The sequence below is a fragment of the Stenotrophomonas sp. YJH_SMC_17 genome (genome assembly GCF_059371655.1).
Genome location: NZ_JCAFUU010000008.1, coordinates 1 through 57,262 on the forward strand (window position 1 = coordinate 1; position 57,262 = coordinate 57,262).

Annotated in this window: 46 protein-coding genes and 1 riboswitch (1 of these 47 cut by a window edge); of the genes, 26 read left to right on the forward strand and 20 right to left on the reverse strand. The window is 67.4% G+C overall.

Features of this window, described 5'->3' with window-relative positions; translation table 11 throughout:
• Positions 1–136: 136 nt before the first annotated feature.
• Entirely contained in the window at positions 137–1,054 is a 918-nt protein-coding gene (locus tag AC5P8Z_RS17200) for a LysR family transcriptional regulator (RefSeq protein ID WP_295566073.1), read from the reverse strand.
• Positions 1,055–1,221: 167 nt separating this feature from the next.
• Entirely contained in the window at positions 1,222–2,190 is a 969-nt protein-coding gene (locus AC5P8Z_RS17205; protein ID WP_295566075.1) for a LysR family transcriptional regulator, read from the reverse strand.
• 110 nt (positions 2,191–2,300) lie between these two features.
• Between AC5P8Z_RS17205 and aceB the strand changes: the two genes are divergently transcribed.
• From aceB to AC5P8Z_RS17225, 4 genes are all read left to right on the forward strand, one after another.
• Positions 2,301–3,923, forward strand: coding sequence for a malate synthase A (gene aceB / locus AC5P8Z_RS17210; protein ID WP_495229588.1), 1,623 nt, complete (start codon positions 2,301–2,303; stop codon positions 3,921–3,923).
• A 66-nt stretch (positions 3,924–3,989) separates the two neighbouring features.
• Positions 3,990–5,291 carry an isocitrate lyase gene (gene aceA / locus AC5P8Z_RS17215; protein ID WP_069118153.1) on the forward strand — a complete coding sequence of 434 codons (1,302 nt, stop codon included), beginning with the start codon at positions 3,990–3,992 and terminating at the stop codon, positions 5,289–5,291.
• Positions 5,292–5,707: 416 nt separating this feature from the next.
• Positions 5,708–6,748, forward strand: coding sequence for a GGDEF domain-containing protein (locus AC5P8Z_RS17220; protein ID WP_295566081.1), 1,041 nt, complete (start codon positions 5,708–5,710; stop codon positions 6,746–6,748).
• 17 nt (positions 6,749–6,765) lie between these two features.
• Positions 6,766–9,291 (forward strand): putative peptide modification system cyclase, encoded by a 2,526-nt coding sequence (locus tag AC5P8Z_RS17225; RefSeq protein ID WP_495229589.1) that lies wholly within the window; start codon positions 6,766–6,768, stop codon positions 9,289–9,291.
• Between the two features lie 6 nt (positions 9,292–9,297).
• On the opposite strand, the gene AC5P8Z_RS17230 is transcribed toward AC5P8Z_RS17225, so the two are convergent.
• The gene (locus AC5P8Z_RS17230; RefSeq protein ID WP_495229590.1) at positions 9,298–9,609 is read right to left on the reverse strand and encodes an NHLP-related RiPP peptide; all 312 of its coding nucleotides are present in this window, start codon (positions 9,607–9,609) and stop codon (positions 9,298–9,300) included.
• Positions 9,610–9,742: 133 nt separating this feature from the next.
• Between AC5P8Z_RS17230 and AC5P8Z_RS17235 the strand changes: the two genes are divergently transcribed.
• Complete coding sequence (locus AC5P8Z_RS17235; protein ID WP_495229591.1) at positions 9,743–10,918, forward strand: putative peptide maturation dehydrogenase; 1,176 nt, start codon at positions 9,743–9,745, stop codon at positions 10,916–10,918.
• Between the two features lie 20 nt (positions 10,919–10,938).
• Here the strand turns inward: AC5P8Z_RS17235 and AC5P8Z_RS17240 are convergent, their stop codons facing one another.
• The 3 genes from AC5P8Z_RS17240 to AC5P8Z_RS17250 are packed head-to-tail and all read right to left on the reverse strand — an operon-like array spanning position 10,939 to position 15,747.
• Complete coding sequence (locus AC5P8Z_RS17240) at positions 10,939–12,954, reverse strand: acetyl/propionyl/methylcrotonyl-CoA carboxylase subunit alpha (protein WP_495229592.1); 2,016 nt, start codon at positions 12,952–12,954, stop codon at positions 10,939–10,941.
• A gap of 8 nt (positions 12,955–12,962) precedes the next feature.
• Positions 12,963–14,573 (reverse strand): carboxyl transferase domain-containing protein, encoded by a 1,611-nt coding sequence (locus tag AC5P8Z_RS17245; RefSeq protein ID WP_286070613.1) that lies wholly within the window; start codon positions 14,571–14,573, stop codon positions 12,963–12,965.
• Positions 14,574–14,583: 10 nt separating this feature from the next.
• Complete coding sequence (locus AC5P8Z_RS17250) at positions 14,584–15,747, reverse strand: isovaleryl-CoA dehydrogenase (protein WP_495229593.1); 1,164 nt, start codon at positions 15,745–15,747, stop codon at positions 14,584–14,586.
• Positions 15,748–15,905: 158 nt separating this feature from the next.
• On the opposite strand from AC5P8Z_RS17250, the gene AC5P8Z_RS17255 reads away from it, so the two are divergent.
• The 3 genes from AC5P8Z_RS17255 (at position 15,906) to AC5P8Z_RS17265 (ending at position 19,074) form a co-directional block, all read left to right on the forward strand.
• Positions 15,906–16,520, forward strand: coding sequence for a TetR/AcrR family transcriptional regulator (locus AC5P8Z_RS17255; protein WP_295566093.1), 615 nt, complete (start codon positions 15,906–15,908; stop codon positions 16,518–16,520).
• A 205-nt stretch (positions 16,521–16,725) separates the two neighbouring features.
• Entirely contained in the window at positions 16,726–17,244 is a 519-nt protein-coding gene (locus tag AC5P8Z_RS17260; protein ID WP_495229594.1) for a c-type cytochrome, read from the forward strand.
• Between the two features lie 384 nt (positions 17,245–17,628).
• Positions 17,629–19,074, forward strand: coding sequence for an ExeM/NucH family extracellular endonuclease (locus AC5P8Z_RS17265; RefSeq protein ID WP_495229595.1), 1,446 nt, complete (start codon positions 17,629–17,631; stop codon positions 19,072–19,074).
• Positions 19,075–19,135: 61 nt separating this feature from the next.
• On the opposite strand, the gene AC5P8Z_RS17270 is transcribed toward AC5P8Z_RS17265, so the two are convergent.
• Entirely contained in the window at positions 19,136–19,993 is an 858-nt protein-coding gene (locus AC5P8Z_RS17270) for an EamA family transporter (protein ID WP_495229596.1), read from the reverse strand.
• Between the two features lie 43 nt (positions 19,994–20,036).
• Here AC5P8Z_RS17270 and AC5P8Z_RS17275 point away from each other — a divergent pair, with 43 nt between their 5' ends.
• Complete coding sequence (locus AC5P8Z_RS17275) at positions 20,037–20,708, forward strand: alpha/beta hydrolase (protein WP_286070619.1); 672 nt, start codon at positions 20,037–20,039, stop codon at positions 20,706–20,708.
• Entirely contained in the window at positions 20,705–21,805 is a 1,101-nt protein-coding gene (gene zapE / locus AC5P8Z_RS17280; RefSeq protein WP_495229597.1) for a cell division protein ZapE, read from the forward strand. The genes AC5P8Z_RS17275 and zapE overlap by 4 nt, the downstream gene beginning before the upstream one ends.
• A 103-nt stretch (positions 21,806–21,908) precedes the next feature.
• On the opposite strand, the gene AC5P8Z_RS17285 is transcribed toward zapE, so the two are convergent.
• Positions 21,909–22,745, reverse strand: a complete 837-nt coding sequence (locus AC5P8Z_RS17285) for a DUF2884 family protein (protein ID WP_295566105.1) — start codon at positions 22,743–22,745, stop codon at positions 21,909–21,911.
• 529 nt (positions 22,746–23,274) lie between these two features.
• Here AC5P8Z_RS17285 and AC5P8Z_RS17290 point away from each other — a divergent pair.
• Both AC5P8Z_RS17290 and AC5P8Z_RS17295 read left to right on the forward strand, forming a co-directional pair.
• Complete coding sequence (locus AC5P8Z_RS17290) at positions 23,275–25,677, forward strand: ribonucleoside-diphosphate reductase subunit alpha (protein WP_197594488.1); 2,403 nt, start codon at positions 23,275–23,277, stop codon at positions 25,675–25,677.
• Between the two features lie 127 nt (positions 25,678–25,804).
• On the forward strand, positions 25,805–26,824 hold the full coding sequence (locus AC5P8Z_RS17295; RefSeq protein WP_049429771.1) for a ribonucleotide-diphosphate reductase subunit beta: 1,020 nt from the start codon (positions 25,805–25,807) through the stop codon (positions 26,822–26,824).
• Between the two features lie 129 nt (positions 26,825–26,953).
• Here AC5P8Z_RS17295 and AC5P8Z_RS17300 read toward each other — a convergent pair whose 3' ends face one another.
• Positions 26,954–27,589: a LysE family translocator gene (locus tag AC5P8Z_RS17300; protein ID WP_286070622.1), complete on the reverse strand. Its 636-nt coding sequence runs from the start codon at positions 27,587–27,589 to the stop codon at positions 26,954–26,956.
• Between the two features lie 90 nt (positions 27,590–27,679).
• On the opposite strand from AC5P8Z_RS17300, the gene AC5P8Z_RS17305 reads away from it, so the two are divergent.
• From AC5P8Z_RS17305 to AC5P8Z_RS17315, 3 genes are all read left to right on the forward strand, one after another.
• Positions 27,680–28,081: an acyl-CoA thioesterase gene (locus AC5P8Z_RS17305; RefSeq protein WP_286070623.1), complete on the forward strand. Its 402-nt coding sequence runs from the start codon at positions 27,680–27,682 to the stop codon at positions 28,079–28,081.
• 43 nt (positions 28,082–28,124) lie between these two features.
• Positions 28,125–28,931 carry an NAD-dependent protein deacetylase gene (locus tag AC5P8Z_RS17310; RefSeq protein ID WP_495229598.1) on the forward strand — a complete coding sequence of 269 codons (807 nt, stop codon included), beginning with the start codon at positions 28,125–28,127 and terminating at the stop codon, positions 28,929–28,931.
• A 164-nt stretch (positions 28,932–29,095) separates the two neighbouring features.
• Complete coding sequence (locus AC5P8Z_RS17315) at positions 29,096–30,196, forward strand: NADH:flavin oxidoreductase/NADH oxidase (protein ID WP_495229599.1); 1,101 nt, start codon at positions 29,096–29,098, stop codon at positions 30,194–30,196.
• 3 nt (positions 30,197–30,199) lie between these two features.
• On the opposite strand, the gene AC5P8Z_RS17320 is transcribed toward AC5P8Z_RS17315, so the two are convergent.
• Positions 30,200–31,111: a LysR family transcriptional regulator gene (locus AC5P8Z_RS17320; RefSeq protein ID WP_495229600.1), complete on the reverse strand. Its 912-nt coding sequence runs from the start codon at positions 31,109–31,111 to the stop codon at positions 30,200–30,202.
• Between the two features lie 114 nt (positions 31,112–31,225).
• Between AC5P8Z_RS17320 and purU the strand changes: the two genes are divergently transcribed.
• Positions 31,226–32,077, forward strand: a complete 852-nt coding sequence (purU, locus tag AC5P8Z_RS17325) for a formyltetrahydrofolate deformylase (protein WP_286070627.1) — start codon at positions 31,226–31,228, stop codon at positions 32,075–32,077.
• A gap of 98 nt (positions 32,078–32,175) precedes the next feature.
• On the opposite strand, the gene pncA is transcribed toward purU, so the two are convergent.
• The 5 genes from pncA to AC5P8Z_RS17350 form a co-directional block, all read right to left on the reverse strand.
• The gene (pncA, locus tag AC5P8Z_RS17330; RefSeq protein ID WP_286070628.1) at positions 32,176–32,802 is read right to left on the reverse strand and encodes a bifunctional nicotinamidase/pyrazinamidase; all 627 of its coding nucleotides are present in this window, start codon (positions 32,800–32,802) and stop codon (positions 32,176–32,178) included.
• Between the two features lie 56 nt (positions 32,803–32,858).
• On the reverse strand, positions 32,859–33,545 hold the full coding sequence (locus AC5P8Z_RS17335) for an epoxyqueuosine reductase QueH (RefSeq protein ID WP_495229601.1): 687 nt from the start codon (positions 33,543–33,545) through the stop codon (positions 32,859–32,861).
• Between the two features lie 175 nt (positions 33,546–33,720).
• A riboswitch (cobalamin riboswitch) is annotated at positions 33,721–33,914 on the reverse strand.
• Between the two features lie 147 nt (positions 33,915–34,061).
• Complete coding sequence (locus AC5P8Z_RS17340; protein WP_495229602.1) at positions 34,062–35,471, reverse strand: nicotinate phosphoribosyltransferase; 1,410 nt, start codon at positions 35,469–35,471, stop codon at positions 34,062–34,064.
• 64 nt (positions 35,472–35,535) lie between these two features.
• Positions 35,536–36,585, reverse strand: a complete 1,050-nt coding sequence (locus AC5P8Z_RS17345; protein ID WP_495229603.1) for a bifunctional nicotinamide-nucleotide adenylyltransferase/Nudix hydroxylase — start codon at positions 36,583–36,585, stop codon at positions 35,536–35,538.
• A gap of 424 nt (positions 36,586–37,009) precedes the next feature.
• Positions 37,010–38,416, reverse strand: coding sequence for an FAD-binding oxidoreductase (locus AC5P8Z_RS17350; RefSeq protein ID WP_286070631.1), 1,407 nt, complete (start codon positions 38,414–38,416; stop codon positions 37,010–37,012).
• A gap of 189 nt (positions 38,417–38,605) precedes the next feature.
• Between AC5P8Z_RS17350 and AC5P8Z_RS17355 the strand changes: the two genes are divergently transcribed.
• A complete protein-coding gene (locus AC5P8Z_RS17355; RefSeq protein ID WP_495229604.1) occupies positions 38,606–40,453 on the forward strand; it encodes an RpoH suppressor in 1,848 nt (615 codons plus the stop codon).
• 286 nt (positions 40,454–40,739) lie between these two features.
• Here the strand turns inward: AC5P8Z_RS17355 and AC5P8Z_RS17360 are convergent, their stop codons facing one another.
• Positions 40,740–42,107 (reverse strand): helix-turn-helix domain-containing protein, encoded by a 1,368-nt coding sequence (locus AC5P8Z_RS17360; RefSeq protein ID WP_495229605.1) that lies wholly within the window; start codon positions 42,105–42,107, stop codon positions 40,740–40,742.
• 114 nt (positions 42,108–42,221) lie between these two features.
• Between AC5P8Z_RS17360 and AC5P8Z_RS17365 the strand changes: the two genes are divergently transcribed.
• The 5 genes from AC5P8Z_RS17365 to mmsB are packed head-to-tail and all read left to right on the forward strand — an operon-like array spanning position 42,222 to position 47,761.
• Positions 42,222–43,727 (forward strand): CoA-acylating methylmalonate-semialdehyde dehydrogenase, encoded by a 1,506-nt coding sequence (locus AC5P8Z_RS17365; protein ID WP_286070634.1) that lies wholly within the window; start codon positions 42,222–42,224, stop codon positions 43,725–43,727.
• A 14-nt stretch (positions 43,728–43,741) separates the two neighbouring features.
• Positions 43,742–44,908: an acyl-CoA dehydrogenase family protein gene (locus AC5P8Z_RS17370; protein WP_495229606.1), complete on the forward strand. Its 1,167-nt coding sequence runs from the start codon at positions 43,742–43,744 to the stop codon at positions 44,906–44,908.
• Entirely contained in the window at positions 44,905–45,702 is a 798-nt protein-coding gene (locus AC5P8Z_RS17375; RefSeq protein WP_495229607.1) for an enoyl-CoA hydratase, read from the forward strand. Before AC5P8Z_RS17370 ends, AC5P8Z_RS17375 begins: the two co-directional genes overlap by 4 nt.
• Positions 45,699–46,874, forward strand: coding sequence for an enoyl-CoA hydratase/isomerase family protein (locus tag AC5P8Z_RS17380; protein ID WP_495229608.1), 1,176 nt, complete (start codon positions 45,699–45,701; stop codon positions 46,872–46,874). Before AC5P8Z_RS17375 ends, AC5P8Z_RS17380 begins: the two co-directional genes overlap by 4 nt.
• Positions 46,871–47,761 carry a 3-hydroxyisobutyrate dehydrogenase gene (mmsB, locus tag AC5P8Z_RS17385; protein ID WP_495229609.1) on the forward strand — a complete coding sequence of 297 codons (891 nt, stop codon included), beginning with the start codon at positions 46,871–46,873 and terminating at the stop codon, positions 47,759–47,761. Before AC5P8Z_RS17380 ends, mmsB begins: the two co-directional genes overlap by 4 nt.
• Before the next feature lie 148 nt (positions 47,762–47,909).
• Here mmsB and AC5P8Z_RS17390 read toward each other — a convergent pair whose 3' ends face one another.
• Both AC5P8Z_RS17390 and AC5P8Z_RS17395 read right to left on the reverse strand, forming a co-directional pair.
• Complete coding sequence (locus AC5P8Z_RS17390) at positions 47,910–48,335, reverse strand: organic hydroperoxide resistance protein (RefSeq protein WP_004153735.1); 426 nt, start codon at positions 48,333–48,335, stop codon at positions 47,910–47,912.
• Positions 48,336–48,446: 111 nt separating this feature from the next.
• Positions 48,447–49,427, reverse strand: a complete 981-nt coding sequence (locus AC5P8Z_RS17395) for a cation diffusion facilitator family transporter (RefSeq protein ID WP_286070638.1) — start codon at positions 49,425–49,427, stop codon at positions 48,447–48,449.
• A 255-nt stretch (positions 49,428–49,682) separates the two neighbouring features.
• On the opposite strand from AC5P8Z_RS17395, the gene AC5P8Z_RS17400 reads away from it, so the two are divergent.
• Positions 49,683–49,853: a hypothetical protein gene (locus AC5P8Z_RS17400; protein WP_495229610.1), complete on the forward strand. Its 171-nt coding sequence runs from the start codon at positions 49,683–49,685 to the stop codon at positions 49,851–49,853.
• Positions 49,854–49,984: 131 nt separating this feature from the next.
• Here the strand turns inward: AC5P8Z_RS17400 and AC5P8Z_RS17405 are convergent, their stop codons facing one another.
• The gene (locus AC5P8Z_RS17405) at positions 49,985–51,766 is read right to left on the reverse strand and encodes a peptidoglycan-binding domain-containing protein (RefSeq protein ID WP_286070639.1); all 1,782 of its coding nucleotides are present in this window, start codon (positions 51,764–51,766) and stop codon (positions 49,985–49,987) included.
• Between the two features lie 42 nt (positions 51,767–51,808).
• Complete coding sequence (locus tag AC5P8Z_RS17410) at positions 51,809–52,228, reverse strand: lysozyme inhibitor LprI family protein (protein ID WP_286070640.1); 420 nt, start codon at positions 52,226–52,228, stop codon at positions 51,809–51,811.
• A gap of 250 nt (positions 52,229–52,478) precedes the next feature.
• Here AC5P8Z_RS17410 and AC5P8Z_RS17415 point away from each other — a divergent pair, with 250 nt between their 5' ends.
• The 3 genes from AC5P8Z_RS17415 to dusA form a co-directional block, all read left to right on the forward strand.
• Positions 52,479–53,342, forward strand: a complete 864-nt coding sequence (locus AC5P8Z_RS17415; RefSeq protein WP_495229611.1) for a lysozyme inhibitor LprI family protein — start codon at positions 52,479–52,481, stop codon at positions 53,340–53,342.
• 49 nt (positions 53,343–53,391) lie between these two features.
• Entirely contained in the window at positions 53,392–56,139 is a 2,748-nt protein-coding gene (locus AC5P8Z_RS17420) for a peptidoglycan-binding protein (RefSeq protein WP_495229612.1), read from the forward strand.
• A 96-nt stretch (positions 56,140–56,235) separates the two neighbouring features.
• Positions 56,236–57,262, forward strand: partial view of a tRNA dihydrouridine(20/20a) synthase DusA gene (gene dusA, locus AC5P8Z_RS17425; RefSeq protein ID WP_286070643.1) — the 5' portion only. It continues 5 nt past the right edge of the window; the window shows 1,027 of its 1,032 coding nt (coding positions 1–1,027); the start codon lies at positions 56,236–56,238; its stop codon lies beyond the right edge, outside the window.

The window sequence follows — 57,262 nt, forward strand, 5'->3', positions numbered from 1 at the left end:
CAAGAAGTTCTCGACTAAACGGCGTCAAACGGGCATTTTTATGGTGGTTCATCCGGGCTCTTTGGGGACTGGACAGGTGTGGTAACCACCATTTTCCAAAGATGCCCCGGATGAACAACCTACCGAGAGATCACAACTAACCGTCGACTCTACCGGCGAACGCCCCGCGCAGCAGCGTGGCGAAATTGCGGATCAGAGGCGTTACCCGTTCGCGGTGCCACGCCAGCTGCACTTCCGAATGCGCGCCAGCATCGGCCAGTGCCACGAAGCGCGATCCTTCCACCCGGATGTGATCGCACGACGACGGCAGGATGGCTGCGCCCAGGCCCGCGGCGGCCAGACTGATCAGCGTCGAGGCTTCACCCGCCTCCTGCACGATGCGTGGCGTGAATCCGGCAGCCGCGCACAACGCGATCATGTGGTCATGGATGCCCGCGCCGGCACTGCGCCGGAACGCCACGAACGGCTCCTGCGCGAAGTCGCGCAGCGACAGCGTGCCCTGTTTCGAGAGCCGATGCAGGGCAGGGTGGTCGGCATGCACGATCAACGCCAGCGGATCGACGAACAGGCTGTGTGCTACCAGTTCCGGGGGCAGCGCGCGCTTGCGGATGATGCCCACGTCCAGCGAGCCGTCGAGCAGCGCGTCGATCTGCTGCAGGGTGTTCATCTCGCTCAGCTGCAGCCGTACCTGCGGATACTGCTGGCGGTAATGCAGGATCGAACGCGGAATCTGCGGCGACAGCGGCGTGGCCCGGGTCAGGCCGATGTGCAGCTCACCCTGCTCGCCGCGCTGCGCGCGCTGCACCTCGTCCACCGCCGTTTCCACCTGCTGCACGATGGCGCGCGCCCGTTCCTGCAGCAGCTCGCCGGCGGGCGTCAGCTGCACGCGACGATGGCTGCGCACGAACAGGCGCGCACCGATCAGCTCTTCCAGCTGGCGGATCTGCTGGCTGAGCGGTGGCTGCGACATCCCCAGCCGCTCGGCCGCCTGGCCGAAGTGCAGCGTATCGGCAACGGCAAGAAAGTAACGCAGGTGGCGGAGTTCGATGGACATGCGCCCAGTCTATGCATCGCCAGCCGGAAATGAATCAGAGATGGGGTCGGATCCCGTTGCGTAGCAACGGGATCCGACCCCGTGTCGACCAAGGTCGACACCTGCCAAAATCAGACGATGCCACCCCGCCATCCCAGGTGCAGGGCGGCAGCCCTACCCAACAGCGCCTACCGCTCGGAATGCCCGCTCTGGTCGTAATCGCGCGGGCTGAACAGTTCCGGCTGGATCAGCTCGATGAACGCCCTTGCCTGCGCCGACAACGCCTTGCCGCGTCGCACGATCACCCCGTAACTGCGTTCCGGAAACCAGCGCTTCATCGACCGCGCCGCCAGCCGCTCGTGGTCGGCCTCGTTCAGGCACAGCGCCGGCACGATGGAGATACCCATGCCCATTGCCACGTACTGCTTGATCACCTCCCAGCCGCCCACCTCCAGCGCCACGGTGTAGGCGATGCGGTGGCGCTGGAACACCTGGTCGACCAGCCGATAGGTGATCTGCCGCTTCGGTGGCAGCACCAAGGGATAGCGCGCGATGTCGGCCAGTTCCAGCTCGCCGCCATTGGCCAGCGGATGATCGTGCGGGGCGATCAGCACCTGCTCGAAGCGGTAGGCCGGGGCATAGGTCAGGTCGGCCGGCACATCGGTCATCGAACCAATGGCCAGGTCCGCGGCGTCCTCGCGCAGGAGATCGGTGCCGTCGGCGCTGATCGCGTTGTGCAGGGTCAGCCGCACGTCCGGATGGTGCGTCCGGAAGCGCTCCACGATCTTCGGCAGCAGGTACAGGATGGTGGAACTGTTGGCAGCGATGTTCAGCTCGCCCGCGTCCAGGCCGCGCACCTTGTCGCGGAAGCGCGCCTCCAGCCCGTCCAGGTTTTCCACCAGTGGCTGCGCCATTTCATACAGCAGCTGGCCCTCGCGGCTGGGCACCAGGCGCCGCCCGCTGCGCTCGAACAAGGGTACCCCCAGCTCACGCTCCAGCGCCTGCAGCTGCAGGCTGATGGCCGGCTGGCTGACGAACAGTGCCTCAGCAGCCCGTGAGACCGAGCCCAGGCGCACGGTTTGGCAGAACGCGCGCAGTGGTTTCAACCGGTCGGATTTGTAGGAAAAACGCGGGCTTGGCGAGGGGCGCGTGGTCATGGCGTCACAAGTATTAGCACGATTTATGTAAAGCATTGCAAAAACTGTTTTGCCAAATACTCGGCCCGGGCGGCACCGTGGAGGCGTTCCCCCACCGCTGGAGTCGCCCCATGTCCGCCGTCGCTTCCGCTGTTCCCACCCCTGCCAGCAAGGCCACCCCCGGCATCGCGCTGGCGACCCGCGTGGCCGGCCAGGACACCCTGCTGCCGGCGCCGCTGCTGGCCCTGCTGGTGTCGCTGCACCGTGCGGTGGAACCGGGCCGGCAGGCACGGCTGCAGGCCCGCCGTGAACGCCAGGCGTTCTTCGACCAGGGCGGCCTGCCGGACTTCCGCGAGGACACTGCCGCGATCCGCAGCGGCGACTGGCGCGTGGCGCCGCTGCCGGCCGCGTTGCAGGACCGCCGCGTCGAGATCACCGGGCCGACCGACCCGAAGATGGTCATCAACGCGCTGAACTCCGGCGCCAAGGTGTTCATGGCCGACTTCGAGGATTCGACCTCGCCGACCTGGCGCAACCTGCTGGCCGGCCAGCAGTCGCTGGCGGCGGCGGTGCGCGGTGATCTGGAATACACCGCACCCAATGGCAAGCACTACCGCCTGCGCCCCTACGACGAGCAGGCGGTGCTGATCGTGCGCCCACGTGGCTGGCACCTGGATGAAAAGCACGTGGCCATCGACGGCCAGCCGCTGGCCGGCGGCCTGTTCGACGCGGCCGTTTTCGCCTTCCACAACGCTCGCACCCTGCAGGGCAAGGATCGCGGCCCGTATTTCTACCTGCCCAAGCTGCAGAGCATGGAAGAGGCCGCGCTGTGGGAGACCGCGCTGTCGCACATCGAAGGCATGCTCGGCCTGCCGCACGGCCAGATCAAGGTGACCGTGCTGATCGAAACGCTGCCGGCAGTGTTCGAGATGGACGAGATCCTGTACGCACTGCGTGACCGCATCGTCGGCCTTAACTGCGGGCGCTGGGACTACATCTTTTCGTACCTGAAGACCTTCCGTCGCCACGCCGACCGCGTGCTGCCCGAGCGCGGCCAAGTGACCATGACCCAGCCGTTCTTGAAGGCGTACTCGGAACTGCTGATCCAGACCTGCCATCGCCGTGGTGCGCATGCGATGGGGGGCATGGCCGCGCAGATCCCGATCAACAACGACGCCGCCGCCAACGAACAGGCGATGGCCCGCGTGCGCGCCGACAAGCTGCGCGAAGTCACTGCCGGCCATGACGGCACCTGGGTCGCGCACCCGGCACTGATTCCGGTGGCGATGGCCATCTTCGATGAGCACATGCCTAGCGCGAACCAGCACAGCGTGCTGCGCCAGGACGTGCGCGTCGGTCGCGACGAGCTGATCGCACGGCCGCCGGGCACCATCACCCGCGCCGGCTTCGACGGCAACGTGGAAGTCTGCGTGCGCTACCTGGCCGCCTGGCTGGATGGCAATGGCTGCGTGCCGATCCACCACCTGATGGAGGACGCGGCCACCGCCGAGATCAGCCGCAGCCAGCTGTGGCAGTGGCTGCACACGCCCGGCCAGCAGCTGGATGACGGCACCGCGATCGACCTGGCCCTGCTGGATTCCACGCTGGCGCAGCTGCCAGCGCGGTTGGGCAACACCAGCGCACTGACCGGTGGCGCCCGTATCGGCGAAGCCATCGCCCTGCTGGGCGAACTGAGCCGCAGCAACGAACTGACCGATTTCCTGACCCTGCCGGCCTACGCACGCATCGACTGACCGCCCGCTCGCGTAACGCCGTCGCTTCCTTCCCCGCTGCACGCACGAACCGAACTGGAGAAAGACATGAGCAAGCTGCCCACTGCCGAACAGATCCAGCACGACTGGGATACCAACCCGCGCTGGGAAGGCATCCAGCGCAACTACAGCGCCGCCGACGTGGTGCGCCTGCGCGGCACCGTGCACATCGAGCATTCGCTGGCCCGCCTGGGTGCGGAGAAGCTGTGGGCGTCGCTGCACGAGCGCGAGTTCGTCAACGCGCTGGGTGCGCTGACCGGCAACCAGGCCATGCAGCAGGTCAAGGCCGGGCTGAAGGCGATCTACCTGTCCGGTTGGCAGGTGGCGGCCGATGCCAACCTGGCCGGCCAGATGTATCCGGACCAGTCGCTGTACCCGGCCGATTCGGTGCCGGCGGTGGTCAAGCGCATCAACAACACGCTGCTGCGCGCCGACCAGCTGCATCACGCTGAAGGCAAGGATGACATCGACTTCCTGCAGCCGATCGTGGCCGATGCCGAGGCCGGTTTCGGCGGCGTGCTCAACGCGTTCGAGCTGATGAAGGCGATGATCGAGGCCGGGGCCGCCGGCGTGCACTTCGAGGATCAGCTGGCCTCGGTGAAGAAGTGCGGCCACATGGGCGGCAAGGTGCTGGTGCCGACCCGCGAGGCGATCGAGAAGCTCAATGCCGCGCGCCTGGCCGCCGACGTGCTGGGCGTGCCGACCCTGCTGGTGGCGCGCACCGATGCCGAGGCGGCCGACCTGCTGACCAGCGACATCGACGGCAACGACAAGCCGTTCGCCACCGGCGAGCGCACCGTGGAAGGCTTCTACAAGACCCGCAATGGCCTGGACCAGGCGATCAGCCGCGGCCTGGCCTACGCGCCCTACGCCGACCTGGTGTGGTGCGAGACCGGCAAGCCGGACCTGGAGTTCGCGCGCAAGTTCGCCGAGGCGATCCATGCGAAGTTCCCGGGCAAGCTGCTGGCCTATAACTGTTCGCCCAGCTTCAACTGGAAGAAGAACCTGGACGACGCCACCATCGCCAGGTTCCAGCGCGAGCTGGGCAGCTACGGCTACAAGTTCCAGTTCATCACCCTGGCCGGCTTCCATGCGCTGAACTACGGCATGTTCAACCTGGCCCACGGCTATGCACGCCGCCAGATGAGCGCGTTCGTGGAACTGCAGGAAGCCGAGTTCGAAGCGGCCGAGCGTGGCTTCACTGCGGTCAAGCACCAGCGCGAGGTCGGCACCGGCTACTTCGATGCGGTCACCCAGGCGATCCAGCAGGGCCAGTCCTCGACCACCGCACTGACCGGCTCCACCGAGGAAGAGCAGTTCCACGGCGGCCGCAGCGAACGCGCTGCGTGACGCGGTAGCGCCGGCCTCTGGCCGGCAACCCGCCGATGTTCCCGAGGTCCAGGTGGTTCCCGGCCAGCGGCCGGCACTACCGGGCCTCGGAGCGATCAGGGTGGCCAGGGAAGGGCCAGACAACGCCGGCCGGTCGGGGGACCTGCCGGCGTTGTTGTATCGATGGAAACGCGATGAACGCAGGCAGCGTCAATCCGGCGCACCCCATTGCCCGACAACTTGGCCGAAACCCTGTGAAGGCGGCCATGAGATTGATCCGGAACGATTTTCCCCCGGGCGGTGGCGGGCAGAACGGCCACCGCGGGCCCTCATATCGGGAAAGCGGGTCACAGGGCTCAAAATGAGATAGGGCGCACATTTTAAAGCGGTGCTATGCTCCGCGGCTCACCAGGGGACGCTGGCGGCGGGTGCAGGGAATGACCGGCAGGGGTGCGGCCGAGAACAGTGATGTGACGTCAGGTATCGCCCGGGTGGCGATGGCCGAGATCGTGCACGCGCTGCTGTCCGATGCCGAGGTCGCATTGTTCGCCAGATTCGCCCGCCCATGCAAGCTTCATGCCGGACAGTGGTTGTTCCAGCGCGGACATCGTGGCGAGCGCATGTACGTGATCCTGGAAGGCCAGATCGAACTGGACTTCGGCGAGGACCTGGTGATCAAGACGCTTGGCCAGCACGAGTTCTTCGGTGAGCTGGGGCTGCTGGTGGGCGATCACCCACGCAGCGCCAGCGCCCGTGCCCTGGTCGACTGCCAGGTGCTTGAGCTGGGGCCTGCCGACTTCCATCGCCTGGTCGAATCCGATCCGGGCCTGGTCGCCTACTTCCTGCGCCGCACGATCATGCGCGTGCTGACCAACGAACAGGCCCTGATCAGCCAGCTGCGCCGGCGCAACCATGACCTGGAAACCGCGCTGGACAACCTGTACATCACCACCCACCAGCTGACCCACACCCGCGAGCTGGTGCGTACCGATGAACTGACCGGACTGCACAACCGCCGCGGCCTCACCCTGTACCTGCAGGAATGCCGTGCCGATGGCAGCGGGCTGCCGCAGGCGCTGCTGCTGATCGACTGCGACCGCTTCAAGCAGATCAATGACCGCCATGGCCACCAGGCGGGCGATCGCGTACTGCAGAGCATGGGCAACATCCTGCGCTCGATGGCCGGTGAGCAGGACCTGGCCTGCCGCCTCGGCGGTGACGAGTTCTGCCTGATCCTGCGTCGTGGCAACCACGAGATCGTGCAGCATGCGGCCGAGTTCATCCTCAGCGCGGTACACGGCCTGCTGGAACGCAGCCACGGTACGCCGCACGTCAGCCTGGTCAGCATCGGCGCCAGCCTGCTGGACCCGGATGCGGGCTGGAGCGAGTGGTATGCCAGCGCGGACCGTGCGCTGTACCAGGCCAAGCGCGATGGTGGCAACTGCCTGCGTTGGGCAGACGCAGTGGACTCACCCTAGACCGGGAGACAGAGGCGATGAATGGCGACAACGGAACGTCGGCGCCGCACAACCAGCAACTGCGCGCCCTGCTGTTCACCGACCTGTGTGACTCGCTGCTGCTGGTCGAACGCATCGGCGATGTCGCTGCCGCCGAACTGTTCCAGGAACACGACCGGCTGGTGCTGGCGCTGCAGCAGCGCTGGAACGGCCAGCTGATCGATCGCTCCGACGGGCTGTTCATGCTGTTCGAGCGTCCGATCGATGCGCTCGGCTTCGCCCTGGACTACCAGCGTGGCCTGCAGCCGCTCGGGCAGGCGCGCGACATCCGCCTGCAGGCGCGGGCGGGGCTGCATGTGGGCGATGTGCTCACTTGGGAGAACAGTGCCGAGGCAGTGCGTGCCGGTGCCAAGGCGATCGAGGTCGAAGGGCTGGCCAAACCGATGGCGGCGCGGTTGATGCAGCTGGCACGGCCGGGGCAGATCCTGCTTTCGGCGGTGGCCGAATCCATCGTGCGTCGTTCCAGCGCGGCGCTGGGTGCGACAGCCGACGGCCTGCAGTGGCGGTCGTTCGGGCGCTGGCGATTCAAGGGCGTCAGCCAACCTGCCGAGGTCTTCGGCGTACAGGCAGCGGGGATGCCCACGCCTGGACGGTTGCGGCACACGGCCAAGGCACGGCGTGATCTGCCGACGTGGCGCCGTCCGCTGGCCATGGCGGCACAGGCGGCTGTGCTGCTCGCTGCCGTACTTGGCGTTTGGTTGCTGACCCGGCCACAGCCGGCCATCGCCTTCGCCGAACGTGACTGGGTCGTGCTCGGTGGCCTGCACAACCTCACCGGCAATCCCCTGCTGGATGACGCACTGGACCAGGCGTTCCGGATCAGCCTCGAGCAGTCCCGCTACGTCAACGTCGTCAGTGACGACCGCGTCGGCCGTACCCTCGAAATGATGCGCAAACCTCTGGATGGCGGCATCCGCGAACGTGGTGATGCCGCCGCCGTGGCGGTGCGCACGGGTGCACGCCTGCTGTTCGTGCCTTCGGCCACCGATGTGGGAGGCCGTACCCGCTTCAGCGTGGAAGTGGTCGAGCCGTCGACGCTGCGCACGCTGGCCGTGGTATCGGCCGATGCGAAGGCCGGAGCGGTGCTGGCTGCGGTGGACGATGTTTCCCACCAGTTGCGCGATCGCCTGGGTGAAGAACAATCGCTCATCCAGCGTGACAGCCAGACCCTGCCGGAGGTGACCACGGGCAGCATGGATGCGCTGCGTGCGTTCGCGCTGGGCCAGAAGCGCTATGTGCGCGGCGACTACAAGGGGGCCTTGGCGTTCTACCAGCAGGCCACGGAGATCGATCCCGAGTTCGCATTGGCATGGTTGGGACAGACCCGCAGCCACTTTGCCGGAACGGATTTTGCCGCCGCCGCGACCTCATTGGCCAAGGCGCGAGAGTGGGCAGCGCATCTACCAACACGCGAGGCGCTGTACGTGCGTGCCTGGTCCCTGCAGATCGACGATCCGGACCAGGCGACCGACAGCTGGTTGCGCATGGCCGAGATGTATCCGGATTATCTGGCTGCGACCAACAACGCTGCGATGAATCTCTACAACGAGAATCGATTTGCCGAAGCACTGCCCTTGGCGCAGCGGGTGGCAAGCAGCCGCGTTGATCTGCTTGCCATTGGCCAGGACCAGTATGGCCGCATCCTGCTTGCCCTTGGGCGATACGATGATGCGGACCGCGCTTTGGCACTGGCGGCCTCCACGGGCTGGGAAGGTGCATTGATGCGCCAGGCCACGGTCGCCGCTGCGCGCGCGGACTACCGCAAAGCCGAACAGTTGCTGCAGCGTATTGATCCAGGCAACTACCACGCCGATATCTTCCGCACGGCCATCGCCCTGGACAGCGGCAGGATCGACGTGGCACTGGCCAGTGCCGAGCGTGGCATGCAGCGTAGCCTTGGCAAGTCAGGTATCGATCGCTATGTCTACTACCTGCCGCTTGCCGTTGCACATCTCCAATCGGGCCAGGGCCAGTCAGCGATCGCGCTGGTGGAGGAGGTCGGTCGCGTGGCCTTCGTGGATATCGAGGGCAGACCCGCAGTGGATATCGTCGACCGCGTGGTGACGGCGCAGGCAGCAGCGCTGGTCGGGCTGCGGCTGGGAAACACGAAGGTGGCCGCGCAGGTTCAGGCGCGCATCGCAGCGATCAGGTCGCTTCCTGACAGCGTGATGATCAAGGAATTCGACGCGGTGATCCGCGCCGAGCGCCTGCGTGGCGAAAACAGGCCCGCAGAGGCGCTGGAGATCCTGCAGCCGTTCCTGGGGGAGCGCTCGCGCGTCCAGACCCGGGTGGCAGCGCTGCAGGCGGCGCGCGCAGCGGGAGACGAATCGCTCGCCGGCCAGCAGTTGCGCTGGCTGCAATCCAGGCAAGGGCTGGCCTACGCCGAACTTGAGTGTGCGTTCTGCCTGCAGGGATTGAACATCCTCGATATCCGCAGCGTGGAAGGCGCTACGGATACCCGCGGACCGGTGAAGGCTCCGGTCATGCCCGGCACCGCGGGCTGAAACGGGTCAGCGCAGCGTACGCGGTGCGTCGCCGGTGTGGCCGTTCTCCAGCATCGGTACGTTGAAGGCCGCGCCGGATGTAAGCATGGCGACGATCTGCGGCAGTGCCTGCGCGATGACGGCCTTGTCGGCCAGCTCGATGGAAGCACAGCACATGGCGACGAACTGGCTCAGTTCGGCCGGGTCTGCCGGAACGTGACCCGCTTCCAGCAGCGCTGCTTCCGGCGACTGGGTGAAGCGGCCACGGAAGGCATCGTCGGTGGCGAGCAGGTTGACAAGATTCTGCGCGACGGCAGGTTCCAGCTGCAGGGTGGGCATGGTGGAGTCCGGAAGAGTCGGTGTGGAACCTTGATGTCGGCACCGGGGGACGCTTCTTGAGTAGTCATCGCGTTGCCATCAAGGAATCGCCGCATCGCTCGATAACGTGGCAGGAATGTTGAAAGGAACGAGCATGCAGGTCAGGCGCTGTGCGGTACTGATGATGGAGCCGCGGGAGACAACGACGTTCGATCTTCAGGACCTGGTGCAGGGAGGGAATGGCCTCCGTCGCAGCCAGGTCTGGCTGGCGCTGGCACCGCACCTGCCTGAGCCGATCGAGCTCAGCGCCGCGCACCAGGCCTGGCTGGGCAGGCTCAGCCCCAGCGTATGGCAGGACATCGCCGTGGACAGTGAGGAGGCGGGAATGATCCCGGCGTTGCAGCAGGCAGGACTGGTGTTTGTCCGGGGCAGCGCGACGGATGCAGCGTCGATTGCCGACGAGGCGTTGCGCTCTACCTACTGGCACCCGCTTGCTGCCGTGCTGCACGCATTCTCGCGCTGGGATGGGGTGGATGCCGTCGGCAACATGCGCGCGTCCAGGACCGAGACGGCCGTGCAGATGCGCGAAACGCTGGGAGCGCCGCCTGCGACTACGGTGTCACGTTGCAGCGAGGGTGCCGTTGCATTGCCCAGGGCCGAGCCTGCGGCCTTCGACGCATTGCTGGCCCGTCGCGCAACCTGCCGCAATTTCGACTGGCAGCGACCGCTGCCGCTGCCGCTGCTGGCGCGGATGCTGCAACGAACCTTCGGCAGCACCGGCGAGCACCGTGTCGGCGAGGACCTGGTGTTCCTGAAGAAGAACGTGCCTTCCGGCGGTGGTCTGCATCCCATCGAGGCCTATCTGGTCGTGCAGAACGTCGAAGGCCTGCCGGCAGGTCTCTATCACTATCGCGGCGATACCCATGTGCTGGAGCCGGTGCCCTCGGAAAGCACGGTGGACCGCGACTTCGTGATGGATGCTGTCGGCCAGCAGCACTGGTTCGCCGACGCCCATGTGCTGGTGATCCTGGCGCCGCGCTTCGACCGCACGTTCTGGAAGTATCGCCAGCACGCGAAAAGCTACCGCGTCATTGCCCTCGAGGCCGGGCATCTGTCGCAGACCCTGTATCTGGCCGCGACCGACGATGGCCTGGGGGCGTTCATCACCGCGGCGATCAACGAGAAAGCGATCGAGCGCGCCCTTTCGCTGGATCCGGTCACCGAGGGCGTCCTTGCCGTATGCGGTTTCGGCTGGCGCGCCCCGACCATGACCACGACCGAGCTGGACCCGGCAGGCGTGATCTGGAATCCCGAAGACCGCGCGGTCTGAATCGCGCGGCCCGTGCTGCATCACGCCGCTTCGAAGTCCACCAGCACCGCGCCATCACCCACCTGGTCGCCGGCCTTGGCACGGTAGCCCTTCACCGTACCGTCGACCGGCGCCTGCAGGGTGTGCTCCATCTTCATCGCTTCCAGCACCACCAGCGGCGTGCCGCGCTTGACCTCGGTGCCGGCCGCGACCAGCGTGGCGACGATCCTGCCCGGCATCGGCGCCAGCAGGCTGCCGGCATCGGCCACGGCGTGGTCCGATTCGCCCACCGGATCATGCAGGGTGAAGCGGTGCTGGCCATCGGCGCCGAACAGATACAGCTGGTCGCCCTCGCGCAGCAGTTGCAGTGACCAACGGCGCTCGCCCAGCTGCACGGTCAGATGCTGTGCATCGGCCGTACCGATCACCTGCACCGGTGCTGCGTCGTCGCACTGCACGCGCCAGCCATCGGTCTGCGGCCACACCTTCAGCGTGTGCCGGCGCTCTCCCTGCTGCAGCGGCAGCACGCGCGGCGCGGATGCGCCGAGGCGCCAGCCGTCCTGGGACTGCCATGGCGAATGCGGGTCACGGGCATCGGTGGTGGCTGCTGCGGTGCTGGTGACGGCGGCCACCGCCGCCAGCAGCCACAGTGCATCGTCGCTGTCGCCGACTACGCTCAACGCGGCCTGTTCGCGTTCGATCAGCGCGGTGTCCAGCTTGGCGTGGGCGAACGAATCGGTGTTGACCAGCCGGCGCAGGAAGCCGGCATTGGTGGTCACGCCCACCACCTGGCAGTCGGCCAGGGCCTGGCTCATGCGGCGCAGCGCGGCGTCGCGGTCCACGTCCCAGACGATCAGCTTGGCGATCATCGGGTCGTAGAACGGGGTGATGCTGTCGCCTTCCTCCACGCCGGTATCCACGCGCGCATGGGCCGACGGCGTGGGCAGGCGCAGACGGCGCAGGGTGCCGGTGGAGGGCAGGAAGCCGCGGTCGGCATCTTCGGCGTACAGACGCGCCTCGATGGCATGACCGTGAATCGCCAACTGCTCCTGGCGCAGCGGCAGCGGCTGGCCCGAAGCCACGCGCAGCTGCCACTCCACCAGGTCGGTGCCGGTGATGTACTCGGTCACCGGGTGTTCGACCTGCAGGCGGGTGTTCATTTCCATGAAGTAGAAATCGCCGTCCGGGCCGGCGATGAACTCCACGGTGCCCGCACCCTCATAGCCCACCGCGCGCGCGGCATCGACCGCGGCCTTGCCCATCGCCGCACGACGCTCGGCACTCATGCCCGGCGCAGGTGCTTCTTCCAGCACCTTCTGGTGGCGGCGCTGCACCGAGCAGTCGCGCTCGAACAGGTACACCGCCTCGCCGTGGCTGTCGCCGAACACCTGGATCTCGATATGGCGCGGGCGCTCGACGTATTTCTCGACCAGCACGTGATCGTTGCCGAACGCCGAGGCCGCCTCGCGCTGGCAGCTGGCCAGCGCATCGACGAAGTCCTCGCTGCGCTCGACCTTGCGCATGCCCTTGCCACCGCCACCGGCGCTGGCCTTGATCAGCACCGGGTAGCCGATGGCATCGGCCTGCGCGCGCAGGAAGTCCGGTGCCTGCTGGTCGCCGTGGTAGCCCGGGGTCAGCGGCACGCCGGCCTTGGCCATCAATGCCTTGGCCGCGCTCTTGTCACCCATCGCGCGGATGGCGCTGGCCGGCGGCCCGATGAAGGTGATGCCTGCGGCGGCGCAGGCGTCGGCGAAGTCGGCATTCTCGGACAGGAAGCCGTAGCCGGGGTGGATGGCCTGCGCGCCGGTGGCGCGTGCGGCGTCGAGCAGGGCATCGCCGCGCAGGTAGCTTTCCCGCGCGGCAGCCGGGCCGATGTGGATGGCTTCGTCGGCAAGGCGTACGTGGCGCGCGTTGCGGTCGGCATCGGAATACACCGCCACGGTGGCGATGCCGAGGCGACGGCAGGTGGCGATGACGCGGCAGGCGATCTCGCCGCGGTTGGCGATCAGGACTTTGGTGAACATGGCAACGGGCTTCATGGGAGCGTGCTCGGTCATGGCACGGGTTACATGCGGAACACGCCGAAGCGCGTCTGCTGCGGAGCGGCGTTGAGGCTGGCTGACAGGGCCAGGGCCAGCACGCGGCGGGTGTCGGCCGGATCGATCACGCCGTCGTCCCACAGGCGCGCGCTGGCGTAGTAGGGGTGGCCCTGCTGTTCGAACTGATCGCGGATCGGCGCCTTGAAGGCGTCCTCTTCCGCCGCGGGCCACTCCCCTCCCTTCGCCTCGATGCCATCGCGCTTGACCGTGGCCAGCACGCTGGCCGCCTGTTCGCCACCCATCACGCCGATGCGCGCGTTCGGCCACATCCACAGGAAGTTCGGCGAATAGGCGCGGCCGCACATGCCGTAGTTGCCGGCCCCGAACGAGCCACCTATCACCACGGTGAATTTGGGCACCTTGGCGCAGGCCACGGCCATCACCAGCTTGGCGCCGTCCTTGGCGATGCCGCCCTGTTCGTACTTGCGGCCGACCATGAAGCCGGTGATGTTCTGCAGGAACACCAGCGGAATGTTGCGCTGGGTGCACAGCTCGATGAAGTGCGCGCCCTTCAGTGCCGACTCGGAGAACAGGATGCCGTTGTTGGCGATGATCCCGATCGGGTAGCCGTTCAGATGGGCGAAGCCGGTGACCAGCGTGGCGCCGTAGCGCGGCTTGAACTCATCGAAACGCGAGCCATCGACTAGGCGCGCGATCACTTCGCGCACGTCGTAGGGCTTGCGCGTGTCGGCCGGGATCACGCCATACAGTTCATGCGCCGGCAGCAGCGGTTCCTCGGGCGCCTGCACCGCCATCGCCGGTTCCGGCTTGCGCCAGTTGAGCTGGGCGATGATCGCGCGCACCCGCGCAAGCGCCTGCAGGTCGTTGTCGGCCATGTGGTCGGCAACGCCGGAAATGCGCGTGTGCACGTCGGCACCGCCCAGTTCCTCGGCGGTCACCACTTCACCGGTGGCCGCCTTCACCAGCGGCGGGCCGCCGAGGAAGATCGTGCCCTGCTCGCGCACGATCACCGTCTCGTCGCTCATCGCCGGCACGTAGGCGCCACCGGCGGTGCAGCTGCCCATCACGCAGGCGATCTGCGGAATGCCCTGCGCCGACAGGTTGGCCTGGTTGTAGAAGATGCGGCCGAAATGATCGCGGTCAGGGAAGACTTCGTCCTGCAGCGGCAGGAACGCGCCGCCAGAATCGACCAGGTAGATGCAGGGCAGGTGGTTCTGCTCGGCGATCTCCTGCGCGCGCAGATGCTTCTTCACCGTCATCGGGTAGTAGGTGCCGCCCTTGACCGTGGCATCGTTGGCCACGATCACGCACTCCACGCCGCTCACGCGGCCGATGCCGGCCACTACGCCCGCGGCGGGCACCGCGTCGTCATACATGCCGTGCGCGGCCAGCGGCGCGATTTCCAGGAACGCACTGCCCGGGTCGAGCAGGGCATCGATGCGGTCGCGCACCAGCAGTTTGCCGCGCGCGGTGTGCTTGGCACGGGCGGCCTCGTTGCCGCCCAGCGCGGTGCGCGCCAGCGTGGCGTGCAGGTCATCGACCACGGCCTGCATGGCGGCGCGGTTGCTTTCGAAGGTGTCGCTGCCCGGTTGCAGCTGGCTGTTGAGGACGGTCATCGCAGTGGCCTTACAGGGTGCGCTGGAACAGTTCGCGGCCGATCAGCATGCGGCGGATCTCCGAGGTGCCGGCGCCGATTTCATACAGCTTGGCGTCGCGCCACAGGCGGCCGGTCGGGTACTCGTTGATGTAGCCGTTGCCGCCCAGGATCTGGATCGCCTGGCCGGTCAGCCAGGTGGCTTTCTCGGCAGCGTAGAGGATGGCGCCGGCGGCATCCTGACGGGTGGTGCGGCCCTGGTCGCAGGCGCGCGCCACGGCGTAGACATAAGCGCGGCAGGCACCCAGGCCCACGTACATGTCGGCGATCTTGGCCTGGATCAGCTGGAAGCTGCCGATCGCCTCGCCGAACTGGTGGCGCTCATGCACGTACGGCATCACCACGTCCATGGCCGCGGCCATCAGGCCCAGCGGGCCACCGGACAGCACCACGCGCTCGTAGTCCAGGCCGGACATCAGCACGCGCACGCCGCCGCCGACCTGGCCCAGCACGTTCTCTTCGGGCACTTCGCAGTCCTGGAACACCAGCTCGCAGGTGGGCGAGGAGCGCATGCCCAGCTTGTCCAGCTTCTGCGCGGTCGTGAAGCCCTTCATGCCCTTCTCGACCAGGAAGGCGGTGATGCCCTTGGCACCGGCGTCCATGTCGGTCTTTGCATAGACCACCAGCACGTCGGCATCGGGGCCGTTGGTGATCCACATCTTGTTGCCGTTGAGCACGTAGCGGTCGCCGCGCTTGTCCGCGCGCAGCTTCATCGACACCACGTCCGAACCGGCGCCCGGTTCGCTCATCGCCAGCGCGCCCACCTTGGCACCGCTGCACAGGTCGGGCAGGAAGCGCTGCTTCTGTTCCTCGTTGCCGTTCTTGCGCAGCTGGTTCACGCACAGGTTGGAGTGCGCGCCATAGGAGAGACCGATGCCGCCGGAGGCACGCGAAATCTCTTCCATCGCCACCACGTGGGCCAGGTAACCCATGCCGGTGCCGCCGTATGCTTCTTCCACGGTAAGGCCGAGCAGGCCCTGTTCGCCCAGCTTCGGCCACAGGGCCAGCGGGAACTGATTGGTGGCATCGGCCTCGGCGGCCAGCGGCGCGACCTCGGCGGCGGCAAAATGGGCCACGCTCTGGCGCAGCAGGTCGATCTCCTCACCGAGATCGAAGTTCAGGGATGGCACGTGCATTGCGGTGGCTCCACGGCGGGACTACAGGGAATGGACGCATCCGGTGGGGGAGTGGGCGCGGTCTGCAGGACCGCCACCCACACGGGCGGTGGGCCCAGCGTAGCGGGGTTCGGGTAAGAAGTGAACACAAATTCAAAAATTGAAAATAGAATCAAAACATGGCCTATAAACGCTCTGCACTGATGGAAGAACGGCTGGCCGGGGCCCGGGAACGGATCCTGCTGGCGACCCGTGAGCTGGTCGCGGCCGGCGGCTGGCGCAACGCCCCGGTGACCGCGGTGGCGACCCAGGCGGGAGTGTCCACCGGCCTGATCTATCGCCACTTCCCGTCCAAGGCCGAGCTGTTCGTGGAGGTGCTCAACGCCGCCGTGGCCCATGAGGTTGCGATCATGGAGCGCATCGCCAGCGGCCCGGAGGTCGCCAGCGAGCGGTTGCGGCTGGCGATCACCGCCTTCGTCCGCCGCGCCCTGGCCGGGCCGGGGCTGGCCCACGCCTTCATCGTTGAACCGGTCGACCCGGACGTGGAAGCCGAGCGCATGCGCGGCCGTCGCGCGTTCGGTGACGTGTTCCTGCGGCTGGTGGAGGAGGGCGTGGCGGCAGGTGAGCTGCCGGCGCAGGATGCGCACGTCGCCGCCGCCTGCCTGGTCGGCGCCTTCACCGAAGCCATGGTCGGCCCGACCGCACCCAGCCGCGAAGCGCACCGCGACGAGGACGCGCTGGTCGACGCGATCTGCAGCTTCTGCCTGCGCGCGATCGGCGCCCGGGTTTTGTAGAGTCGAGCTATGCTCGACTGCTTCTGCTTCTGTTGCCGGGGTCAGATCCCTTCTGCGTGGCAAAAGGGATCTGACCCCAGCCCCCGGCATGCTGCGTTGCACCAGCACCGACGCCTGTTGTCGCACGCGAAGCGCGTTCTATACTCGGCCCATCACGCAGTCGCTCAGCCGTGGTCCAACGACTATCAGCCAGGGGTAACGAAGAGTGCGGAATTACGATCTGGAGTTCCTGAAACGCTTCTCCATGGTGATCGCGCTGCTGGCGACCATCACCCTCGGCCTGATCCTCCTTGCCGCCTACATCCACACCCGGATTCCGCCCGAGGTGTCGCCGACCGCGGCCAAACGCACCGAACAGCGCATTTCGCCCACCGGCGCGGTCTATGCCGGCAGCACCGGCGCCGCCGCGCAGGCCGCCGCCAAGGCCGCCGCGCTGGCAAAGGCCGCGTCGCAGGTGGCCTACGGGGGCACCAAGGACGGCAAGGTCATCTTCGACAACCTGTGTACTGCCTGCCACACCACCGGTGTGGGCATGGCGCCGACGCTGGACCACGCGCACTGGGACAAGCGCCTCGCGCAGGGCAAGGAAACGCTCTACAAGCACGCCATCGAGGGCTATACCGGCCCCGACGGCGGCATCATGCCGCCCAAGGGCGGCAACCCCGCGCTCACCGAGGAGCAGATCCACGCCACCGTGGACTGGATGCTGGGCAACCTGAAGTAGCTGCGGAAGGGGGAACGGCGAAATGGTGGACGGCCGAACGGCCGAACTGCCGGGCGGCTGGAACGCCGAACGGCTGAACCGCCGAACCGCCGAACCGCCGAACCGCTGAACCGCTGAACCGCTGAACCGCTGAACCGCCGGTAGAGTCGACTGTTAGTCGACTGCTCTTCCCAATGTTGCCGGAAAGCCCGCGCTGCGCGCGATAGTCGACTAACAGTCGACTCTACCCGCCGGTCGCCGCGGTCGCCGCGGTCGCCCCGTTTGCCCCGGTCGCTGCGCCGGCTTTGCCCACCAAGGCCTGATCGCCCATATTTCCCGGCCCGCTCGCGGGGTTTCGCATTTCAGGGTTAGTCTGTGCGCCCTCTTCCCTGGAATCGCCCGTCGATGCGCCGCCGTTCCCTTGCTCTTGCCCTGTCCTTGCTGCTGCCGGCCAGCGCCTTTGCCCAGGCCCAGCCGCAGGCCGCACCGGTCGCGTCGCCCGCTGCCGCGCGCAGCAGCGCCACCGTGGTGCTGACCGCCGCGCCGGCCGACTGGCGCGTGCTGGATGGCCAACGTGTGCGCATCGCCGCACCGCTGACCCTGGCCGGCACCGACGGCCTGGAACGTTTCGGCCAGCTCACCGTGGCCTTCGATGGCCGCCTCTGGCAGCCCACCGAAGTGGCCGCACCGGGTACTGCCGGCTACGAGCAGGTGATGGCCGACAACCTGCGCCGCCGCCTGGTGCTGGATGACGGCAGCGATGCCCGCGACCCGGCCAGCGTGCCCTACCTGCCGGGCAACCCGGTGCTGCGTACCGGCATGCAGCTGCGCAATGTGGAAGGCATCGTGCGCGTGGATGCACAGGGTCGCCCGCGCCTGCAGGTGGACGGCGTGCTGAAGCTGCCGGAACTCAAGCGCCCGGCGGTGCCGATGGTGCCGGGCAGCCTGCACGTGGCCGCTTTCAATCTGGAGAACTTCTTCAACGGTGACGGCCAGGGCGGTGGCTTCCCGACCCTGCGCGGTGCGCGCACGCTGGATGAACACAAGGCGCAGGTGGCCAAGCTGGTCACTACGGTCAACGCGCTCGGTGCCGACGTCGCCGCGCTGATGGAGCTGGAGAACGATGGCTACGGTCCGCAGTCGGCCATCGCCGAACTGGTGGATGCGCTCAACCGTGACCGCGGTGCGCAGGGCGACTGGCGCTTCGTCGATGCCGGCAACGGCCCCGGCGACAACCCGATCCGGGTCGGCATCATCTACCGAAGCAGCCGCCTGCAGCCGCTGGGCAAGCCGGCCACGCTGACCGGTGGCCCGTTCGTCGAGCACAGCCGCGTGCCGCTGGCGCAGGCCTTCCAGGGCAAGCACGGCGCGCCGTTCGTGGTGGTCGCCAACCACTTCAAGTCGAAGGGCTGCCGCGATGCCGCCGGTGCCGATGCCGACCGCAACGACAACCAGGGCTGCTGGAACGCGACCCGCGTGGCCTCCGCGCAGCAGCTGCACGCCTGGCTGCAGACCGACCCGACCGGTACCGGTGCAAAGGACGCGGTGCTGCTGGGCGATTTCAACGCCTACGCGATGGAAGACCCGATCCGCACCCTGCATGACCTGGGCTGGCAGGATGCGTTCAAGGTGGCCAAGGTCGAGCATCCCTACAGCTACGTCTACAACGGCTACACCGGCCGCCTGGACCATGCACTGCTGAGCCCCGGCATGGCCCAGCGCCTGCGCGGTGCCGCCGAATGGCACAGCAACGCCGACGAGCAGGACGCCAGCGGCTACCAGGGCCGCAATGTGCAGGGCCCGTGGCGCAGCTCCGACCACGACCCGCTGCTGCTGGGCTTCGATAAATAACGCCCAACGCAGGGGTCGGAGCCCATTCCAACCGAATGGGCTCCGACCCCCATGCACATGCTCACCCCCAGGCGATCAACCCGATCGCCAGCACCGCCAGTGCCAGGCCGGCGCGGTTCCACTTCGTGGTCGCCTCGCCGAAGGCGAACACGCCCACCAGCGCACCCAGCACCACCACGCCGATGTTCATGCCGGCGAACACGGTGGCCGGGCTCTGCGGCATCGCCTGGTGTGCATGCACGTAGAAAAGAATGTTGCCGCCATTGAGGAGGCCCAGCAGCGCGCCGGCACCGAGGTTGCGCCAGGCCAGCCGGCTGCGGCCGCTGAAGTGCCGCCACAACTGCAGCGCCAGCATCAGCACGAAGGCCACGCTGAAGCTGGCCAGCACCGCCGCCATCGACGGCGTGCCCGACAGCGCCACCTGCTTGAGCAGCACGTCCACCACCGCGAACCCGCCCCACACGCCCAGCAGCCAGCCCCAGCCAGCGGGTGAGGACGCCACCGCCGGGCCTCGAGGGCGCAGGCTGATGGCCACCATTGCCAGCAGGCCCAGGCCGAGACCGGCCAGCTTCCACGGCGTGGCGGTCTGGCCGAAGAACAGGAAGGCCGCGGTCAGTGACAACAGCAGCGACAGGCGCTGTGCCACATCGCTGCGGACGATGCCGGCCACCGCCACTGCGCGGCCCAGCACCAGGAAGATCGAGGGCAGCACCACCGCCAGCGCCAGCAATGACAGCCACGGCGCATGCGGCGCGCGCAGTGCATCCAGCGGTGGCTGCAGCACCACCGCCGTCATTGTCGCGGCCACCAGGTAGTTCCAGGTGACCATCTGCGCGACATCCAACCGGCGGCGGTTGACCACCTTCAACAACACCGAAACCAGCACACTGCAGATCACGGCCAGGGACAGGTAGAGCATCGGGCGGGCACAGGGCAGGGGCGGGGGACGGTATCATGGTGCCATGCACAAGCCCTCGTTCCCCGTCGCCCCCGGCGAAACCGCCTGCCTCGAACTGGATGGCCCGGCCGGCCCGCTGGAAGTGGTCGTCGACCTGCCCAAGGCCGATGTGCCGGTGCAGCCGATCGTGGCCATCATCTGCCACCCGTTGTCCACCGAAGGCGGCACCCTGCACAACAAGGTGGTCACCATGACCGCCACCACCCTGCGCGAACTGGGCATCGCCACGGTGCGCTTCAACTTCCGCAGCGTCGGTGGTTCGGCCGGTCAGTTCGACCATGGCGTGGGCGAGCAGGATGATCTGAAGGCCGTCGCCGCCTGGGTGCAGAGCCAGCGCCCCGACGACCGCCTGTGGCTGGCCGGTTTCAGTTTTGGTTCGTTCGTTTCGTTGAAGGCCGCTGCCGCGCTGCAGCCCGAAGCGCTGATCTCGATCGCGCCGCCGGCCGGCCGCTGGGATTTCGATGGCATCGCACCGCCGGCGCGCTGGCTGGTGATCCAGGGCGAGCAGGACGAGATCGTCGACCCGCAGGCGGTCTATCAGTGGCTGGACACGCTGGATGTCCCGCATGAGCTGGTGCGCATGCCCGAGACCAGCCATTTCTTCCACCGCAAGCTGATCGACCTGCGTGGCGCGCTGACCCACGGCGTGAAGCATTGGCTGGGCGCAGCAGCATGAGTGCAACCGAGTTGACCCCCTCGCAGCGGTACGCGGAAGGGGTCGCCCGCGGCGACTGGCAGAACGACCCGGCCCAGCACGCGGCGCTGGCCGAGCTGGACCGCATCCACCTGGGCCTGCTGGACAGCGCCGAGGACGGTTGGCTGGACCGCCTGTCCGCGTTCTGGAAGAAGCCCGAGCCGGTGAAGGGCCTGTACTTCTGGGGCGGCGTCGGCCGCGGCAAGACCTTCCTGGTCGACCTGTTCTATGACGGCCTGCCGATCAAGCAGAAGTACCGCACGCACTTCCACCGCTTCATGCGCAGCGTGCACGAGCGCCTGCGCGAGCACCAGGGACAGAGCGACCCACTGGCGAAGATCGCCCAGGAATGGCGCAGCAACCTGCGCGTGCTGGTGCTGGATGAGTTCTTCGTCACCGACATTGGTGATGCGATGCTGCTGGCGCGGTTGCTGGAGCGCCTGTTCGCCGAGGGCGTGACCCTGGTCACCACCTCCAACACGGCGGTGGAGAACCTGTACCTCAACGGGCTGCAGCGCGAGAGCTTCCTGCCGGCCATCGGCCTGCTGCAGCGCTTCTGCGTCGAGCTGTATGCCGAAGGCACCGAGGATTACCGCATGCGCGCACTGACCCGCTCGCCGGTATACCGCGCGCCGTTGGCCGCCGACAGCGACGACTGGCTGGCCACGCGCTGGAACGAACTGAGTGGCGGCCAACCGGCCAAGGCCGGCAACATCGAGATCGAGGGCCGCAAGATCCCGGTCCGCGGCCGCGGCAAGAGCATCGCCTGGTTCGATTTCGCCGCCCTGTGCGAAGGCCCGCGCGGCCCGTCGGATTACATCGAGATCGCGCACGAGTTCAACACGGTGCTGCTGGGCGGCATTCCCGCCTTCGACCGCGTGAACGAAGATGCCGCGCGCCGCTTCGTCAACCTGATCGACGAGCTGTACGACCGCCACGTCAACCTGGTGTGCACCGCCAGCACCTCGCCGATCGAGCTGTATACCGGCCAGCGCCTGCAGGGTGCGTTCGAGCGCACCGCCTCGCGCCTGATTGAAATGCAGAGCGCCGAATACCTGGGCACCCCGCACCGGGCGTAAGGGATTCCGCCGTTTGTAGAGCCGAGCCCACGCTCGGCTGCTTTTGCATGATGTGCCGAAAAGCAGCCGAGCATGGGCTCGGCTCTACAACAGCGCCGCGTGGTTATCGGGAGGGCGCCAAGGCGTCGTCACGCGGCCGCTCATCCGGCCCGGCCGACACATGCAGGCCCGAGCCGGTGCCGTGCTCCACCCGCACGCTCTCACCGCGTTCCAGCAGCCGCAGCGGCTGGCCCTGGTAGCGCACTTCCAGCGCATCGTGTGCCTCTGCCAGTGAGCGCACCAGCGGGCATAGCGCCATCGCCTTGGCCTCCAGCTGTTGGCTGCGCGCTTCCATGCGGCGGTCGACCTCGGCATCGAGGCGGTCGGCGCGGCGCTCCATGGCTCCGGCGCGGCCGGTGAACACCTGCCACAGCACGCTGCGGGTCATCGACGTGGCCATCGTCTCGGCCATCTGCTCGATATGCGCGTCGAAACCATCGCCGAAGCTGTCCTGTTCCCAGTAGCCACGGCCGAGGCTGGCGTCGATCCAGTCCTGCATCTCGCCGCGCATCGCCCGCATCTGGCGGTTGCGGGACTTGCCAGTGATGGCTTCGAAGGCGGCGTCCAGCGCATCGAAGGTGACCCCGGAGACCTCATGGGCCAGCGCGGTGGCGGCGGGCATCAGCTGGCGGGCGCCCGCCTCCATCTGCCGCAGGCGGGCGGCGTCGGCGGCGCTGACCGGCACCATGGTGCCGTCCAGGCTCAGCTCGCCATCGTGGAACACCACTTCATGCGGCGCCTGCGGGCCATGCCGCAGCCAGATGCCGCCGCTGTCCACCAGCACGTCGTAGTCGGTATGGATGCCGCACTGGTCCGAACGCAGGTCCGGCCCCTCGGCGGCCAGCGACGGGGGGATGAACAGGGCAGGCAGCAGGGCCAGGGCGGGCAGGCGCAGGCGCATCGGAACATCCTTCTCCGGAACCGGACGACCAGCATCGGCTGCCCGCGCGCGGGCGTCACCGGCCGGAAGTCACCCGTCCACCGGATTCCCACCGGCTGCCCACCACCTATCCACAGGGTTGTCCCTAGCCAGCTTCATCACTGTCATGTGAAGCTGTCATTGTTCCGTTTCCGCGGTGCGTTGTGCCACCGCAATGACGCCTTTCGGGCTTGACTGCGCAGCCCGTTCCGGCAGGTCTGAAGCGTCTGATCAGGGCGCCGATGGCACGATCCTTGCGGCGCAAGGGATTGCCGAATTTCACTACATTTGGCGTTGACGGACCCCATTACCCCCACTATCTTGTGGCCGTCGGTCGCAGCAACCCCAAGTCTGGGGGTGGCAGCAGCATCCATACGCGATCGTCAACGGCAGTGGCAGGCGCAGGGTCTCATTCCCTGCGACGCCGTCCTGCCATCCTGGGCCGTCATGTCCCGGGCCGCGTCACCCCGATGCATCGAGCACCCCCAATCACGCCAAGAGGACATACGCCGTGAGCACCGAATCCAGCGCCACCATCGAGAAGGAAAGCGAGTTCCTGTTGACGTCGCCGCCGACGGCCAACGCGATGAGTGTGACCAAGCGCAACGGGACCACCGAGCTGGTGGACCTGAACAAGATCGTGCGCGCGGTGCAGCGTTCCTCCGAAGGCCTGCACGCCGTTGATCCGATGCGCGTGGCCACCCGCACCATTTCCGGCCTGTACAACGGCGCCACCACCCGCGAGCTGGACGAACTGTCCATCCGCACCGCCGCCCTGCTGATCGGTGAAGAGCCGGAGTACGGTCGCCTTGCTGCGCGCCTGCTGGCCAACTACATCGCCAAGGAAGTGTCCGGCCAGGAAATCTACGCCTTCTCGCAGTCGGTCAGCCGTGGCCATGAAGTCGGCCTGATCAACGACCGCCTGCTGAACTTCGTGCAGACCAATGCACGCAAGCTCAACGACGCCATCGACGGCGCGCTGGACCTGAACTTCGATTACTTCGGCCTGCGTACCCTGTACGACCGTTACCTGCTGCGCCACCCGCACACCCGCAAGGTGATCGAGACCCCGCAGCAGTTCTTCCTGCGCATCGCCAGCGCGCTGAGCGAGGACGTGTCCGAGACCCTGGCGCTGTACAAGCGCATGGGCAACCTGGACTACCTGCCGTCCAGCCCGACCCTGTTCAACTCCGGCACCACCCACGAGCAGCTGTCCTCGTGCTTCCTGCTGGATTCGCCGCAGGACTCGCTGGAGTCGATCTATTCCAAGTACGGCGACATCGCCCAGCTGTCGAAGTTCTCCGGCGGCATCGGCGTCAGCTACACCCGCGTGCGCTCGCGTGGTTCCCTCATCAAGTCGACCAACGGCCATTCCAACGGCATCGTGCCGTGGCTGAAGACCATGGATTCGTCCGTGGCCGCGGTGAACCAGGGCGGCAAGCGCAAGGGCGCGGCCTGCGTCTACCTGGAAACCTGGCACGCCGATATCGAGGACTTCCTCGAACTGCGTGACAACACCGGTGATGAAGCCCGCCGTGCGCACAACCTGAACCTGGCCAACTGGGTGCCGGACCTGTTCATGAAGCGCGTCGAAGCCGACCAGGAATGGTCGCTGTTCGATCCGCGCGTGGTGCCGGAGTTCACCGACCTGTTCGGCGAAGCCTTCGAAGCCGCGTACCTGCAGGCCGAAGCGCAGGGCAAGGCCAACCGCACCATCTCTGCCCGCAAGCTGTACGCCCGCATGATGCGTACTCTGGCCGAGACCGGCAACGGCTGGATGACCTTCAAGGACAAGTGCAACCGCGCCAGCAACCAGACCCTGCGTCCGGGCAACGTGATCCACCTGTCCAACCTGTGCACCGAAATCCTGGAAGTCACTTCCAACGATGAAACCGCGGTGTGCAACCTGGGTTCGATCAACCTGGGCAACCACTTCGACGAGCACAACGAGTTCGACTTCGAGAAGCTGGCCGAGACCGTGCGCCTGGCCGTGCGCCAGCTCGACCGCGTCATCGACCTGAACTTCTACCCGATCGAAACCGCGCGCCGTGCCAACCTGCGCTGGCGTCCGGTCGGCCTGGGCTGCATGGGCCTGCAGGACGTGTTCTTCCGCAAGCGCCTGCCGTTCGACAGCGCCGAAGCCCGCGCGCTGTCGAAGAAGATTGCCGAAGCGATCTACTTCCACGCGCTGGAAACCTCCTGCGAGCTGGCCCAGGAACGCGGCAAGCACCCGTCGTTCAACGACACCCGTGCCGCCAGCGGCGAACTGCAGTTCGACGCCTGGAACGTGGTGCCGGAAGACACCGCGCGCTGGGATGCCCTGCGTGAGCGCATCAAGGAGCACGGCCTGCGCAACTCGCTGATGATCGCGATCGCTCCGACCGCGACCATCGCCTCGATCGCCGGCTGCTACGAGTGCGTCGAGCCACAGGTGTCCAACCTGTTCAAGCGCGAGACCCTGTCCGGTGACTTCCTGCAGGTCAACCGCTACCTGGTGAACGAGCTGAAGAAGCTGGGCCTGTGGACGCCGGAAATGCGCGATGCCATCAAGCTGGCCGAAGGTTCCATCGCCGGCGTGGCGCAGATTCCGGAAACGCTGCGCGAGGTCTACCGCACCGCGTGGGAACTGCCGATGCGTTCGCTGATCGACATGGCCGCCGAGCGCGGCGCCTTCATCGACCAGTCGGCCTCGCTCAACCTGTTCATGGAAAGCCCGAACATCGGCGCGATGTCCTCCATGTACATGTACGCCTGGAAGCAGGGCATCAAGACCACCTACTACCTGCGTTCGCGCCCGGCCACCAAGATCGCCAAGACCACGGTGAGTGCCGCCGCACCGGCCAAGGTGTTCAGCCCGGACGAAGCCATCGCCTGCTCGCTGGAAAACCCGGAAGCCTGCGAGGCCTGCCAATAAGACGCGCCGTGCCGGCCCCGCCGGCACCTCGCACCTGTAGAGCCGAGCCATGCTCGGCTGCGGAAAAACACCCACGGTAGCGCCGGGCCATGCCCGGCGTCTCACCCAGGAATTCAAGGAAACACCCATGGCCGACAAGCCCAAGCAGATGCTGCTCGATCCCGGTTTTGAACTGACCCTGCGCCCGATGCGCTACCCGCAGTTCTATGACATGTACCGGAACGCGATCAAGAACACCTGGACGGTGGAAGAGATCAACTTCCAGATCGACATCACCGACCTGCACAGCAAGATGTCGCCGGGTGAGCGCCACCTGATCCACCGCCTGGTCGCGTTCTTCGCCACCGGCGACTCGATCGTGTCCAACAACCTGGTGCTGAACCTGTACCAGCACCTCAATGCGCCGGAAGCGCGCATGTACCTGTCGCGCCAGCTGTATGAAGAAGCGCTGCACGTGCAGTTCTACCTCACCCTGCTCGACAACTACCTGCCGGATCCGGAAGAGCGCGCCAAGGCGTTCTCGGCGGTGGAGAACATCGACTCGATCAAGAAGAAGGCCGATTTCTGCTTCAAGTGGATCGACTCGATCCAGAGCCTGACCCGCATCGAGACCCGCGAACAGCGCCGCCAGTTCCTGCTCAACCAGATCTGCTTCGCTGCCTGCATCGAAGGCCTGTTCTTCTTCGCTGCGTTCGCCTACGTGTACTACTTCCGTTCGCGCGGCCTGCTGCCGGGCCTGGCCTCGGGCACCAACTGGGTGTTCCGCGACGAGAGCGCGCACATGGAGTTCGCGTTCGAGTCGGTGCGCGTGGTGCGTGAGGAAGAGCCGGACCTGTTCGACGATGAAATGAAGCAGCAGGTCTACGACATGCTGGCCGAAGCGATCGAATGCGAAGTGCAGTTCGCCGAGGACGTGCTGTCCGGTGGCGTGGCTGGCATTTCCACCCGCGACATGCGCCAGTACCTGCAGCACTGCGCCGACCAGCACTTCGCCAAGCTGGGCATGGAAAAGAAGTACAACGTGCGCAACCCGCTGCCGTTCATGGAACTGCAGGACGTGCAGGAGCTGACCAACTTCTTCGAACGCCGCGTCTCGGCCTACCAGGTCGGCGTGCAGGGCGAAGTCGCCTTCGACATGAACTTCTGATCGAACCGGTCAGGCCTGTCGAAACGAAAAACCCCGGTCATCGCCGGGGTTTTTTGTTTCTGTGGAGTGGATCCATGCGCGACTGCGGTTCGCGAAGATCAGTCGAACATGGCTCGACTCTACAAAGTGCTACCGCCGCGCTTCCACCGCCATGCGTACCGCCAGCCCGGCCAGCACCGTGCCCATCAGCCAGCGCTGGACCGCCTGCCAGGTCGGGCGCGCGGCCAGGAAGCCGGCGATGCTGCCGGCCATCACCGCGATCACCGCGTTGACGCTGACACTGACCGCAATCTGGGTGACGCCCAGCACCAGCGACTGCATCAGCACGCTGCCATGCCCTTCCGGGTGCAGGAACTGCGGCAGCAGCGACAGGTACATCACCGCGATTTTCGGGTTCAGCAGGTTGGTCAGGAAGCCCATCGTGAACAGTCTGCGCGGGCCATCCGGCGGCAGGTCGCGCACCGCGAACGGCGAGCGGCCGCCCGGCTTCACTGCCTGCCAGGCCAGGTACAACAGGTACAGCGCGCCACCAATGCGCAGCGCGTCGTAGGCGAACGGCACGGTCATCAGCAGGGCGGTGATGCCCAGTGCCGCGCACAGCATGTAGAACACGAAGCCCAGCGCCACCCCGCCCAGTGAGATCAGGCCGGCGCGGCGGCCCTGGCAGATCGAGCGCGACACCAGGTAGATCATGTTCGGCCCGGGCGTGAGCACCATGCCCAGCGAGATGAGGGCGAAGGCCAGCAGATCGGAGGTCGCGGGCATGGGCGGTCCTGGCAGGGGGCGTGGCGCAGTGTAGCGCCGCCTGCACGGGGCCTGGCTTAAAATTGCCGTACCCCACACCGAAGCACCCCCATGACCCCGATACCCGAGACCGTGCCGCCCATCGAAGTGCGCATGGCCGAAATCGTCTTCCCCAACCACACCAACCACCTCGGCACCCTGTTCGGTGGCCAGGCGCTGGCGTGGATGGACAAGGCCGCCTTCCTGGCCGCCGCCCGCTACTCACGCCGCACCGTGGTGACCGCGCGCAGCGACCAGGTCGACTTCAAGCTGCCGATCCGCATCGGCCAGATGGTCGAGACCATCGGCCGCATCGTCGAAGTCGGCCGCAGCTCGATGAAGGTCGAGGTGGAGCTGGTCGCCGAAGACCTGCACAGCGGCGAGCGCAAGCTGTGCACCCGCGGCCACTTCGTGATGATCGCGCTGGACGAGGAAGGCCACCCGATCGCGGTGCCGTCGCTGCCGGCCGCCTGAGCCGCCGCTTGCGGGGGCGCCCACGCGCCCCCATCTGGCACCCATGACTCCGCCGCTGACGGACTTCATCGACCGCGCCCAGCGCCTGTTCGTGCTGACCGGCGCCGGCTGCAGCACCGCCTCGGGCATTCCCGACTACCGCGATGCCGACGGCCAGTGGAAACGCACGCCGCCGGTGACCTACCAGGCGTTCATGGGCGAGGCGGCTACCCGCCAGCGCTACTGGGCGCGCAGCCTGCTGGGCTGGCCGCGCTTCGGCCTGGCCCGGCCCAACGGCACCCACCAGGCCCTGGCCGCCCTGGAAAGCCGCGGCAAGCTGCAGGTGCTGCTGACCCAGAACGTGGATGGCCTGCACCAGCGCGCCGGCAGCCACAACGTGATCGACCTGCATGGCCGCCTGGATCAGGTGCGCTGCATGGGCTGCGAACGCCGCAGCGGTCGCGAGGACTTCCAGCAGCGCCTGCTGGACGCCAACCCGGGCTGGGACGCGCTGGAGGCCGGCATCGCCCCGGATGGCGATGCCGATCTGGAGACCGATTTCTCCAGCTTCGTGGTGCCCGATTGCCCGTCCTGCGGCGCCCTGCTGAAACCGGACGTGGTGTTCTTCGGCGAAAACGTGCCCCGTGAACGGGTGGCGGCGGTGCATGACCACCTGCAACAGGCTGATGCCGTGCTGGTGGTGGGCTCGTCGCTGATGGTCTATTCCGGCTTCCGCTTCGTGCAGGCGGCCGCGAAGGCAGGGTTGCCGGTGGCGGCGCTGAACCGCGGCCGCACCCGTGCCGACGACCTGCTGCAGTTCAAGGATGAGCGGGACTGCGCCGAGGCGTTGGCCGGTTGGGTGGCGGGCTGAGCCGAGCGCGGGCTCGGCTCTGCAAGGGGTTGTTGGTTTCTGTAGAGCCGAGCCCACGCTCGGCTTCAGCAGGCCGCGCGAAACAGCGATCCATCCAGACGGTTGATTCGCAGGCCGTGCGGCGGTGCAATACGCCCCCTCCACCCGCCTGTCCCCGCATCGCCGTGACCCAGCTGTTTTCGCCGATTTCGTTCGGCCCCCTGACCCTGTCCAACCGCATCGTCATCGCGCCGATGTGCCAGTACTCCGCCGAGGACGGCCGCGCCAGCGACTGGCACGCCATGCACCTGGGCAACCTGGCGCAGTCCGGTGCCGGCCTGCTGATCCTGGAAGCCACCGCCGTCGAACCGCGCGGCCGCATCAGCTGGGCCGACCTGGGCCTGTGGGACGATGGCACCGAAGCCGCGCTGGCACAGGTGCTGGCCAGCGTCCGCCGCTGGTCGCCGATGCCGTTGGGCATCCAGCTCGGCCACGCCGGCCGCAAGGCCTCGGTGAACCGGCCTTGGGACGGCGGCGGCCAGCTGCCGGCCGACGATGCCCGTGGCTGGGCCACGGTGGCGCCGTCGCCGCTGCCGTTCCACGCCGCCGATCCAGCGCCGCAGGAACTGGACGAGACCGGTATTGCCGACGTCATCGCCGCCTTCGCCGCCAGTGCGGTGCGTGCCGAGCGCCTGGGCTTCGAACTGATCGAGCTGCACGCCGCGCACGGTTACCTGCTGCACCAGTTCCTTTCGCCGCTGAGCAACCGCCGCACCGATGGCTACGGTGGCTCGCTGCCCAACCGCCTGCGCCTGCTGGTGGAAGTGTTCGACGCGGTGCGTGCGGCAGTGTCCGACAAGGTCGCCGTGGGTGTGCGCATTTCCGCCAGCGACTGGGTCGATGGCGGCTGGGATCTGGTGCAGAGCGAGGCGCTGGCGCAGGTGATGGACGCGCGCGGCTGCGATTTCCTGCATGTCTCCAGCGGCGGCCTGGACGAGCGCCAGAAGATCACCGTCGGCCCGGGTTACCAGGTGCCGTTCGCGGCGGCGATCAAGGCCAAGGTACGCATGCCGGTCATCGCGGTGGGCATGATCACCGAACCGGAACAGGCCGAATCGATCCTGCGCCATCGCCACGCCGATGCCGTGGCGCTGGCGCGCGGCATCCTCTACGACCCGCGTTGGCCCTGGCACGCCGCAGCTGCACTGCGCGAGAGCGTGGTACCGGCGCCGCAGTACATGCGCTGCGAGCCGCGCGACGCGCGTGGCGTGTTCAAGGCACGCTGAAGCTCACACCCGCCAGGCCGGCGCCATGCCGGCCTGCAGGTGTTCGAACAGCGCGCGGATCTTGGCGGTGAAGTCGCGGCGGTCGCTGACGCAGAAGTAGACCTCCATCGGTTCCGGACGCCACGCGGTGTCGGCGCCGAACACCGCCTGCAGGCGGCCATCGCGCAGGTAGGGCTCGGCCACGAACGCAGCCAATCGAGTGATGCCGGCACCGGCCGCCGCCAGCGTCGCCAGCGCATCGATGTCATCGCAGACCATGCTCGGTGGCAGCGCGGCGTCCACGCGTCGGCCGTCCTTCAGCAGGCCCCAGCGCAATGGCCGGCCATCGGTGGGGAAGCGGTGCAGCAGCCCGCGATGACCGCCCAGGTCGGCGGGTTGCCGCGGGGTGCCGTGCGCGTTCAGATAGGCCGGCGAGGCACAGAACACGAACGGTACTCGCGCCAGTTGCCGCGCGACCACGCCATCTTCCAGCTGTGCACCGATGCGGATGCTGGCATCCACCGCTTCCGGCCCATGTTGCACGGCGCGGTCGGTCAGGCGCAGCTCCAGCTGCAGTTGCGGGTAGCGCTGCTGCAGCGACGGCAGCAAAGGGGCAAGCACGTGGCGACCGAAGGCGCTGCTGCTGGCGATGCGCAATGGCCCGGCCGGTTCGATGTCACCGGACGTGACCATCGCCTGCGCGCGCGCCAGGTCGGCTTCGATGTGGCGCACCTGGGCCAGGTACAGCGCGCCGGCCTCGCTGAGAGCCAGCTGCCGCGTGCTTCGGTTCAGCAACCGCACGCCCAGATGGGCCTCCAGCCGGTTGATATTCTGGCCGACAGCGGTGGCGCTGATGCCAAGGATGCGGGCCGCGGCGGCAATGCTGCCGGTCTCTGCGGTGCGGGTGAAGCTGCGGATCAGTTGCAACAGGTTCATGACCAACCAGCTTGCCACGGGTACACCCAAGTATCGCTTGGGACTGAACCAAGCAGGTCGGTTGCATCCGTGATCATCCGGCCGCTGGGCAGGGCGCTGGCCTACACTGGGGCGATGCGCCCCGATTCCATCCTTACCCTGTCCTGCCCCGACCGTACCGGTATCGTCTACCGCGTGTCCGGCCTGCTGTTCGACCATGGCTGCAACATCCTCGACGCCCAGCAGTTCGGTGACGAGGAAAGCGGCCGCTTCTTCCTGCGCGTGCACTTCGACCGCGATGCCGGGCTGCCGCTGGACACGGTGCACACCGCCATGGCCACGTTGGCGGCCGACTTCGGCATGGACTGGCAGCTGCACGACGGCCGCCGCCGCGCACGCCTGCTGGTGCTGGTCAGCAAGCAGGGGCATTGCCTCAACGATCTGCTGTTCCGCGCCCACAGCGGCCAGCTGAAGGTGGATATCGCGGCAGTGGCGTCCAACCACGCCGACTTCGCGCCGCTGGCCGCGTCCTACCAGGTGCCGTTCCACCACCTCCCGGTGACCGCCGAAACGCGCGCGGTGCAGGAACAGCAGATCATCGACCTCGTCGAGCGCGAGCGCATCGACCTGGTGGTGCTGGCGCGCTACATGCAGATCCTGTCACCCACGCTGTGCCGCGCGCTGGCCGGACGTGCGATCAACATCCACCACAGCTTCCTGCCCAGCTTCAAGGGCGCGCAGCCGTATCACCAGGCGCACGCGCGCGGGGTCAAGATCATCGGTGCCACCGCGCACTACGTCACCGAGGATCTGGACGAAGGCCCGATCATCGAACAGGACGTGGCCCGCGTGGACCACGCGATGGCACCGCGCGAACTGGTGCGGCTGGGAAGTGATACCGAATCGCTGGTGCTGGCACGCGCGGTTCGCCGCCATGTGGAGCACCGCATCCTGCTCAACGGGCACCGCACCGTCGTATTCCGGTAGGAGCCCTTCTGTAGAGCCGAGGCATGCTCGGCTGCACTTCGGCCCAAGGCCGTGCATCTGACGGATGAGCCGAGCATGGCTCGGCTCTACAGGGCAACTCAGATGATCGCGATCCCTGCTTTGCCCAGCGCCTCGCGCACCATCGCATCGTTGGCGTCGGTCACCGGTCGGGTCAGCTCCCACAGGAACTTCACCCGGAAGCCGGACTTCACTGCGTCCTGCGCGCTCCACAGCACGCAGTAGTCGCGGGCCAGGCCGCACATGTGCACTTCGCGGATGCGGCGCTCGTGCAGCCAGCCGGCCAGGCCGGTCGCCGGGCGCTCGCCATCGGGACCGTGGTTCTCGCGGAAGGCGCTGTATGAATCCACCTGCGGGCGCGTGCCTTTGCGCAGGATCAGGTCGGCGGCGGTCCAGTCCACGCCCGGGTGCAGCGCGGCGCCGTCGCTGCCCTGCACGCAATGGTCGGGCCACAGGGTCTGTGGCTGTGCGTGCAGCAGGATGGTCTCAAACGGACGCTTGCCGGGGTGCTGGCTGGCGAATGAGGCGTGGTCGGCGGGGTGCCAGTCCTGGGTGGCCACCACCGTGCGATAGCGGCGCTGCGCCAGCAGCCCTGCAATGGGTGCCACCAGGGCATCGCCCTGGTCGCAGGCCAGCGCGCCACCGGGCATGAAGTCTGGCTGCAGGTCGATCACCAGCAGGGCGACGTCGGCGGGCAGGGCGGTCATGGCAGGTCCACTACAACGCAAAGGGGCGACCAGCGTGGCCGCCCCGGCGGCACAGGTCAATCGCCCTGCGGCGTCCCAGCGTCCTGCCCGTAGTACAGCAGGCCGATCTTGATCCGCTCCCGGCCGTTCTCGCGGCGATGGCGGTTGGCATCGCGCAGCGAATACACGCAGCCGCAGTACTCCTGCTGGTAGAACTGCTCGCGCTTGCTGATCTCGATCATGCGGCTGGCACCGCCGCCCTTGCGCCAGTTGTAGTCCCAGTACTGCAGGCCCTCATAGCGCGACGCGGCACGGATGCCGCAGTCGTTGATCTGCGCCATGTTCTTCCAGCGCGAGATGCCCAGCGAAGAACTGATGGTGTCGTAACCGTGTTCGTGCGCGTACAGGGCGGTGCGCTCGAAGCGCATGTCGAAGCACATCGTGCAGCGGATGCCGCGCTCGGGTTCGTTCTCCATGCCGCGCGCACGGCTGAACCAGTTGTCGGTGTCGTAGTCGCAGTCGATGAACGGAATGCCGTGCTGCTCGGCGAAGCGGATGTTCTCCTGCTTGCGCAGCTCGTATTCCTTCACCGGGTGGATGTTGGGGTTGTAGAAGAAGATCGCGTAGTCGATCCCGGAGGCGGTGATCGCCTCCATCACTTCGCCGGAGCAGGGTGCGCAGCACGAATGCAGCAGCAGGCGCTTGCCGTCGGCGGGCAGTGTGAGGGCGGGGCGTTGTAGCTCGGTCATCGTCGGGTACCGCATGGACCGCCGGCAACGGCGGTGGCCCATGCATCGGGCGGGGAAACGGGTCTGGCCGGATACCGTGAAAAGGACGCGCGCGGCCGCCTCGCCTGCACGCGCAGGACAGCGGCGGCCCCGGCACCCTCCCCGCGGAGAGTCCAGGTCGAATCAGGGGACGGTCGTGTCCCCCGGCCGGGGCCGGTATTCGGGCTGATGGACACGGGCCGAAGCCCACCTACTACCTGCCGCTTCCCAGGCGCGAGCCCAGTGCTGTTGGCAGGATTCGTTTCCATTCACCGCTGCGGGGCAGCTCCGGAATGGGCGCGTGAGGCGCCTTCACCGGATTCCCGTTTAAATCCCTCCCCGCGCGTGAACGCCTGGAGGGATACCTTCGGCGCGCCCACGGTGGACGGGTTGCTGGCCAGGGTCAAGGGGGGGCAGAGCCCGTTGCGCTGCAACGGGATCCGATCCCGGCGGAAGGAAGGGGTCGGATCCCGCTGCCACGCAGCGGGCTCTGACCCCGGGCGGGACATGCCTTCAACGTCCCGCCGCCGCACGCGCGCGGATGTCGTCCAGCCGCTGGTCGTGCAGCAGGCGGCCGTTCTCCCACACGGTCACCATCGCATCCTCGAATCCCGACGGCAGCGTTTCGTCACCGCTGGCCGGCAGTGGCACCGTATGCAGGCTGCCATCATCCAGGCGCCGCAGCAGGCGCATGCGGCCACGCTTGCTGGCCTTGCCGGCGTCGGTGACCGGGTCCTTGTAGACGTCAATCCACTCACCCTCGACCCGCGCTGCCGAGCACTTCAGTGCGAACTTCTGCGTATCGCGGTCCAGCCGCTGCAGCAGCGCGCCACCCATGCCGAAGGCTATGTTGTCGGCGGCGTAGCCGTCGTCGGTGATGCGTTGCAGGATGGCGCGGATCGTATCCGGGTTGATGCCATCGCCCTGGATCAGCCGCACGTGGTTGAGCACGCGGTAGCCCTTGCCGTTGATCGTGTGGCCAAAGGCCTCGTCCAGCCGGCGCAGGCTTTCGGAAACCACCTCCACCGGGTCGCCCGAGTCGGGGCGGATGACCAGGGTGGCGCCCGAGGCGATCACTTCATCACGCAGCGTCGTGCCCCAGTGCTCGCTGATCGCGCGGTAGATGTCATAGCTGTCCGACACCACCGCGACGATCGCACCGGGCTTGCCGAACTGGCGCAGCATGTTGCGGTAGGCGTCCACCTCGCGCTCGCGGCCCCAGCTGGTGATGGTGCTGTGCTCGGCGGCGGGAATCGAATAGCCCGCCATCGGCGCGTGATAGTGCGCGCGCGCCAGGCACAGCGCCGAGACCGTATCGGTGCCGAGGAAGTTGACCAGGTGCGCGGCACCGCCCAGCGCGGCCGATTCCAGGCTCGAGACACCGCGCGCACCGAAGTCATGCAGCTTGAACGGCAGCTGGCCCTGCGGGTCGTCGCTGGTCTGCTGCAGGAAGCCGGCGATGGTCTGCCGTGCATGCCAGCTGATGGTGGCCACGGTGACCGGGTACCACACGCGCAGCAGCAGCGTTTCCAGATACGACGGGACCCAGAACGCGGCGGGATCGGTCGATTCAATGGTCATCAATGCCTGGTGGGTAGGCACCACGCTGCCCTCGGGCACGGCGCGGATGCGGACCGGCAGATGGCCGCCGAGACGGTCGACGATATCGCGCCAGCCGGCCTCGTTGAAGGGTTCGCCATGGGCGGCGAATACCGCAGCGGCGTCGTCGATGTCGGCGTGGGTGACCGGCCGTGCCAGGGCGTCCTTGAGGATCGCCTGCAGGCCGAAGAACACCGTGCGGTCGTGCAGGCCGCCACGCGATTCAACATAGAAGAAGGTGGCATCGGTACCCGGCGGGTACTGCAGCCAGTGGCTGGCCTTGTAGCTGTCGGTGTTGAGGAGAAGATTATCGAGGTAGTGCATGACGGAAGCTCCTTCGCGTCGAGTGACACCAGCGGTCTATCCGCCAGTGGGGAGGCCGGGCCTGTCAGCCGCGGCCGAGGAAATACTCCAGGATGTGCAGGTGGTCTTCGAACAGCTGCGGGCCCATCTCCAGTGCTTCACTCACCGGAATCCAGCGCGCCTTGTCGGCGTCGTCGCCGCCGCGCACCGCCGGCAGTTCACCGGCCGGGAATTCGAAGTGGAAACCGTGGGTGATGGTGCGGCCGCGCTGGCTGCGGTCGGGGTGGTCGAACACCTGCTGGCTCTTCAGTGAGCCCTTCAGCACCGGCAGCGGAATCTTCAGCCGGGTCTCTTCGCGCAGTTCGCGCAGGCAGCTGTCGAGCAGGCTCTGGTCCTGGCCGACGAAGCCACCGGGCAGCGCCCACAGCCCCTTGCCGGGCTCCGAGCGGCGACGCACCAGCAGCACGTGGCCCGAATGCACCACCACCGCATCGGTAGTGACGAAGGTGGGCGCGTAGGGCGCGTCCTTCCAGGCGGCCTTGTACTGTTCGATGAAGCGGTACTCGGCCACCAGCTGGCCATACGCGGGCGCGCTCTTCCGGAAGGCCTCAAGCATGTCGTACACCGGTGCCGGCACATTGCCACGCAGCATCAGCAGCGCACCGTGGAAGTCGACGTCGCCGGCTTCGAACAGGTAGCGCCGTAGCTCGGTGGCCGACAGGGTGGCGGTGTGCTGCACGTCCACCAGCGGCCACTGCGGGAATTCGCGCAGGTAGTAGCTGGAGGCGTCCTTGTCCATGCCGATCAGGCCGACCTTGGCATCGGCGGCGGCGCCGTCGTTGCGCAGGGCCTCGGCCACCTGGCGCTGCACGTTGGCGATCCACTGGGCCTCGTTGTAGAGGTGGTCGCGCAGCGGGCGGATCAGCAGGCGGTCGGTGTGGCCATCGAGGGCGGCCTGGATCATCACGACACGTTCGGCCACGGTCCAGGGATTGCGCAGACTGCGGGGGGTATCGGCAGAACCGACCAGGAAGATCAGCTTGCGGGTCCGGCTCAGGGCCAGGCGGGCAACGGCGGCGTGGCCGTTGTGGAAGGGCTCGAAACGCCCGATGAAGACGAGATAGTCGAATTCCATGAGAATCCCTCATGTCGTTGTGGCAGCCGCGGGTCTGTCCCTTGGCTTGGTGCTGATGCTACGCCGATGGTTGTGGGGGTCAAGTGTTGTGGGTTGCCGGCAGGGCTGCGCCCTGCACCTGCCGAGGCACGTCAACGTCAACTTCAGAAGCTGGGATTCCGCGGGTTGGGGGGTGGGTCCGGTTGAGGGGGACGCTGCAAGTACGTCCCTGTAAGCTCGGTCGCCGCTTGCTTGTGTGCGCTGTCCTGCGCGCACCGCAAGACCGGGGTTGGGCGTCCTGCCCAACCCGCCCGAGGCATGCCTCGGGCCCATGCGGCTCACGCCCCCTCAACCGGCCCCACCCCGCCTTCGACAGATTTCTGCGGTCTGTCGGAACGGCACGGGGTCGGATCCCGTTGCAACGCAACCGGCTCTGACCCCATTGCTAGGGCGCTGCGAGGTAGCGCTGCCAGAGGTGGTTCACCAGCTGCATCTCCGGGTCGTACTGGCGCTTTCGTTCAACGAACGCATTCCACTGCGGGTACGCGCGCTGGAACTGGTCGCGTGTGGCGTGCGGGCGGTAGGGCAGGTAGTACCGCCCGCCGCTTTCCACTGCGGCGTCGATCAATGCGCGGGTCCAGCGCGTGGACATCGTGTCGCCCCACGGGTGACGTCGTTGCTTGTGATACAGCACGAAGCAGAACACTTCTTCGTTTGCCCACGTCATCAAGGCGGTCGTATCCGCCGGCGCGTGGCGGATCGATACGTTCAATGCATCCACGCGATGGTGCTGCAGGATCGCGGCCATGCGCGTGGCGAAGGCCTGGAAGCTGCGCACGGGGATGAAGTATTCCTGCAGCAGGTAGGTCGACATCGCGCGCGTGCGTGGTTCCAGCGCGGCCACGTCCAGGCTCGCTTCCAGGTTGCGATGGATCACGCGCGCTTTGGCAATCTGCTGCTTCACCACTGAGCTCTCGCGCAGCTGCGGGCCGCCGGGCAGTTCGGTGACGGCCCAGATCATGTTCTGCTCGTGGGCATAGCTCGCACCCACCGGTATCAGGCGCCGGGTGTCGGTCAGCGCTGCCGTGCTGCGCCGCCAGGTCACGGTCACCGGTGCATCGAAACGCGGCGGAATGAGGTCGGCGTTGTGCATCAACGCATCGCTGCGCGACGCCACGTTCTCGCGGAACCACTGCGGGTAATCGGCCAGCGCCACCCGCTCCATGTGCCGCGCCATGCGGTCGTTGCCGGCCAGGTCCAGCTCGACTTCGCTGACCACGCCGATCAGGCCATAGCCACCGATGACGGCGGCGAACAGCTCCGGGTGCTGCGTGCGCGAGGTCTCGACCACCTCGCCGGACCGCAGCACCACCTGCAGCGCACGCACGGTGGAGGCGATGCTGCCGCTGCCGACGTAGCGGCCATGGCAGTTCACCGACACCGAACCACCGACGGTGAAATTGCTGAAGCTCTGCATCACCTTCACCGACAGGTTGTGCGGGTCCAGCCATTCCTGCAGCGTGCGCCAGCGCATGCCGGCCTGCACGCGCACCGCCTTGCGCGCGACGTCCAGCCACAGCAGGCGGTGGCTCGGCGTCAGGTCCAGCTGCAGGGCGCCGGCCGCACTGGTCTGCCCGCCCATGCTGTAGCGGCCGCCGGCCACGCAGACCATGCCCCGGTGCTGCTGCAGGGCGGCCTGCAGGTCGGCCGTGTCGGCAACGGCCCGCACCGCGGCCACGTCGGTAGGCTCCAGCTGGCTGATGTCGTTGGCCACGGCCGTGCCGCGCCGGGTACAGGCAGTGGCGGCAGTGGCGGCGGCACAGCCTGCGATGAACGCGCGACGGGTGGTCATGGCAATCCCTGCATGAGTGTCCTGGGTGCAGTGTGCCCCGGCACGGCGGGAGCGGCCAGTGGCCCTTCCGTGGGTGGGTTCTCAGGCTGTGAGAAGCCTTCGCGTCATACTGCATCCGTAGCGTCGGGTGGCATCTCAGGCACAGTCAGCGGGGGCAGGGTAGTGGCAGACAAGTACTGCGATCTGGTCATGAAAGGCGGCATCACCAGCGGCATCGTGTACCCCAATGCGGTACTGGCGCTGGCGCGCGAGTATCGGTTCAAGAGCATCGGCGGCACTTCGGCCGGCGCCATCGCTGCGGCGGTGGCGGCTGCGGCAGCGTGTGGTGATCGCCGCCAGCAGGCCGGCGAACATCTGCCTGGCGATGCCGGCTATGGTGGGTTGTCGGCGGTATCGGCGCAGCTGTCGCGGCGCGGCTTCATCTACAGCCTGTTCCAGCCCGCACGCGGCGCACGCGCGGCCTATCGGCTGCTGGTGGTGCTGACCGGCAATGCCAGCCTGCCGCACAAATTGCTGTGCCTGGCCGTTGCCGTGTTCGAGATCGCGCCGCTGGAAGTGCTGGTGTCGCTGGCGCTGCTGCTGGGCCTCGGCTGGTGGGGCGGCGGTTGGAGCGGCGTGGCCGCCACGCTGCTGCCGTCGCTGCTGTGTGCGTATGGTGCGGGTGTGGCCGGTGCCGCGCTGCGTGTGGCACGCGTGGCGCGACGCAATCTGCTGGGCCTGTGCAGTGGACTCGGCCGCGATGCACGCACGCCGGCACTGACCGAGTGGCTGCACGAATGCCTGCAGCAGTTGTCCGGCAAGCCGCTGGATGCACCGCTCACCTTCGCCGACCTGCACGACGCGCCGCGCTATGCCGGCGAGCCGGACAGCCCGCATGCGATCAGCCTGCAGATGATCACCACCTGCGTGTCGCACAACGAGCCGCGTACGCTGCCGCTGGGCGGCGCGCAGTTCTGGTTCCTGCGCGAGGAATTCGAGCAGCTGTTCCCGGCCAGCGTGGTGCAGTGGCTGGTGACACAGGCCGGGCCGCCGCTGGAGGTGGAAGGGCGGCAGTACTACCACCTGCCGCCGGGCCCGCAGCTGCCGGTGCTGGTGGCCACACGCATGAGCCTGAGCTTCCCGCTGCTGATCAGCGCGGTGCCACTGCACGAGCCCTCGCGCCGCGAGCGCCGCTGCGAACCCACCGCACCTGCGGCCGACCCCGAGCACAACGTGGCCGACAGCATGGAAGGGCTGACCAGCGCCGGGCAGACCTGCGGCCCGGTAATCACCGCGTTCCGCATCTGCTGGTTCTCCGATGGAGGCATCAGCAGCAACTTCCCGATCCATCTGTTCGACGCCGCCCTGCCACGCTGGCCGACCTTCGCCATCAATCTGGTCTACCCGCAGCACGCCGAAGCGGTGAGCCAAGGCAGCGGTGGCCGCCAGTCGCTGGAACACGCGGTGTTCCTGCCCACGGAGAACCGCCACGGCTGGCAGCGCACCTACCAGTCGATCGCCACACCGCTGGCAGCCGCCGAGCTGGGGCGCTTCCTGTTCGCGGTGGTGGCGACCATGCAGAACTGGCGCGATCTGCTGCAGGCACGCGCGCCGGGCTACCGCGACCGCATCGTGCACGTCAGCCTGCAGGGCGACGAAGGTGGCATGAACCTGGACATGCCACAGGAGGTGCTCACCCGCATCGCTGACAAGGGCAGCCTGGCTGGTGCGCGCTTCTGTTCGTTCTCGTTCGAGAACCACTACTGGATCCGCTGGCGCAACCTGGCGTCGGCCTATCAGCGTTACACGCTGGAGGTGGCGCGAACGGACGACCCGGCGCAGCAGGTGCTGGCCTACCGCGCGGCGTACTCGATGGTTGCCCGCGGTGAACCGTCTCCGCCCTCGTACAAGCTGGGCTCGGAAGACAAGCGGCTGGCCTCGCAGCAGCTATGGGGCTTGATGGTCGAACAGGGTCGCACCTGGGAGGACCTCGGCCCCGACCTCACCGACGGCGCACCGCGCCCGCTGCCGCAGATGAAGGTCACGCCGATCTACTGACCGGGTAGCAGATCCACGCGTGGCGTGGATCAAGCGTGTCGACCAAGGTCGACACCTACCCACAGCAGCAAAGGATGCCGTTTTGACAGCTCGCGGAGATCTGTCGAAGGCGGGGTGGGTCCGGTGGCGGGGGTGTCCGCGGCATGGATGCCGAGGCCAAGCCCCAAGGACGGGTCTACGGCGTCCCCCGCTACCGGACCCACCCCGCCATCCCACGGAAAGCCCGCTGTTGCTTTTGCTGTTGCCTTGGATTGAAGCAGGTGCAGGGCGCAGCCCTGCCGCCCCCCTACCTCCCCGGCAACTGCGCGAACGCGCGCTGCATGCAGTCCTCGCGCGGGCACACCCGGCAGCCCGGCCCGATCGACACCGAATTGCCCGGGCTCTGCACGTCCAACCCCAGCGAATACACCAGCCGCTCGGCATGCTGCAGGTCGCAGCCCAGCGCCACCGCGAAAGTCTTGCGCGGCTGGCCATGCCCGACCGGCCCGCTGCTGACCTGCCGTGCCAGCCAGAAATGGCGGCGGCCATCGGGCATGCGCGCAGTCTGGGTGAGGATGCGTCCGGGCTGGTTGAATGCCTCATAGACGATCCACAGCGGGCATGAGCCACCCACCTGCGAGAAGTGGAAGTCGGTGGCCGAATGGCGCTTGGACACATTGCCCGCGCGGTCCACGCGGATGAAGAAGAACGGCAGCCCGGGCGCGCTGCGCCGTGCCAGCGTGCTCAGCCGGTGGCAGACCGCCTCGAAGCCGACGCCGAACTGGTGCGCCAGCAGTTCGATGTCGTAGCTGCTGGCCTCGGCCGCACGCAGGAAGCGCATGTACGGCATCACCAGGGCACCAGCGAAATAGTTCGACAGACCGATGCGGGCCTGAGCGATGCGTGCCTCATCGGTGAAGCCAGCACGTGCCACCACCGCATCGATCTGCGGCAGGTAGCCGTGCAGGGCCAGTTCGGCGGCCATCTGGAATGCCTGCTGGCCCGGCTCCAGGTAGTCCGGCAGCCACAGCCGCCGTGCAGCGGCATCGTACTGGCGTTTCTCGCGCCCGGCCTGCAGCGCGGCCACTTCCACCAGCACGCCGTGGCGGTCGGCCAGCAGCTGGCGCAGCCGCGGCGCCACGTGGCCGGGCGACAGCCCCCACTCGGCGAACAGGCGTTCGGCCAGCTCATCCAGCTCGGGGATGTGGTTGTGCATGCGGTTGAAGAACTCACGCACCTGGTCACCGGCGGGCAGGATGCTGCCGGCGCCGGGTTCACCCAGCTGGAACTCCAGGGCGGCGGCATGCTCACGCAGCGCCAGGTGGCGGCGGTGCAGATCCAGCAGGGCGCGGCTGACCTGCGGCAGATTGCCGGCCAGCGCCCGCAGCTCGGTGGCACTGACATCGGCCAGACCCAGGTCGCGCAAGGTCTCGCCCAGCGACTCCTGCAACGCAGCGGGCTCATCTTCGTCGAACAGGGCGGAAACATCGCCCAGTACCTCGCCCAGCTTCTTCTGCACGGCCGGGGTGAGTGGGCGCTTGTTGCGCTCGATCTGGTTCAGGTAACTAGCCGACAGGCCCAGGGCGCGGGCCAGGTCCACCTGGCTGTAGCCGCGCTGCTCGCGCAGCCGGAGGAGGCGCAGGCCAAGTTGTCGCTGGGGGGCTGAATAATTCACACAATTAACATGAATCGTCTGTCGTATTGGCCAGATTAAGCGGATTCAGCCCGGAAATCGAGGTGGGTGCTGTGAATAATGCCAAGCATCTTTCGAGCCCGTGGGATTGTCGTCATGACTGTTGCAGCGCCCCGTATCCGCATGCTGATCGATGGCCAGTTCATCGAATCGGCCACCTCCCACTGGCAGGACGTGATCAATCCGGCCACCCAGGACGTGCTGGCCCAGGTGCCGTTCGCCACCACCGGCGAAGTGGATGCCGCCGTCGCTGCCGCCAAGGAAGCCTTCAAGACCTGGCGCAAGACCCCGATCGGCACCCGCGCGCGCATCTTCCTGAAGTACCAGCAGCTGATCCGCGAGAACATGAGCGAGCTGGCCCACATCCTCACCGCCGAACAGGGCAAGACCCTGCCCGACGCCGAAGGCGATGTGTTCCGCGGCCTGGAAGTGGTCGAGCACGCCGCCGCCATCGGCAACCTGCAGCTGGGCGAGCTGGCCAACAACGTGGCCAATGGCGTCGATACCTACACCATCATGCAGCCGCTGGGCGTGTGCGCCGGCATCACCCCGTTCAACTTCCCGGCGATGATTCCGCTGTGGATGTTCCCGATGGCCATCGCCACCGGCAACACTTTCATCCTCAAGCCGTCCGAGCAGGACCCGATGGTGACCATGCGCCTGGTCGAGCTGGCGCTGGAAGCCGGCATTCCGAAGGGCGTGCTGAACGTCGTCCACGGTGGCGAGGAAGTGGTCAACGCGATCTGCGACCACCCGGACATCAAGGCCGTGTCGTTCGTCGGTTCCACCCGCGTCGGCACCCACGTCTACAACCGCGCCTCGCTGGCCGGCAAGCGCGTGCAGTGCATGATGGGCGCCAAGAACCACGCCGTGGTGCTGCCGGACGCCAACAAGGAACAGACCCTCAATGCGATGGTCGGCGCCGCCTTCGGTGCGGCCGGCCAGCGCTGCATGGCGGCCTCCACCCTGGTGCTGGTCGGTGAAGCGCGCAACTGGGTGCAGGACCTGGTGACCAAGGCCAAGACCCTGAAGGTCAGCGGCGGCACCGTGTCCGGCACCGACGTCGGCCCGGTCATTTCCTGCAGCGCCCGCGAGCGCGTCGAAGGCCTGATCGCCTCGGGCGTGGAGCAGGGCGCCCAGCTGGTGCTCGATGGCCGCAACCCGCAGGTCGATGGCTTCGAGAAGGGCAACTTCGTCGGCCCGACCATCTTTGCCGGTGTCACCACCGACATGCGCATCTACCAGGAAGAAATCTTCGGGCCGGTGCTGGTCATCCTCGAAGCGGAAACGCTGGAAGACGCCATCGCGATGGTCAACAGCAACCCGAACGGCAACGGCACCGCACTGTTCACCCAGTCCGGCGCGGCCGCGCGCAAGTTCCAGGAAGACATCGACGTCGGCCAGGTCGGCATCAACGTGCCGATCCCGGTGCCGGTGCCGCTGTTCTCGTTCACCGGTTCGCGCGCGTCCAAGCTGGGTGACCTGGGCCCGTACGGCAAGCAGGTGGTGCTGTTCTACACCCAGACCAAGACGGTCACCGCACGCTGGTTCGATGATGAAACGCTGAGCCACGGCGTCAACACCACGATCAGCCTGAAGTAACGGCAGGAGCAGCCATGAGCCACTCGATGACGACGGAACTGGAAGAAGCGCAGCAGGCGTACCGCGAGGCTGCGCGCGACTTCGCACAGGCTGAACTGGCGCCGCACGCCGCGCGATGGGATGCGGAGGGCATCTTTCCGCGCGAGGCGATCGCCAAGGCTGGTGAACTGGGCTTCTGCGGTCTGTACATGGACCCGGAAGTGGGCGGCAGCGGCCTGAGCCGACTGGACGCCGCCGTCGTCATCGAGGAGCTCGCCAACGTCGATCCGTCGACTGCGGCGTATATCAGCATCCACAACATGGCCTCGTGGATGGTGTCCACGTGGGGCCAGACCGAACTGCGCGATGCGTGGGGCACTGATCTGTCCTCGGGCAGCAAGCTGGCCTCGTACTGCCTGACCGAGCCGGGCGCCGGTTCCGATGCGGCCTCGCTGAAGACGACCGCCGTGCGCGACGGTGACTTCTATGTACTGAACGGCTCCAAGGCCTTCATTTCCGGCGCCGGTGCCACCGAGCTGCTGGTGGTGATGGCGCGTACCGGCGGTGCCGGTGCCGGCGGCGTCAGCGCCATTGCCGTGCCGTCGGACCTGCCCGGCATCAGCTTCGGCCGCAAGGAAGAGAAGATGGGCTGGAACAGCCAGCCCACCCGGGGCATCACCTTCGAAAACGTCCGCGTGCCGGTCAGCCACCTTCTGGGAGAGGAAGGCGGTGGATTCAAGCTGGCGATGAAGGGGCTGGATGGTGGCCGCATCAACATCGCCGCCTGCTCGCTGGGTGCTGCGCAGGGCGCACTGGATGCCGCGCGCCGCTACATGGGCGAGCGCCGCCAGTTCGGCAAGGCGCTGGCCGAGTTCCAGGCACTGCAGTTCAAGCTGGCCGACATGGTCACGCAGCTGGTGGCCGCGCGGCAGATGGTACACACCGCCGCGCGCAAGCTCGATGCCGGTGCCAACGACGCCAATGTGTGGTGCGCGATGGCCAAGCGTTTTGCCACCGATGCGGGTTTCAACGTCTGCAATGAAGCGCTGCAGATCCACGGTGGCTACGGCTACATCCGCGAATACCCGATCGAGCGCCTGCTGCGTGACTGCCGCGTGCACCAGATCCTGGAAGGCACCAACGAGATCATGCGGGTGATCGTTGCCCGTCACCTGCTCAACACCGAAGAGGAACTGCGATGAAGGATTGGCGTACCCAGGAGCACGTGGGCCTGAAGGTGGAGGCTGACGGCCACACCGCCGTGGTCACCCTGAACAACCCGCCGGCGCACACCTGGACCGTTCACAGCCTGTCGGCGCTGCGCGACCTGGTCGGCGCGCTCAACGCAGACCGTGACATCTACGCACTGGTGATCACCGGTGACGGCGAGAAGTTCTTCTCCGCCGGTGCCGACCTCAACCAGTTCGCTTCAGGCGACAAGGCCGCCGCACGCGAGGCCGCGCGCCGCTTCGGCGAAGCCTTCGAAGCGCTGTCCGGGTTCCGTGGCGTGTCGATCGCCGCGATCAACGGCTACGCCATGGGCGGTGGCCTGGAATGCGCGCTGGCCTGCGACCTGCGCATCATCGAAGACCACGCCCAGGTCGCGCTGCCGGAGGCCACCGTCGGCCTGCTGCCGTGCGCCGGTGGCACCCAGAACCTGCCGCGCCTGGTCGGCGAGGGCTGGGCCAAGCGCATGATCCTGCTGGGCGAGCGCATCAACGCTGAAACCGCCGTGCGCATTGGCCTGGCCGAAGAAAAGGTCGGCAAGGGCGAAGCCAAGGCGCTGGCGCTGGAATGGGCGAAGAAGGCCGGCAAGCAGAGCCCGACCAGCATCGCCGCCTGCAAGACCCTGGTGCAGTCCACCCGCACCGGCAGCCACGCCGCGGCGCTGGTGGCCGAGCGCGAAGCCTTCGTCGATCTGTTCGACACCGCCGACCAGGTCGAGGGCGTGACCGCCTTCCTGGAAAAGCGCGCCGCGCAGTGGAAGAACGCATGAGCACCGACACCGTTGCCGATGAAGCACCGGTGCTGTTCGAAGAGCGCGTGGCCGGCAACGGCACGCGCATCGGCATCGCCACGCTCAACGCGCCGCGCACGCTCAATGGGTTCTCGCTGCCGATGGCGCACCTGCTGCTGAAGCAGCTGAATGACTGGGCCGATGACAACGGCATCGCCATGGTGGTGCTGCAGGGGGCCGGGGAAAAAGCGTTCTGCGCTGGCGGTGACCTGCACAGCCTGTACAAGGCCATGGTCGCCTTCCGCGAAGAAGGCCGCAGCGATATCCGCGAAAACGACTACGCCGCTGAATTCTTCGACGTGGAGTACCGCGTCGATTACCTCATCCACACCTACGCCAAGCCGATCCTGTGCTGGGGCCACGGCATCGTGATGGGCGGCGGCATCGGGCTGATGTCCGGCGCCAGCCACCGCGTGGTCAGCGAGCGTTCCAAGCTGGCCTTCCCGGAAATCACCGTCGGCCTGTTCCCCGATGTCGGCGGGAGCTGGCTGCTGCCGCGCGTGCCGGGCAAGGGCGGCCTTTTCCTGGCCCTGACCGGCGCGCTGCTGAACCCCGGTGATGCCATCTACGCCGGCCTGGCCGACGTGCACGTTGCCGAAGAACGCCGCAGCGCGGTGTTCGATGCGCTGCTGCAGGTGGCCTGGTCCGCCGATGCCACGCACAACCACGAACGCCTGAGCCAGCTGCTGCAGTCGCACGCCAGCGATGCAGCCACCGGCCCGCTGCTGGCCCATGCTGCGCAGGTGGATGCGCTGTGCGAAGGCGATGACCTGCCCGCGATCATCAACCGCATCAGCGCGCTGCAGACCGACGATACCTGGCTGCAGGCGGCACAGAAGACCCTTGCCGCCGGCGCGCCCGGCTCGGCACGTCTGGCGTTCGAGCTGCAGCGCCGCAGCGCTGGCCAGGATCTGGCCAGTGTCTATCGTCTGGAGTACATCACTGCGCTGCACTGCGCCGCCCACGGCGATTTCGCCGAAGGCATCCGCGCGCTGCTGATCGACAAGGACCGCAACCCGCAGTGGAACCCGGCCCGCCTGGCCGAGGCCACCACCGCGTGGGCCGATACGTTCTTCGCTTCGCCCTGGGCCGATGCTGCGCATCCGCTGGCCGACCTGGGCACCCCCGTCGCTGAAAGGAGCCTGGCATGAGCCGCATTGCATTCATTGGGTTGGGCAACATGGGTGGCCCGATGGCCGCCAATCTGGTCAAGAACGGCCACACCGTGCGCGTGTTCGACCTGGTGCCGGCCGCGGTGCAGGCTGCCGTCGATGCCGGTGCCAGCGCTGCGTCGTCGGCACGCGACACCCTGGCCGACGCCGAAGTGGTGATCTCGATGCTGCCGGCCAGCCGCCACGTCGAAGGCGTGTACCTGGGCGACGACGGCATCCTCGCCGCGATTCCGGCCGGTGCACTGGTCATCGACTGCAGCACCATTGCCCCGGCCAGCGCGCGCAAGGTTTCTGAAGCCGCCGCCGCGCGTGAACTGCAGATGCTCGACGCACCGGTGTCCGGCGGTACCGCCGGTGCCCAGGCCGGTACCCTGACCTTTATCGTCGGTGGCGAAGAGGACGCGCTGGAACGCGCGCGCCCGGTGCTGCAGGCGATGGGGAAGAACATCTTCCACGTCGGCGCCAGTGGTGCCGGCCAGGTTGCCAAGCTGTGCAACAACATGGCGCTGGGCGTGATCATGGCGGTGACTGGTGAAGCCATCGCGCTGGGCGTGGCGCACGGGCTGGACCCGAAGGTGCTGTCGCAGATGATGGCGGTCAGCACCGGCCGCAGCTGGGCGACCGAGGTGTGCAACCCGTGGCCGGGCGTGCTGGAAAACGCGCCGGCGTCGCGCGGCTACAGCGGCGGCTTCGGCAGCGACCTGATGCTCAAGGACATGGGCCTGGCGGTGGAAGCGGCGATGAGTGTCGGCGCCTCGATCCCACTGGGCGAAGTGGCCCGCAACCTGTACTCGATGAACCACCAGGCCGGCCGCGGCAAGCTGGATTTCTCCAGCGTCGTGCAGCTCATTACGAGCGAGAAGTGACCTGGTAGTGCCGGCTGCTGGCCGGCAACCTCATGCCCCCATGCGGGACAACGAAGGTGGGATGGGCGGATGCCCGGTTTCGATCGGCATCCGCCCATTTTTTTGCCCTGCACGCGGGTAGTGCCGGCCGCTGGCCGGCATCAACGCATCAGGCGACGATCAGCGTCACGTCGATGTTGCCGCGGGTGGCGTTGGAGTACGGGCAGACGATGTGAGCCTTCTGCACCAGTTCCTCCACCTGCTCGCGCGGCACGCCCGGCACGTTGATGGTCAGCTCGGCTTCAATGCCGAAACCGGTCGGGATCTGGCCGATGCCAACCTTGCCGGTGACGGTGGTGTCGGCCGGCAGCGCGACCTTGGCCTGGCCGGCCACGAACTTCAGCGCGCCCAGGAAGCAGGCCGAGTAGCCCGCGGCGAACAGCTGCTCCGGGTTGGTGCCCGGACCGCCAGCGCCGCCCAGCTCGCGCGGGGTCGACAGCTGGATGTCCAGCACGTTGTCGGAGGACACGGAACGGCCTTCACGGCCGCCGGTGGAGGTGGCCTGGGCGGTGTACAGAACCTTTTCGATGGACATCGGGATGCTCCTGGTCAGTGGGTGGGTGTTGCGTTGGAGCCTACTTTGCCCGGTTTCCGCGTACGTTGGGTTGCACTGCGTACGAAAAACTTGATCGATCGTCCTGTCAGCCTAGATCGTCCATTCGCGGTCGGTGGTAAACATGATCGTCAGCCAGCGGTCCGGCGAGGCCTCGCCCAGCGCATCGCCGATCTCATCACGCAGCTGGTCCCATTCCACCAGCGGCCGCGGCGGGTCGTCCTCGCGCACCACGAAGAACAGCTCGATCTGCTCGCCACGCCCCACCTGCGCCACGTAGCTGCGGTGTTCGACGAAGCCATGCCTGGCGACGATGTCGCGCGCCACCGCATCCACATGCGCCTGCAGCTCCGGCGGGGTCACCAGCAGGATGCCGGCCAGCGCCCGGCGCACGGTGCCGAGTGGGGCGATCATCACCAGCACGCAGACGAAGGCGAGGATGGCCGGGTCGATGTACGGCCCGACCCAGGCCCACGACGTGCCCTGCACCAGCACACCGCCGAGGAATGCCAGCAGGTAGCAGGCCGACATGCTGGCTGCGATCACCCAGTTCTTCGCATCCAGCGCGATGAATTCCGAACCGATGCGGCGGTTGGCGCGCAGGATGAACCACGCCAGTGCGCCTTCGCCTACGATCGACAGCCCGGCAAAGGCGATGGCCGGGCCCAGCGCAATGTGGCGGCCCCCTGACATCAGTGCATCCACCGCATTGACCAGGGCATACAGTGCCGCACCGATCATCAGCGTGCCGCTGACCCCCAGCACGATCGGCTCCAGGTGCCAGAAGCCCATGGTGAAGCGCTGGTTGAGCCGCGATTGCAGTGCATCGGTCTGCGTGGACAGCGCGATCAGCCGTGCCACCAGCAGTGACAGCCAGGTCATCACCACGTCGATCAGGCCGTAGATGCCGTCGAAGATGATCAGCGAGGAATTGGCCAGCAGACCGAACACCACGGCCGCAGCGGCCAGCAGCAGCGAGGCGGCAATCGACAGGCGCAGCACGCCCTGTTCGGTGGCGGGGTCGAAGAACTGCGGGCGATCGGTAGCCATGCCCCTATTGTAGAGCGGAGCCATGCCCCGCGGCCTTTCGCGGCCGGCCGCGCTACTCTCGTGCAGCCGCTTCCCGTGGACTGCGCCCCTCCCACGTGCCGGCGTCCGCCGGTAGAGTCGACTGTCAGTCGACTGCGCGTGAGTGACCGCTCCCGATCGACAGCGCCATGCGGCCACGCCCGCCTGCGCGCGGAGTTTTCCCATGCAAACGCCCTACCCCCTGCGCCAGCAATGGCTCGTGGGTGCGGCGTTCGACTACCCGCACGTGGCGCGCCGAAGGTGCAGATCGGTCTGCGCGATGCCGACCTATGGGATCTGACTGCCGTGGCCGCGCTGGAGCGGGCGCAGGAAAAGCTGGCCGCACACGGTGCCGAGGTGACGGTGGTGGAACTCAATGCGGCCAGCCAGACGCTCGTCGAGCAGGTGGGTGGCGCGGATAGCGTGCACTGAAGCGGCCACGTGGCCAGGTAGCGCCGGGCCACGCCGGGCGAATGAAGCGGTCTCGGTCAGGCCCTGCCGGCCTGCACGATGAGGTGCAACCCAAGCGCCGAGAAGGCAATCGCATGCCCGTTGGCCTGCACTCACGCCATCATGGCCCGCGGCCCGTGCTGCTGGGTCTGCTGGTCGATCTTCTGCTGCTCGCGCTGCTGATCGCTCACCTGCAGGGCCCGCTCGCTGTTCTCCTGCACGCTCTGGCGCATCGCGTCAGCGGTCGATACCGGCGCGCTATTGCGGTTCAACGCGCTTTCGTCGTGCAGTGCATTGGCCTGCACCGCGCGCGCCATCGAGCCGTCCTGGTTCAGCTCAACGCGATCCACCCGGTACAGGCCGGCACGCGCAGCTTCCACGGTAAGCGCAGCGGCCAGCTTCTCGCTGTGCTCGCCGGAGGGCAGGCCACGCGCTTCCTCGGCGAACTTCACCTGCACCAGGGTCTCGGTGTACAGCCAGTTCTGCGGGCTGCGCGGGTCGGACATCGGGTACACCGTCTCGCGCGCCGGCTCGGCCGCCGCCTGCTGTTCCGGGGTGTTGCCCTGTTCCTGCGCACGCTGCTGCACTTCATTGGCCAGCGCCTGGCGGGTTTCCGCATCGGCGATGCCAGTCGCAGGCAGGCCATGCTGCTGCTGGAAGGTGTTGATCGCGTGGCGGCTGCCGCCGCCCAGATAGCCGTCGCTGCCGATGGGCTGGCCCTTGGCATCGGTCAGCCCCAGCGCGGCCAGGTTGCCCTGCAGTTCGCGCGCGTCGCGGTCGATGGCGGCCAGCGTGGCGGGGCCGGCCTTGCCGTCCACCGGGTCGAGATTGTGCGCGCGCTGGAAGTCTTCCACCGCCTTGCGGGTGGTGGCATCGAAGCGCCGGTCCGGATTCAGCGTCTGCTGGCCGTCAGCACTGGCATAGCCCAGCGTGACCAGGTTGCTTTCCAGCTTCAGCACGTCACGGCCGCTGGACCCTTCCTTCAACGTCTGCGAACCGGCCTGCTGGCGCGGTGCGCCTATCTGGCCCAACGCCACCTGGATATCGGCGTCGTTGCGCTCCCCGGCGGGCGAGTAGTCGCGGCTGCTGACCTTGGCATGGGCGCGATCCATTGCGTCCTTGTTGTTGGCATACGCGTCCTCGTAGCGCACGGCGATATCGCCGGCCTTGGGCGCATCGAAGTACTGGTAGGTCTCTCGGATCTGCCCGGCCTTCGCGCGCAGTGCTTCGTAGTCACCACCTTCTTCCAGCACCTTCTGCAGCTTGGGCAGCTGGCTGGGCAACTGGTTGGCGGTCTTGGCGATCAGGCTGATCGCTTCGAAGCGGTTTTCCTCGGCGATGTTGCTGCCGTGCGTATCCACCATCGCCATGCCGATCCGGGTGGCGTTGCGCACCTGCGGGTAGTCGATGTTGGCGTGGATCCACTGCTTGCCTTCGGCCGAACCGGCCCAGGCGTTGATGCTGTCGCGCGTATCGGTATCGATGAACCGGATCGAGCTGCGCCCGCTAAGGCCATTGCCGTGGCTGAGCAGGTCGCGGCGCAGGTCGGCGTGGTCCTGGGGGAAGGGCAGGTTGTGTGCCTTGGCATAGCTGCTGGCCTGCTCGATCACGGCGTCGACATAGGTCGTCTCGCCTGGTTTCAGGGCGCGGCCGTCGATGGCGCCCAGCGCCCACTCTCCACGCTGGCCGAAATCGACCTGGATCGCGCCCAGGCTGTAACCGCTGTTCTGCGCGACCTTGTTCACCGTACCCCAGTGCGGCTCGGTCACGCCCTGGGTGATGCCGGCGATGGCCAGGTGGTAGGAGGCAGGGCCACCTTCGGTGCCGCGACCGACGGCGAAGTACACCGCGCCGGAGGTGGCATCGAGATCGTGGGTATCGATGTTGGTTGGCATGTCTTACATCCTTGTGCAGTCAGAGGGTCTGCCCCTCAGGGGTCAGTCCAGCAGCTGGAGATACTTCTGCAGCTGGTCGGCACGCGCGCTCAGGCGCATCACATCGTTCAACTCGCCCTGCAGGTTGCCGGGCTGCGAATCGTCGTACAGCGCGGTATCCAGTTCACCATCGCGGCTGCGCGACTGCAGCCACGCGCGCTGGGCATTGACCAGCTTGGTCTTCTTCGCGCCACTCAGCCTGGCCTGCAGCTGGCGGTAGGCCTGGTTCAGGCGCTGGTCCTGGCGGGCACTTTCCGAGGTCAGGCAGGCGGCCTGCTCGATTGCACCCTGGGCTTTGTCACGGCAGGCAGTAAAGGTCGGGCTCAGCCCGCCGGCCGCCGGTGCTGCGGTTGCCGTGCCGATGGCAAGGGCGGTGACGGCCAGCGCGGTGGCCAGGATCCTGCTCAAACGCTTGTGCTGCATCATCTGCTCCACACGTCCAATCCATTGCGAGCGCTGGACTATAGCGGCGCCCGTATTTCGTCGTCGTCAACGATTCACGACAAATGTGACCGGTTGCCCTATAGCCAGGACGTCAGCCGCCGCATCAGCACAAGATGAATCCAGTCAGGTACCGGGGCAGAAGGCTGCCTTAGGATGGCTCGCGTGATGGGGACCGATGGACGGCCCCGCCTGGGTCGGCACTCGCCGGCTGCACGCCAGGGAGACGCACGTGAGTGAAGCAATGGCACCCCGCAAGGGCAAGGTAACGAAGATCGCCGGCCGCCGGCATTGGGCGGCGCTGGGTCTGTGTGCGGTACTGGCCGCCTGCCAGCCCCCTTCTTCCACCGCATCGACCGAATCCGCCGCTGCTGCGTCAGCGCCGGCCGCGCTGGCGCCGGCAGGCAACGCGCCCTCCGCCTACCCCGACAGCTCCTACAGCGAGGGCCGGCTGCGCCCCGCTTACGGCTGGTGCGTGGATGGCGTGGAGGACGCAGGCACGTTGCAGGCCTGCGGCAAGGATGAACTGGCCTACCAGCAGGCGCGCCTGCAGGAGGCCACCACCAAGGCCGTGGCCGGACTCGACGCGGCGGCCATATCTACCTTCCGCGCCAGCGAGGCGGCCTGGCGCAGCGACACCGACCATCATTGCGTGGCACCGGCCGATGCCGGCGTGGATGCGCTGCAGAAGGCGCAGGAATGCCGCCTGTTCCGCGTGGCCAATCGTGCCGACGCGTTGCTGGCACAGAGCGCTCCGCCGGACACCTCGCATGCGAAGGCGCCGTTGCGCGATGAATACACCCGCTGCGTGCAGGACGCCCGTGGCATGGACGACCAGCTTGAAGCCTGCGACGCCGCCGAGTTCGCCTATCACAAGCAACAGCTGGAGGCGCAGGTAGCGCGTCTGATGGCGAGCCCGGACAGTCCGGCCAAGGACCGCTGGATGGACGAGCAGGCCAACTGGGTTGAAGACACCGACAAGCGCTGCGCGCCTGCCAGCGACCACGTGGGGGCGATGCTGGATGCGCAGTCGTGCCGCATCAACCGGTACGCCAACCGCGCCTTCGAACTGCAGGGGCGCGTGCTGGCCCGCTGAGCCAGCGCCATCGGCGCCCGGTCAATCTCCAAGGACAAGGAACTGAGCCATGCCTACCCACATCGATACCCGCAATCTGGATGCCACCGCCGGTGCAGTGTTCTTTGCCGTGGGCCGCGGCACCGAAGGCGGTGGGTCGTCGTACCATCTTTCCATTGCCGGCATCACCAAGGGCCTGCACGAGCCGAAGTGGGGCACCGTCGGCGCGGTGGCCGAGAACAGCGGCTATTCGCTGGGCACCATCCAGGTCGACTTTGGCCAGCGCGGCACGTGGCCGCTGGGCGCGACAGAGGGCCGCACGCTGAAGCCGGGCGAGAAGACCTATGTCGACGCCGTGATCGACCAGGCCAGTGCGTATGCCAAGGCACATGGCTTGCCGTTCACCCATGATCGCGCCGATCTGCGTGCGGACCTGCTCAGCCATGGGGATGGACGGGAGCAACGGGCCTCCATCCGTTTCATCGATGCGCCCACCCGCGACAGCATCAATGCCTGGGCCGGCTCGCCGGAAGGCAAGCAGTGGATCCACACGCACATCGACTACCCGCAGGTACGCAACGCCACGCATATCGCCATGAACATGCTGGAAAAGCATGGCAGCGGCATTGCCGAAGACAAACGCTTCGAGGCCATTGCATTGATCGCCAAGACGGCCAACCAGCTGCCAGGCCGGCTGGATGACCTGGAAGCCGTGCTCAAGCGCGGTGGTGATTACCAGGACCTGCGCGACCAGGCCGCCGCGATCCGCCACAGCAGGAAGTTCTACGCCGGGCTGGCCGCCGCCGACGTCGCTGCCGGGTATGAAGACGCCTACGCGCAGCACGCCACCGAAATGGACCGGGCGCACCTGAAGGTGGGACGCCGTGATTTCGTGCCTGCCACCGAAGGCAGCGATCCGGACATCCGGGTGGCGCTGCAACAGGCGCGAGCGCACGGACACGGTGGCGGTGGTCCGCAGGTGCTGAAGGAGGGCTCCAGCGGCCGCGCGGTGGAAAAGCTGGAGCACAACCTGCACGCGCTGGGCTATGGCGGGACGGGGGCGCAGGCCATCCATCCCGATCGCCAGTTCGATGCCACTACCCGCCAGGCCGTCGAGGCCTTTCAGCGTGACCATGGTCTGACCCCGGTGGATGGCAAGGCCGGGCCGGCCACACTGAGCGCGATCGACCGCGAAGCACGCGCGCTGCAAGCGGACATGGCGGCACTGGGGCTGACCGATGCGCGGGGCAGGGCGATTACCCCCGACGGTTACCTGGGGGCGGGCAGCCAGCACGCCATCAACACGTTCCAGCAGCAGCACCATCTGCCGGCCACCGGCATGGCCGACGCATCCACACGCCGTGCGATCGATGCCGAAGCCGCGCAGCATCGCCCTGCAACGCCCTCACCGGCTGCACCTGCCGCACCCGCAGCGGCACCTGTGCCCGAGCGCCGCAGCGGTCCTGCCGCCGCCGCTGCACCCGGCGGCGAGCGCATCACGGTGGTGGAGCCCTTCGGCAATGGCGGCAGCAACCGCACCCTGCGCCACGGCATCAGCGGTGAAGAGGCGTTCCGCGAACTGAAGATCCACCACCCCAACACCAATGCCGCCGCCGTGCGTGCAGGCGACGCCAGCAGGGTCGACCGTACCGCTGAAAAGGTCGAGGGCGAGCTGGAGGCGGTGCGCAGGCGCGATGACCGCAACGGCATTCCGCTGGTTCAGAAGGACCTGATCCTGACCGATCGGTCCGGCGGGCGCAGCCTGATGGTTCCCAGCCCGGTGGCCGGCTACGTCCAGCTCAACAACGACGGCACCAATTCCATCAGCATCTACAGTCATCCGGTTGGCGACGCGCGTCGCGAGCTGGTGGGCCAGGTGCTGCACGGCGCACGCGGGTCCATTCCGTACAAGACCGGGGATTTCGTCGAATACGGCGCACCGCTGGTGCGGCAGTCGGATGTGGGTTCGCCGGGCGCGATACATGCGCACATCGAAGTCGAGCCGGACCAGTATCGGCGCTATCTGGGGGACATTCTCAACGACCGCATCACCCTGGGCGGCAAGGTGCAGGCACAGGGCCCTGAAGCCGCGCAGGCCGCACGCAGCGCGCAGCAGGCGCCGATGGCCGACGGCATGCTGGTGAAGGGTGAGCGCGGCGATGAGGTCAAGGCCCTGCAGGGCAAGCTGGCGGCGCTGGGCTATACCGCTGCCGACGGCACCGCGCTGGGCACCGATGGCATCTTCGGCAAGGACACGCTGGCGGCGCTGAAGCAGTTCCAGGCCAACAACGGCCTGGACGATGACGGCAAGGCGGGTCGTCTCACCCTGGCCCGCCTGGCAGATCCGGCCGCGCTGAAGGCCGGTGCGCAGACCGCAAGCGCGCCGGCACGCACCGAACCGGCAGCACCGGCAGCACCGGCCAGCATGCGCGACCCCGGGCATGCCGAAAACCCGCGTTTCACCCAGGCATTGGAGAAGCTGCAGGGGTTGGAACAGCAGCGCGTGCAGGCGGGGCTGTCCCCCTTGTTCGCCAACCCGCAGGAAGCCGAACGTGCGGCCGGCCAGCTGGCCTACGAGAGCAAGGTGGCGGGCATGCGCCAGATCGACCATGTGGTGGCACGCCCGGATGGCACCGGCCTGTTCGCATTGCAGGGCACGCCCGGCGATCCGGCGGCGCAGCGCATCTTCGTCGATCGCCAGCAGGCGGTCTCGCAGTCGGTGGAGGCCAGTACCCGGCAGAGCGCGGAACTGGAGACCCAGTTCAACGCCCAGGCGCAGGAGGCTCAGCAGGAACAGGTGAAGGGGCGCGTGCAGTAAGGCGGGCCGGCGGCGTTCCCCGCAGGGCCGGTGCACCGGCCCCGGGTCGCCCGCCGCCATTCAGCCGGCCGGTGTAAACTATTGATCTCACTGGCAATGCCAGTCTCCGCGATTACTGCCCCGATGACGTCCGCCACCGCCCGTTACGCCGATTCCCTGCGCCTGTCCGTTGCCCCCATGATGGATTGGACTGATCGCCATTGCCGCGTGTTCCATCGCGTGCTGGCGCCGGGCGCACGCCTGTACACGGAAATGGTGCACGCCAACGCGGTCATCCACGGCGATCGCGAGCGCCTGCTCGGTTTCGATGCCAGCGAACAGCCCCTGGCGCTGCAGCTGGGCGGCAGCGATCCGGCCTTGCTTGCGCAGGCCGCGCGCATTGCCGCCGAGTGGGGCTACGACGAGGTCAACCTCAACTGCGGCTGCCCCTCCGACCGCGTGCAGGCCGGGCGTTTTGGCGCCTGCCTGATGCGCGAGCCGGTGCTGGTGGCCGAGTGCGTGGCAGCGATGGTCGACGCCGTCGACATCCCGGTGACGGTGAAGTGCCGCCTGGGCGTGGACGAGGACAACGACTACGACGTGTTCGCCGCCTTCGTCGACCGCCAGGTCGCCGCCGGTGCGGCGATGGTGGTGGTGCATGCGCGCAATGCCTGGCTGAAGGGCCTGTCGCCGAAGGAGAACCGCGAGGTTCCGCCGCTGAAGTACGACTGGGCCTACCGCCTGAAGCAGGAGCGCCCGGCGCTGCCGGTGGTGATCAACGGCGGCCTGGCCAGCATCGAGGCGGTGCAGGCCCAGGCCGCGCACGTCGATGGCGTGATGCTGGGCCGCGCGGCCTACCACGACCCTTACCTGCTGCATCAGCTGGAGGCGCTGCACACCGGCGCCCCGCTGCAGGCCCGCGGCGACCTGCTGCGCGCGCTGCGTCCCTATGTGGAAGCGCGGCTGGGCGAAGGCCTGGCACTGAAGCACATCACCCGCCATCTGCTCGGCCTGTTCCACGGCCAGCCGGGGGGCCGTGCGTTCCGCCAGGTGCTTAGCGAGGGCGCACACCGCCCAGGCGCCGATTGGGCCCTGGTCGAGCAGGCGCTCGCGGTTACCGAACGCGAAGCGGATCGTGCCGCAG

Coding starts and splice junctions, on each gene's coding strand:
- AC5P8Z_RS17200 (WP_295566073.1), bottom strand. CDS start 1,054: ATGTCCATCGAACTCCGCCACCTGCGTTACTTTCTTGCCGTTGCCGAT.
- AC5P8Z_RS17205 (WP_295566075.1), bottom strand. CDS start 2,190: ATGACCACGCGCCCCTCGCCAAGCCCGCGTTTTTCCTACAAATCCGAC.
- aceB (WP_495229588.1), top strand. CDS start 2,301: ATGTCCGCCGTCGCTTCCGCTGTTCCCACCCCTGCCAGCAAGGCCACC.
- aceA (WP_069118153.1), top strand. CDS start 3,990: ATGAGCAAGCTGCCCACTGCCGAACAGATCCAGCACGACTGGGATACC.
- AC5P8Z_RS17220 (WP_295566081.1), top strand. CDS start 5,708: ATGACCGGCAGGGGTGCGGCCGAGAACAGTGATGTGACGTCAGGTATC.
- AC5P8Z_RS17225 (WP_495229589.1), top strand. CDS start 6,766: ATGAATGGCGACAACGGAACGTCGGCGCCGCACAACCAGCAACTGCGC.
- AC5P8Z_RS17230 (WP_495229590.1), bottom strand. CDS start 9,609: ATGCCCACCCTGCAGCTGGAACCTGCCGTCGCGCAGAATCTTGTCAAC.
- AC5P8Z_RS17235 (WP_495229591.1), top strand. CDS start 9,743: ATGCAGGTCAGGCGCTGTGCGGTACTGATGATGGAGCCGCGGGAGACA.
- AC5P8Z_RS17240 (WP_495229592.1), bottom strand. CDS start 12,954: ATGACCGAGCACGCTCCCATGAAGCCCGTTGCCATGTTCACCAAAGTC.
- AC5P8Z_RS17245 (WP_286070613.1), bottom strand. CDS start 14,573: ATGACCGTCCTCAACAGCCAGCTGCAACCGGGCAGCGACACCTTCGAA.
- AC5P8Z_RS17250 (WP_495229593.1), bottom strand. CDS start 15,747: ATGCACGTGCCATCCCTGAACTTCGATCTCGGTGAGGAGATCGACCTG.
- AC5P8Z_RS17255 (WP_295566093.1), top strand. CDS start 15,906: ATGGCCTATAAACGCTCTGCACTGATGGAAGAACGGCTGGCCGGGGCC.
- AC5P8Z_RS17265 (WP_495229595.1), top strand. CDS start 17,629: ATGCGCCGCCGTTCCCTTGCTCTTGCCCTGTCCTTGCTGCTGCCGGCC.
- AC5P8Z_RS17270 (WP_495229596.1), bottom strand. CDS start 19,993: ATGCTCTACCTGTCCCTGGCCGTGATCTGCAGTGTGCTGGTTTCGGTG.
- AC5P8Z_RS17275 (WP_286070619.1), top strand. CDS start 20,037: ATGCACAAGCCCTCGTTCCCCGTCGCCCCCGGCGAAACCGCCTGCCTC.
- zapE (WP_495229597.1), top strand. CDS start 20,705: ATGAGTGCAACCGAGTTGACCCCCTCGCAGCGGTACGCGGAAGGGGTC.
- AC5P8Z_RS17285 (WP_295566105.1), bottom strand. CDS start 22,745: ATGCGCCTGCGCCTGCCCGCCCTGGCCCTGCTGCCTGCCCTGTTCATC.
- AC5P8Z_RS17295 (WP_049429771.1), top strand. CDS start 25,805: ATGGCCGACAAGCCCAAGCAGATGCTGCTCGATCCCGGTTTTGAACTG.
- AC5P8Z_RS17300 (WP_286070622.1), bottom strand. CDS start 27,589: ATGCCCGCGACCTCCGATCTGCTGGCCTTCGCCCTCATCTCGCTGGGC.
- AC5P8Z_RS17305 (WP_286070623.1), top strand. CDS start 27,680: ATGACCCCGATACCCGAGACCGTGCCGCCCATCGAAGTGCGCATGGCC.
- AC5P8Z_RS17310 (WP_495229598.1), top strand. CDS start 28,125: ATGACTCCGCCGCTGACGGACTTCATCGACCGCGCCCAGCGCCTGTTC.
- AC5P8Z_RS17320 (WP_495229600.1), bottom strand. CDS start 31,111: ATGAACCTGTTGCAACTGATCCGCAGCTTCACCCGCACCGCAGAGACC.
- purU (WP_286070627.1), top strand. CDS start 31,226: ATGCGCCCCGATTCCATCCTTACCCTGTCCTGCCCCGACCGTACCGGT.
- pncA (WP_286070628.1), bottom strand. CDS start 32,802: ATGACCGCCCTGCCCGCCGACGTCGCCCTGCTGGTGATCGACCTGCAG.
- AC5P8Z_RS17335 (WP_495229601.1), bottom strand. CDS start 33,545: ATGCGGTACCCGACGATGACCGAGCTACAACGCCCCGCCCTCACACTG.
- AC5P8Z_RS17340 (WP_495229602.1), bottom strand. CDS start 35,471: ATGCACTACCTCGATAATCTTCTCCTCAACACCGACAGCTACAAGGCC.
- AC5P8Z_RS17345 (WP_495229603.1), bottom strand. CDS start 36,585: ATGGAATTCGACTATCTCGTCTTCATCGGGCGTTTCGAGCCCTTCCAC.
- AC5P8Z_RS17350 (WP_286070631.1), bottom strand. CDS start 38,416: ATGACCACCCGTCGCGCGTTCATCGCAGGCTGTGCCGCCGCCACTGCC.
- AC5P8Z_RS17355 (WP_495229604.1), top strand. CDS start 38,606: ATGAAAGGCGGCATCACCAGCGGCATCGTGTACCCCAATGCGGTACTG.
- AC5P8Z_RS17365 (WP_286070634.1), top strand. CDS start 42,222: ATGACTGTTGCAGCGCCCCGTATCCGCATGCTGATCGATGGCCAGTTC.
- AC5P8Z_RS17370 (WP_495229606.1), top strand. CDS start 43,742: ATGAGCCACTCGATGACGACGGAACTGGAAGAAGCGCAGCAGGCGTAC.
- AC5P8Z_RS17375 (WP_495229607.1), top strand. CDS start 44,905: ATGAAGGATTGGCGTACCCAGGAGCACGTGGGCCTGAAGGTGGAGGCT.
- AC5P8Z_RS17380 (WP_495229608.1), top strand. CDS start 45,699: ATGAGCACCGACACCGTTGCCGATGAAGCACCGGTGCTGTTCGAAGAG.
- mmsB (WP_495229609.1), top strand. CDS start 46,871: ATGAGCCGCATTGCATTCATTGGGTTGGGCAACATGGGTGGCCCGATG.
- AC5P8Z_RS17390 (WP_004153735.1), bottom strand. CDS start 48,335: ATGTCCATCGAAAAGGTTCTGTACACCGCCCAGGCCACCTCCACCGGC.
- AC5P8Z_RS17395 (WP_286070638.1), bottom strand. CDS start 49,427: ATGGCTCCGCTCTACAATAGGGGCATGGCTACCGATCGCCCGCAGTTC.
- AC5P8Z_RS17405 (WP_286070639.1), bottom strand. CDS start 51,766: ATGCCAACCAACATCGATACCCACGATCTCGATGCCACCTCCGGCGCG.
- AC5P8Z_RS17410 (WP_286070640.1), bottom strand. CDS start 52,228: ATGCAGCACAAGCGTTTGAGCAGGATCCTGGCCACCGCGCTGGCCGTC.
- AC5P8Z_RS17420 (WP_495229612.1), top strand. CDS start 53,392: ATGCCTACCCACATCGATACCCGCAATCTGGATGCCACCGCCGGTGCA.